Source organism: Burkholderia pseudomultivorans (assembly GCF_902499075.1).
Classification (GTDB): Bacteria; Pseudomonadota; Gammaproteobacteria; order Burkholderiales; family Burkholderiaceae; genus Burkholderia; species Burkholderia pseudomultivorans.
Map to the genome: position 1 here is coordinate 55,122 of NZ_CABVPP010000016.1, position 55,449 is coordinate 110,570.

60 protein-coding genes (2 of these 60 running past the window's edge) are annotated in these 55,449 nt (G+C 66.2%); 30 read left to right on the forward strand and 30 right to left on the reverse strand.

Annotated features, from left to right (window positions below):
• The 3 genes in view from BST28156_RS13585 to BST28156_RS13595 are tightly spaced (at most 37 nt apart) and all read right to left on the reverse strand, a layout consistent with a single transcriptional unit that may run on beyond the window.
• Positions 1-55, reverse strand: partial view of an SDR family oxidoreductase gene (locus BST28156_RS13585; protein WP_040130663.1) — the 5' end (the start) only. 710 nt of this gene lie to the left of the window's left edge; 55 of the gene's 765 nt are visible here — the first part of the coding sequence; the start codon lies at positions 53-55; its stop codon lies off the left edge, out of view.
• Positions 56-92: 37 nt separating this feature from the next.
• Entirely contained in the window at positions 93-1,124 is a 1,032-nt protein-coding gene (locus BST28156_RS13590) for a phosphotransferase (protein ID WP_174902437.1), read from the reverse strand.
• Between the two features lie 18 nt (positions 1,125-1,142).
• A complete protein-coding gene (locus BST28156_RS13595; RefSeq protein WP_174902438.1) occupies positions 1,143-1,817 on the reverse strand; it encodes a histidine phosphatase family protein in 675 nt (224 codons plus the stop codon).
• A 196-nt stretch (positions 1,818-2,013) separates the two neighbouring features.
• Here BST28156_RS13595 and BST28156_RS13600 point away from each other — a divergent pair, with 196 nt between their 5' ends.
• A complete protein-coding gene (locus BST28156_RS13600) occupies positions 2,014-2,169 on the forward strand; it encodes a DUF3309 family protein (protein ID WP_081077341.1) in 156 nt (51 codons plus the stop codon).
• Between the two features lie 53 nt (positions 2,170-2,222).
• Here the strand turns inward: BST28156_RS13600 and BST28156_RS13605 are convergent, their stop codons facing one another.
• Positions 2,223-3,260, reverse strand: coding sequence for an NAD(P)H-quinone oxidoreductase (locus BST28156_RS13605; RefSeq protein ID WP_174902479.1), 1,038 nt, complete (start codon positions 3,258-3,260; stop codon positions 2,223-2,225).
• Positions 3,261-3,453: 193 nt separating this feature from the next.
• Between BST28156_RS13605 and BST28156_RS13610 the strand changes: the two genes are divergently transcribed.
• The 5 genes from BST28156_RS13610 (at position 3,454) to BST28156_RS13630 (ending at position 7,438) form a co-directional block, all read left to right on the forward strand.
• Positions 3,454-4,326 carry a LysR family transcriptional regulator gene (locus tag BST28156_RS13610; RefSeq protein WP_060246432.1) on the forward strand — a complete coding sequence of 291 codons (873 nt, stop codon included), beginning with the start codon at positions 3,454-3,456 and terminating at the stop codon, positions 4,324-4,326.
• Between the two features lie 277 nt (positions 4,327-4,603).
• The gene (locus tag BST28156_RS13615) at positions 4,604-4,855 is read left to right on the forward strand and encodes a FeoA family protein (RefSeq protein WP_174902440.1); all 252 of its coding nucleotides are present in this window, start codon (positions 4,604-4,606) and stop codon (positions 4,853-4,855) included.
• Positions 4,852-6,702, forward strand: a complete 1,851-nt coding sequence (feoB, locus tag BST28156_RS13620) for a ferrous iron transporter B (RefSeq protein ID WP_174902441.1) — start codon at positions 4,852-4,854, stop codon at positions 6,700-6,702. The genes BST28156_RS13615 and feoB overlap by 4 nt, the downstream gene beginning before the upstream one ends.
• Positions 6,699-7,004 carry a DUF6587 family protein gene (locus BST28156_RS13625; protein ID WP_060246429.1) on the forward strand — a complete coding sequence of 102 codons (306 nt, stop codon included), beginning with the start codon at positions 6,699-6,701 and terminating at the stop codon, positions 7,002-7,004. Before feoB ends, BST28156_RS13625 begins: the two co-directional genes overlap by 4 nt.
• Positions 7,001-7,438 carry a GNAT family N-acetyltransferase gene (locus BST28156_RS13630; RefSeq protein WP_174902442.1) on the forward strand — a complete coding sequence of 146 codons (438 nt, stop codon included), beginning with the start codon at positions 7,001-7,003 and terminating at the stop codon, positions 7,436-7,438. Before BST28156_RS13625 ends, BST28156_RS13630 begins: the two co-directional genes overlap by 4 nt.
• Before the next feature lie 52 nt (positions 7,439-7,490).
• Here BST28156_RS13630 and BST28156_RS13635 read toward each other — a convergent pair whose 3' ends face one another.
• Positions 7,491-9,425, reverse strand: coding sequence for an SMP-30/gluconolactonase/LRE family protein (locus tag BST28156_RS13635; RefSeq protein ID WP_174902480.1), 1,935 nt, complete (start codon positions 9,423-9,425; stop codon positions 7,491-7,493).
• 344 nt (positions 9,426-9,769) lie between these two features.
• Positions 9,770-10,993, reverse strand: a complete 1,224-nt coding sequence (locus tag BST28156_RS13640) for a Zn-dependent hydrolase (RefSeq protein WP_174902443.1) — start codon at positions 10,991-10,993, stop codon at positions 9,770-9,772.
• Positions 10,994-11,128: 135 nt separating this feature from the next.
• On the opposite strand from BST28156_RS13640, the gene BST28156_RS13645 reads away from it, so the two are divergent.
• Positions 11,129-12,049, forward strand: a complete 921-nt coding sequence (locus tag BST28156_RS13645; protein WP_174902444.1) for a LysR family transcriptional regulator — start codon at positions 11,129-11,131, stop codon at positions 12,047-12,049.
• 3 nt (positions 12,050-12,052) lie between these two features.
• Here the strand turns inward: BST28156_RS13645 and thrS are convergent, their stop codons facing one another.
• Positions 12,053-13,273 (reverse strand): threonine--tRNA ligase, encoded by a 1,221-nt coding sequence (thrS, locus tag BST28156_RS13650; protein WP_060246424.1) that lies wholly within the window; start codon positions 13,271-13,273, stop codon positions 12,053-12,055.
• Between the two features lie 216 nt (positions 13,274-13,489).
• Positions 13,490-13,741 (reverse strand): hypothetical protein, encoded by a 252-nt coding sequence (locus BST28156_RS13655; protein WP_174902445.1) that lies wholly within the window; start codon positions 13,739-13,741, stop codon positions 13,490-13,492.
• Positions 13,742-13,777: 36 nt separating this feature from the next.
• On the opposite strand from BST28156_RS13655, the gene BST28156_RS13660 reads away from it, so the two are divergent.
• Complete coding sequence (locus tag BST28156_RS13660) at positions 13,778-14,512, forward strand: PA3715 family protein (RefSeq protein ID WP_174902446.1); 735 nt, start codon at positions 13,778-13,780, stop codon at positions 14,510-14,512.
• 17 nt (positions 14,513-14,529) lie between these two features.
• Here BST28156_RS13660 and BST28156_RS13665 read toward each other — a convergent pair whose 3' ends face one another.
• From BST28156_RS13665 to BST28156_RS13680, 4 genes are all read right to left on the reverse strand, one after another.
• Positions 14,530-15,894 carry an MFS transporter gene (locus tag BST28156_RS13665; protein ID WP_174902447.1) on the reverse strand — a complete coding sequence of 455 codons (1,365 nt, stop codon included), beginning with the start codon at positions 15,892-15,894 and terminating at the stop codon, positions 14,530-14,532.
• Between the two features lie 297 nt (positions 15,895-16,191).
• Entirely contained in the window at positions 16,192-16,509 is a 318-nt protein-coding gene (locus BST28156_RS34750; RefSeq protein WP_244131407.1) for a hypothetical protein, read from the reverse strand.
• Between the two features lie 267 nt (positions 16,510-16,776).
• Positions 16,777-17,202, reverse strand: a complete 426-nt coding sequence (locus tag BST28156_RS13675) for an Hsp20/alpha crystallin family protein (RefSeq protein ID WP_174902448.1) — start codon at positions 17,200-17,202, stop codon at positions 16,777-16,779.
• Positions 17,203-17,237: 35 nt separating this feature from the next.
• Positions 17,238-17,678 (reverse strand): Hsp20/alpha crystallin family protein, encoded by a 441-nt coding sequence (locus tag BST28156_RS13680; protein WP_174902449.1) that lies wholly within the window; start codon positions 17,676-17,678, stop codon positions 17,238-17,240.
• A gap of 195 nt (positions 17,679-17,873) precedes the next feature.
• On the opposite strand from BST28156_RS13680, the gene BST28156_RS13685 reads away from it, so the two are divergent.
• The 4 genes from BST28156_RS13685 (at position 17,874) to BST28156_RS13700 (ending at position 21,062) form a co-directional block, all read left to right on the forward strand.
• Complete coding sequence (locus tag BST28156_RS13685) at positions 17,874-18,512, forward strand: diguanylate cyclase (protein ID WP_174902450.1); 639 nt, start codon at positions 17,874-17,876, stop codon at positions 18,510-18,512.
• A 169-nt stretch (positions 18,513-18,681) separates the two neighbouring features.
• Complete coding sequence (locus tag BST28156_RS13690) at positions 18,682-18,999, forward strand: co-chaperone GroES (protein ID WP_009688709.1); 318 nt, start codon at positions 18,682-18,684, stop codon at positions 18,997-18,999.
• A 76-nt stretch (positions 19,000-19,075) separates the two neighbouring features.
• Positions 19,076-20,698: a chaperonin GroEL gene (gene groL / locus BST28156_RS13695; protein ID WP_174902451.1), complete on the forward strand. Its 1,623-nt coding sequence runs from the start codon at positions 19,076-19,078 to the stop codon at positions 20,696-20,698.
• A 109-nt stretch (positions 20,699-20,807) separates the two neighbouring features.
• Complete coding sequence (locus tag BST28156_RS13700) at positions 20,808-21,062, forward strand: hypothetical protein (protein WP_174902452.1); 255 nt, start codon at positions 20,808-20,810, stop codon at positions 21,060-21,062.
• 58 nt (positions 21,063-21,120) lie between these two features.
• On the opposite strand, the gene BST28156_RS13705 is transcribed toward BST28156_RS13700, so the two are convergent.
• From BST28156_RS13705 to BST28156_RS13735, 7 genes are all read right to left on the reverse strand, one after another.
• Positions 21,121-21,345, reverse strand: a complete 225-nt coding sequence (locus BST28156_RS13705; protein ID WP_174902453.1) for a hypothetical protein — start codon at positions 21,343-21,345, stop codon at positions 21,121-21,123.
• Between the two features lie 621 nt (positions 21,346-21,966).
• Positions 21,967-22,443, reverse strand: a complete 477-nt coding sequence (locus tag BST28156_RS13710) for a hypothetical protein (protein WP_174902454.1) — start codon at positions 22,441-22,443, stop codon at positions 21,967-21,969.
• 351 nt (positions 22,444-22,794) lie between these two features.
• Positions 22,795-22,980, reverse strand: a complete 186-nt coding sequence (locus BST28156_RS13715; RefSeq protein ID WP_060246412.1) for a DUF1289 domain-containing protein — start codon at positions 22,978-22,980, stop codon at positions 22,795-22,797.
• A gap of 2 nt (positions 22,981-22,982) precedes the next feature.
• Complete coding sequence (gene dmeF, locus BST28156_RS13720) at positions 22,983-24,272, reverse strand: CDF family Co(II)/Ni(II) efflux transporter DmeF (protein WP_174902455.1); 1,290 nt, start codon at positions 24,270-24,272, stop codon at positions 22,983-22,985.
• Between the two features lie 12 nt (positions 24,273-24,284).
• Positions 24,285-24,557 (reverse strand): metal/formaldehyde-sensitive transcriptional repressor, encoded by a 273-nt coding sequence (locus tag BST28156_RS13725; protein ID WP_174902456.1) that lies wholly within the window; start codon positions 24,555-24,557, stop codon positions 24,285-24,287.
• Positions 24,558-24,938: 381 nt separating this feature from the next.
• Complete coding sequence (locus BST28156_RS13730) at positions 24,939-26,381, reverse strand: hypothetical protein (RefSeq protein ID WP_174902457.1); 1,443 nt, start codon at positions 26,379-26,381, stop codon at positions 24,939-24,941.
• Positions 26,378-26,803: a hypothetical protein gene (locus BST28156_RS13735; protein ID WP_174902458.1), complete on the reverse strand. Its 426-nt coding sequence runs from the start codon at positions 26,801-26,803 to the stop codon at positions 26,378-26,380. Before BST28156_RS13735 ends, BST28156_RS13730 begins: the two co-directional genes overlap by 4 nt.
• A 1,325-nt stretch (positions 26,804-28,128) precedes the next feature.
• On the opposite strand from BST28156_RS13735, the gene BST28156_RS13740 reads away from it, so the two are divergent.
• Both BST28156_RS13740 and BST28156_RS13745 read left to right on the forward strand, forming a co-directional pair.
• Positions 28,129-28,746 (forward strand): LysE family translocator, encoded by a 618-nt coding sequence (locus BST28156_RS13740; RefSeq protein WP_174902459.1) that lies wholly within the window; start codon positions 28,129-28,131, stop codon positions 28,744-28,746.
• Positions 28,747-28,854: 108 nt separating this feature from the next.
• Positions 28,855-29,103 (forward strand): hypothetical protein, encoded by a 249-nt coding sequence (locus BST28156_RS13745; protein ID WP_060244761.1) that lies wholly within the window; start codon positions 28,855-28,857, stop codon positions 29,101-29,103.
• Between the two features lie 39 nt (positions 29,104-29,142).
• On the opposite strand, the gene BST28156_RS13750 is transcribed toward BST28156_RS13745, so the two are convergent.
• The 7 genes from BST28156_RS13750 to BST28156_RS13780 form a co-directional block, all read right to left on the reverse strand.
• On the reverse strand, positions 29,143-30,501 hold the full coding sequence (locus BST28156_RS13750; RefSeq protein ID WP_174902460.1) for an MFS transporter: 1,359 nt from the start codon (positions 30,499-30,501) through the stop codon (positions 29,143-29,145).
• A 225-nt stretch (positions 30,502-30,726) separates the two neighbouring features.
• A complete protein-coding gene (gene pcaC, locus BST28156_RS13755) occupies positions 30,727-31,113 on the reverse strand; it encodes a 4-carboxymuconolactone decarboxylase (RefSeq protein ID WP_009688282.1) in 387 nt (128 codons plus the stop codon).
• 10 nt (positions 31,114-31,123) lie between these two features.
• Positions 31,124-31,909: a 3-oxoadipate enol-lactonase gene (gene pcaD, locus BST28156_RS13760; protein WP_174902461.1), complete on the reverse strand. Its 786-nt coding sequence runs from the start codon at positions 31,907-31,909 to the stop codon at positions 31,124-31,126.
• Entirely contained in the window at positions 31,909-33,282 is a 1,374-nt protein-coding gene (locus BST28156_RS13765) for a 3-carboxy-cis,cis-muconate cycloisomerase (protein WP_174902462.1), read from the reverse strand. The genes pcaD and BST28156_RS13765 overlap by 1 nt, the downstream gene beginning before the upstream one ends.
• An 87-nt stretch (positions 33,283-33,369) precedes the next feature.
• Positions 33,370-34,023, reverse strand: coding sequence for a CoA transferase subunit B (locus BST28156_RS13770; protein ID WP_009690668.1), 654 nt, complete (start codon positions 34,021-34,023; stop codon positions 33,370-33,372).
• A gap of 23 nt (positions 34,024-34,046) precedes the next feature.
• On the reverse strand, positions 34,047-34,763 hold the full coding sequence (locus BST28156_RS13775) for a 3-oxoacid CoA-transferase subunit A (protein WP_060244716.1): 717 nt from the start codon (positions 34,761-34,763) through the stop codon (positions 34,047-34,049).
• 142 nt (positions 34,764-34,905) lie between these two features.
• Positions 34,906-36,138: a 4-hydroxybenzoate 3-monooxygenase gene (locus BST28156_RS13780; protein WP_174902463.1), complete on the reverse strand. Its 1,233-nt coding sequence runs from the start codon at positions 36,136-36,138 to the stop codon at positions 34,906-34,908.
• A 116-nt stretch (positions 36,139-36,254) separates the two neighbouring features.
• Between BST28156_RS13780 and BST28156_RS13785 the strand changes: the two genes are divergently transcribed.
• The 3 genes from BST28156_RS13785 (at position 36,255) to BST28156_RS13795 (ending at position 38,706) form a co-directional block, all read left to right on the forward strand.
• Complete coding sequence (locus BST28156_RS13785; protein WP_060244720.1) at positions 36,255-37,181, forward strand: LysR family transcriptional regulator; 927 nt, start codon at positions 36,255-36,257, stop codon at positions 37,179-37,181.
• 91 nt (positions 37,182-37,272) lie between these two features.
• Positions 37,273-37,902 (forward strand): GTP cyclohydrolase I FolE, encoded by a 630-nt coding sequence (gene folE / locus BST28156_RS13790; protein ID WP_174902464.1) that lies wholly within the window; start codon positions 37,273-37,275, stop codon positions 37,900-37,902.
• Positions 37,903-38,706, forward strand: coding sequence for an SDR family oxidoreductase (locus tag BST28156_RS13795; protein WP_174902465.1), 804 nt, complete (start codon positions 37,903-37,905; stop codon positions 38,704-38,706).
• Positions 38,707-38,731: 25 nt separating this feature from the next.
• Here BST28156_RS13795 and epsC read toward each other — a convergent pair whose 3' ends face one another.
• Complete coding sequence (gene epsC, locus BST28156_RS13800) at positions 38,732-39,652, reverse strand: serine O-acetyltransferase EpsC (protein ID WP_009690662.1); 921 nt, start codon at positions 39,650-39,652, stop codon at positions 38,732-38,734.
• A gap of 137 nt (positions 39,653-39,789) precedes the next feature.
• The gene (locus tag BST28156_RS13805; protein WP_060244724.1) at positions 39,790-40,023 is read right to left on the reverse strand and encodes a hypothetical protein; all 234 of its coding nucleotides are present in this window, start codon (positions 40,021-40,023) and stop codon (positions 39,790-39,792) included.
• A 276-nt stretch (positions 40,024-40,299) separates the two neighbouring features.
• On the opposite strand from BST28156_RS13805, the gene BST28156_RS13810 reads away from it, so the two are divergent.
• The 3 genes from BST28156_RS13810 (at position 40,300) to fnr (ending at position 42,694) form a co-directional block, all read left to right on the forward strand.
• Entirely contained in the window at positions 40,300-40,710 is a 411-nt protein-coding gene (locus BST28156_RS13810) for a DUF3005 domain-containing protein (protein WP_060244726.1), read from the forward strand.
• Positions 40,711-41,288: 578 nt separating this feature from the next.
• Positions 41,289-41,756 (forward strand): universal stress protein, encoded by a 468-nt coding sequence (locus BST28156_RS13815; protein ID WP_009690658.1) that lies wholly within the window; start codon positions 41,289-41,291, stop codon positions 41,754-41,756.
• Between the two features lie 191 nt (positions 41,757-41,947).
• The gene (fnr, locus tag BST28156_RS13820) at positions 41,948-42,694 is read left to right on the forward strand and encodes a fumarate/nitrate reduction transcriptional regulator Fnr (protein WP_009690657.1); all 747 of its coding nucleotides are present in this window, start codon (positions 41,948-41,950) and stop codon (positions 42,692-42,694) included.
• Between the two features lie 60 nt (positions 42,695-42,754).
• Here the strand turns inward: fnr and BST28156_RS13825 are convergent, their stop codons facing one another.
• Positions 42,755-43,648, reverse strand: a complete 894-nt coding sequence (locus BST28156_RS13825; RefSeq protein WP_009690656.1) for a LysR family transcriptional regulator ArgP — start codon at positions 43,646-43,648, stop codon at positions 42,755-42,757.
• 101 nt (positions 43,649-43,749) lie between these two features.
• On the opposite strand from BST28156_RS13825, the gene BST28156_RS13830 reads away from it, so the two are divergent.
• From BST28156_RS13830 to BST28156_RS13845, 4 genes are all read left to right on the forward strand, one after another.
• A complete protein-coding gene (locus BST28156_RS13830) occupies positions 43,750-44,370 on the forward strand; it encodes a LysE/ArgO family amino acid transporter (RefSeq protein ID WP_009690655.1) in 621 nt (206 codons plus the stop codon).
• Positions 44,371-44,733: 363 nt separating this feature from the next.
• On the forward strand, positions 44,734-45,678 hold the full coding sequence (locus tag BST28156_RS13835; protein WP_009690654.1) for an aldo/keto reductase: 945 nt from the start codon (positions 44,734-44,736) through the stop codon (positions 45,676-45,678).
• 419 nt (positions 45,679-46,097) lie between these two features.
• Entirely contained in the window at positions 46,098-47,075 is a 978-nt protein-coding gene (locus BST28156_RS13840) for a helix-turn-helix domain-containing protein (RefSeq protein WP_174902466.1), read from the forward strand.
• A gap of 186 nt (positions 47,076-47,261) precedes the next feature.
• A complete protein-coding gene (locus BST28156_RS13845; RefSeq protein WP_174902467.1) occupies positions 47,262-48,827 on the forward strand; it encodes a GMC family oxidoreductase in 1,566 nt (521 codons plus the stop codon).
• 30 nt (positions 48,828-48,857) lie between these two features.
• On the opposite strand, the gene BST28156_RS13850 is transcribed toward BST28156_RS13845, so the two are convergent.
• Positions 48,858-49,838 (reverse strand): helix-turn-helix domain-containing protein, encoded by a 981-nt coding sequence (locus tag BST28156_RS13850; protein ID WP_174902468.1) that lies wholly within the window; start codon positions 49,836-49,838, stop codon positions 48,858-48,860.
• Positions 49,839-50,015: 177 nt separating this feature from the next.
• On the opposite strand from BST28156_RS13850, the gene BST28156_RS13855 reads away from it, so the two are divergent.
• The 6 genes from BST28156_RS13855 to BST28156_RS13880 all read left to right on the forward strand — a co-directional run.
• The gene (locus tag BST28156_RS13855) at positions 50,016-50,549 is read left to right on the forward strand and encodes a 2,4'-dihydroxyacetophenone dioxygenase family protein (protein ID WP_174902469.1); all 534 of its coding nucleotides are present in this window, start codon (positions 50,016-50,018) and stop codon (positions 50,547-50,549) included.
• A gap of 18 nt (positions 50,550-50,567) precedes the next feature.
• Positions 50,568-51,872, forward strand: coding sequence for an MFS transporter (locus BST28156_RS13860; RefSeq protein ID WP_174902470.1), 1,305 nt, complete (start codon positions 50,568-50,570; stop codon positions 51,870-51,872).
• Position 51,873: 1 nt separating this feature from the next.
• Entirely contained in the window at positions 51,874-52,995 is a 1,122-nt protein-coding gene (locus BST28156_RS13865) for a 2,3-butanediol dehydrogenase (protein ID WP_174902471.1), read from the forward strand.
• A complete protein-coding gene (locus BST28156_RS13870) occupies positions 52,973-53,695 on the forward strand; it encodes an SDR family NAD(P)-dependent oxidoreductase (protein WP_174902472.1) in 723 nt (240 codons plus the stop codon). Before BST28156_RS13865 ends, BST28156_RS13870 begins: the two co-directional genes overlap by 23 nt.
• Before the next feature lie 159 nt (positions 53,696-53,854).
• Positions 53,855-54,952 (forward strand): porin, encoded by a 1,098-nt coding sequence (locus tag BST28156_RS13875; RefSeq protein WP_060244743.1) that lies wholly within the window; start codon positions 53,855-53,857, stop codon positions 54,950-54,952.
• 411 nt (positions 54,953-55,363) lie between these two features.
• Positions 55,364-55,449, forward strand: the beginning of a protein-coding gene (locus BST28156_RS13880; protein WP_174902473.1) for a DUF1329 domain-containing protein. Its footprint extends 1,294 nt past the window's final position; only the first 86 of its 1,380 coding nucleotides appear in the window; it begins with the start codon at positions 55,364-55,366; its stop codon lies beyond the right edge, outside the window.

The window sequence follows — 55,449 nt, forward strand, 5'->3', positions numbered from 1 at the left end:
TTGCCCCCGTCACCAGCGCGATCTTGCCGGTCAGGTCGAACAGATTGCTTGCCATGCTTCGCTCCTCCATGAATGTTTTTTTCTGCCGGCGCTCAGCGATGCGCGTCGATCACGCGCACGGCCTCGTCGGCGAGCCGCCCGGCCATCGCGCCGACCCGCAGCGCCTGCGCGCTCGACGCATTGCCCTGCAGCGCGCGCGCCTTCACGCCCTGCACGATCGCCGCGAGCCGGAAGAAACTGAATGCGAGATAGAAGTGCCAGTCGCAGATCGGCGCGATGCCGCGCAGCGCGCAATAACGCTCGACGATCTGTGCCTCGTCCGGCACGCCGAGCGCGGCGCGGTCCTGGCCCGCGATTCCGCGCACCTGGCCGTCGGCCGGCAGGCGCAGGCACATGCAGAAATACGCGAGATCGGCGAGCGGATTGCCGAGCGTCGACAGTTCCCAGTCGAGCACGGCCTGCACGCGGTAGCGGTCGCGCTCGAACATCAGGTTGTCGATCCGGTAGTCGCCATGCACCAGCGACGGCCGGCCCGCGTCGTCCGGACAGGCCTTCGGCAGCCAGTCGATCAGCGTTTCCATCGCGTCGATCCGTTCCGTCTCGGCCGCGCGATACTGCTTGGTCCACACGCCGATCTGCCGCTCGAAGTAGTTGCCGGGCCGGCCGTAGTCGGCGAGGCCGACCGCGTCGACATCGACGTCGTGCAGCGCGGCCATCGTCTGCAGCACCGCGTCGTAGCAGGCCGCGCGATCGGCCTTCGGCAGTTCCGGCAGCGCGGGATCCCAGAAGATCCGCCCGTCTTCGTAGCTCATCACGTAGAACAGGCTGCCGATCACGTCGCGGTCCTCGCACAGGTGATACGGCTGCGCGACCGGCACCGCAGTGCCCGACAGCGCGGTCAGCACGCGGAACTCGCGATCGACCGCGTGCGCGGACTTCAGCAGTTCGCCCGGCGGTTGCCGGCGCAGCACATAGCGGCCGCTGCGGGCGTGCAGCAGAAAGGTCGGGTTCGACTGGCCGCCGGCAAACTTCTCCGCGTCGAGCGGCCCTTCGAATCCCGGCACATGGTCTTCCAGATAGCGCGCAAGGCGGGCAACGTCGAGTTGCTGGGTGGTGTTCGTCATCGTCGCGATCGTTCGTGGTCAGCCGTAGGTTCGAAACGCGTGTCGCTCCGGATCCTCCAGATGCGGGATGCCGTTGAACGACGCGACGTGGAACGCTTCGGCGTTGAAGAAATACTGCGAAATGCTGCTGTTGCGAATCTGCAGGTTCAGCGCGATCGCACTCGACGGCGGCGCGGCCAGCACCTGCTGCAAGGTGACGGCGATCGGGCCGCCCGAACTCACCGCGAGCACGCGCTGGCCGCCGCCGTCGCGAATCGCGGCGCGCGCGTCGGCGACGCGCTGCTGGAACTGTGCCCAGGTCTCGGGCGCGGCAGGCCCGAGCTTGTCCTCCGACCACAGCTGCAGCAGTTGCCTGAGCGCGCGGAAATAGTCCTTCATCGAGCCGGCCGCGAGCTGCGCGAGCGCCGGGTAGTCGCTGGCCGCCGCCGCAAACAGTCCGTGGAAATCGTATTCGTTCAGGCCCGGATGGCGGTCGCAGGCAATGTCTTTACGCCCCATCCCGCGCAGGATCGCCGCGAGCGTCTGCGTGTGCCGATTCAGCGTGCCGCAGATCACACGGTCGAACGCGAGGCCCTGCCGCGCGAAATACTCGCCGAGCCACACGGCCTGCTGCTCGCCGACGGCGGACAGCCGGTCGTAGTCGTCGGTGCCGAACGACGCCTGCCCGTGCCTTACCAGATAGAGTTCTGCCATCGCATGCCAGCCAGATCGGAACAGAAGGCCCAGCATAGCGACCAGGATTGCATTTTTGAAATTTATTTTCTGAATCTATCGATATTCAACACGTGAATTCCCCCGATTGGGCGGCCGATTCGCCGGCCGCCGGGCGTCGCGGCACAGGGATTGCGGTACCCGCATCGCATGTCGACTTTATTCAAGGAGGAGTGCGATGCTCGGAACAATACTTATCGTCATACTGATCCTGGTCCTCATCGGTGCCTTTCCTGCGTGGCCGCACAGTCGCAGCTGGGGCTACTGGCCGTCGGGGACCGTCGGGCTGATCGTCGTCATCGTCGTGATCCTGGTGCTGATGGGCCAGATCTGACGTCCTCCGCCGCCGGCGGGCGGCGAGGACGTCGCAGGCAAGGTGCCGACCGGTCAGGCGGCACGCGCGGCATGTCCGTCGACCGCGGCCTGCAGCGACCGATCCGCCGCCGGCGTCACCAGCACGATCTTGCCGATGTGACGCCCGGAATCCATCAGCTCGTGCGCGGCGCGCGCATCGCGAAGCTCGAACAGCCGGTAGATCTGCGGCTTCACGCTGCCCTGCCGGATCAGCGGCCACACGGCCGCTTCCAGTTCACCGATGATCTGCGCCTTTTCTGCGTGCGTGCGCGAACGCAGCGTCGAGCCGATATGCGTGAGCCGCTTGGTCAGCATCGGGAACAGGTCCAGCTCCTTCGCCGGCCCGTTGATCACGCCGATCTGCACGATGCGGCCGTTGATCGCCGCCGCCGCGAAATTGCGCGCGACGTAGTCGCCGGCGATGATGTCGACGATCACGTCGACGCCCTTGCCGTCCGTGTGGCGCGCGACCGCTTCGACGAAATCCTCGCGGTGGTAGTCGATCGCGTGATCGGCGCCGAGGCGCAGGCTCGCGTCGCGCTGCGCGTCCGAGCCGACGGTCGTGATGATCTTCGACGCGCCGAACGCCCTGGCGAGCATCGTCGCCGTGGTGCCGATGCCGGACGCGCCGCCGTGGATCAGCACGCTTTCGCCGGCCGTGAACCGGCCGCGCTGGAACAGGTTCAGCCAGACCGTCATGAAGGTTTCCGGCATCGCCGCCGCTTCGGCCATGCCGAGCCCTTCCGGAATCGCGAGCGTGTTGTGCTCGTCGGCCACCGCGTATTGCGCATAGCCGCCGCCGGGAATCAGCGCACACACGCGATCGCCGATCGCGAAGCGCGTGACGTCGCGCCCGACCGCGACGACCTCGCCCGCAATCTCCAGGCCCGGGATGTCGGACGCGCCCGGCGGCGGATCGTACAGCCCCTTGCGCTGGAACACGTCGGGGCCGTTCACGCCGGCCGCATGAATGCGGATCAGCACTTCGCCGGGGCCCGGCGACGGCACCGTTCGCGTGGTCGGCACCAGCACTTCGGGGCCGCCGGGACGCACGATCTCGATCGCGGTCATGTCGGCGGGCAGGGTTTGCATGTCATCAATCACGATATGATCCTCAACGTCGTCGATGCGCGGCCGATTCGCGGACCCTCCCCGAATCGCGGCATCGCCATGGGTGTGAAGGCAGTCTAGGGGCGATGCTGCGCGCCGGCACGCAGCGAATTGCCGGTCGGGGAATGCAAAAATGCATCAGTCTGGACCAACGATGAACTGGGACGACGCGCGCGTCTTTCTCGCGATCCATCGTGAGCGCACGCTGCGCCGCGCGGCGCAGACGCTCGGCGTCGACCAGGCGACGGTCGGCCGGCGGCTCGCGACGCTCGAACACCAGCTCGGCGCGACGCTGTTCCTGCGTTCGTCGAAAGGCTATCTGCCGACGCCGGTCGGCGAACTGGCGCTGCGCGCCGCCGAGGCGATGGAGCAGCACGCGCACGAACTGGTCCGGCTGACGCAGGGGGTCGACCGGCGGCTCGCCGGCGACGTGAAGGTCACGACGACCGATGCGCTCGCAATCGAGTTCGTGATGCCGTCGATCGCGCGGCTGCATGCGAAGCATCCGGACGTGTGCGTTTCGCTGAATACGTCGACGCAGGTCCTGAACCTCGCGAAGCGCGAGGCCGACATCGCGGTGCGCACCGTGCGGCCCGCCAATCCCGATCTCGTCGCACGCCGCCTCGCCTGCTGGGACATGGGGCTGTTCGCGTCGCCCGACTATCTGCTGCGGCACGGCGAGCCGACCCGCGGCACTGCCTTTGCGGGGCACGACCTGGTCGTCTACCAGCCGTATATCGACGCGAGCCGCCAGCCGGCCATCGCCGGCGAGCCGATCGGCAACGCGCGCATCGCCGCGCGCATCAATTCGAGCCTGATGATGCGCGCCGCGCTGCGCGCGGGCCTCGGCATCGGCGAGATTCCCGTGTACATGGGCGAGCGCGACGGCCTCGCGCGCGTTTGGCCCGGGCAACTGCGCGAGACGCCGTACGAAGTCTGGCTCGTCACGCATCGCGACCTGCGCCACACCGCACGCATTCGCGCGACCATCGACGAGATCGTGTTCGCGTTCGACGCGGCTCGATAAGCGGCTTTCGCCGCATCGACGTCGAGCGTACCGTCGGGGTCCGGACACCCGCAGCGACCAGGGCGGCCGGCAGCGTGCCCGGCACGCCCGTTCTAAAGATCGAGTGGCGATTCCCCCCTTTGCGCAAGCTTTGAAAGAAAGACGTGCCGGACGCCGCGGTGCCGTTCATGTTTCGCGATGTCGAGCGACGCGCAACGCGTGCCCCGCCGCCGCCATCCGGGCCGCTCTTTTATAATGCGAACGATATTCATTTTTCTTTCGCAGCCGTCATTCCATCATGCGTCTCTCGAATCTGACCAAACACACGCCGGCCCTGGTCGAACGTGTCGACGATGCCCGGCCCGACGACCCGATAGCGCAACGGCTGCGCGATCTCGGCTTCGTGCGCGGCGAACCGGTGCGCGTCGTCGCGTGCGGGCCGTGGGGCGCCGATCCGCTGCTGATCCAGGTCGGCTCGACGCGCTTCGCGCTGCGTCGCGCCGAAGCCGAACGCGTGAGCGTCAACGTGCAGGAGGACACCCGGTCATGAGCGCCGCTGCATTGCGTGTCGCGCTGGTCGGCAACCCCAACTGCGGCAAGACCGCGCTGTTCAACCAGTTGACCGGCGGCCGGCAGAAGGTCGCCAACTACGCGGGCGTCACCGTCGAGCGCAAGGTGGGACGTTTTGTCGCGCCGTCGGGCCGGCAGATCCAGGTGCTCGACCTGCCCGGCGCGTACAGCTTCGATTCGACGAGCCCCGACGAACGCATCACGCGCGACGTGCTGCTCGGCCGCCATCCGGGCGAGGCGCCGCCCGACCTCGTGGTGTGCGTCGCCGATGCGACCAACCTGCGCCTGCATCTGCGTTTCGTGCTCGAAGTGCAGCGGCTCGGCCGGCCGGTCGTGCTCGCGCTGAACATGATGGATGCGGCCGAACGCCGCGGCATCCGGATCGACATCGACGTGCTGGCGCGCGAACTCGGCGTGCAGATCGTGCAGACCGTGGCGGTGCGGCGCGGCGGCGCCAGCCGGCTCGTCGACGTGCTCGACCGCGCCGTCGCGAACGCGCCGGCGGCCGCGCCGCCCGCTGCTGACGACACCGACGACGACGCGATCCACGCGCGCGTGCGGGCGCTGCTCGCGGCGGCCGTCGTGATGCCGCGCGCGACCGACGTGCGCGACGACCGGCTCGACCACTGGGCGCTGCACCCCGTGTTCGGGCTCGTGATCCTCGCCGCCGTGATGTTCCTGGTGTTCCAGGCGGTCTATTCGATCGGCAAGCCGATCACCGACGCGATCGGCGACGGCTTCACGTGGCTCGGCGCGCTGGCCGGCGCCCATCTCCCCGACGGCCCGCTGCGCGGTCTCGTCACCGACGGCCTGATCGGCGGCCTCGGCACCGTGCTCGGCTTCCTGCCGGAGATCCTGGTGCTGTTCCTGTTCATCCTGGTCCTGGAGGAATCGGGCTATCTGCCGCGCGCCGCATTCCTGCTCGACCGGATGATGGTGTCGGTCGGGCTTACCGGCCGCTCGTTCATTCCGCTGCTGTCGAGTTTCGCGTGCGCGATTCCCGGCGTGCTCGGCACGCGCAGCATCACCGACCCGCGCGACCGGCTCGCGACGATCCTCGTCGCGCCACTGATGACGTGTTCCGCGCGCCTGCCCGTCTATGCGCTGCTGATCGGCGCGTTCATCCCGTCGCAGCGCGTGCTCGGCATCTTCAACCTGCAGGGCGTCGTGCTGTTCGCGCTGTATGCGGCGGGGATCGGCGGCGCGATGCTCGTCGGCTGGATCATGAAGAAGCTGCGCGGCCCGCAGGGCGAACACGCGCTGCTGATGGAACTGCCGTCGTATCGCCTGCCGCGCGTGCGCGACGTCGCGATCGGCCTGTGGGAGCGCGGTTCGATCTTCATGAAACGGCTGACCGGCGTGATTCTCGCGCTCACCGTGCTGATGTGGTTCATCTCGACGTTCCCGTCGCCGCCGGCCGGCGCGGTCGGCCCCGCGATCGACTACACGTTCGCCGGCTACCTCGGCCGCGCGCTGCAGTACGTGTTCGCGCCGCTCGGCTTCAACTGGCAGATCAGCCTGTCGCTGATCCCCGCGTTCGCCGCACGCGAAACCGCGGTCGCGGCGCTCGCGACGGTCTATGCGGTGAGCGGTGGCGACGCCGATATCGCGAGCGTCGGCCACGCGCTCGCCGCCAACTTCTCGCTCGCGAGCGCGCTGTCGCTGCTGGTCTGGTTCGCGTTCGCGCCGCAATGCATGTCGACGCTCGCGGTGATTCGCCGCGAGACGGGTTCGTGGCGCAACGTCGCGATCTCGTTCGGCTACATGTTCGTGATGGCGTACGCGGCGTCGTTCGTCACCTATCAGGTCGCGAGGGCGCTGACATGAGCGCCGGCCTCGTCGCGCAATACGCGGTGATCGCCGTGCTGGTCGCGGCCAGCGCACTGTTCATGTTCCGCAAGCTCGCGCCGAAGCCGGCGGCGCGCTGCCAGCGCGCCGTCGCGCTCGCGCTGGTCCGCACGCGCGCGCTGCGCTGGCTCGGGCATCGGCTGATGCCGGGCGCGGCGGCCGCGGCCGGTTGCGGCGACGGCTGCAGCACCTGCGGCGCATGCGGCACCGACGGCAACGCGACGCCGTCGTCGAGCGGCGAACAGCCGCTTACGTTTCATTCGCCCGCACGGCGGCGATGAAACCCGCGATCGGTCTGCGTCCGGCCTGCGCGGCCGACCTGCCGTTTCTGCTGACGCTGCGCCGGCTCACGATGACCGCGCATCTGCAACGCGTCGGCGCCCCCACCGACGACGACACACACCGGCGCCGCATCTCGGCGCACTTCGACGACGCCGCCATCATCTGCGAAGGCGAGCAGGCAATCGGATTGCTGAAGGTCTCGCGGTCCGCCGACGAATGGCACATCCATCAGCTCCAGTTGATGCCTGCGCATCAGGGCCGCGGCATCGGCCGCGCCGTGCTCGGCAGCGTGCTCGCCGACGCGACGCGCGCGAACGTGCGCGTGTCGCTCAGCGTGCTGCACGGCAATCCCGCGCGACGGCTGTACGAGCGGCTCGGTTTCCGGCTCGTGTCGGAAACGGCCACCAGCGCCAATCTGATCCGGCACGCGTGACGGCTCGCGCGCGGCCGACAATCGCCGCGCGCCGGCGCGCCTGCACCGGCAGTCAAGGCGTCCAGCGATAAACGGTGATGCTGCTGCCCTTCACGTTGTTCTTCGTGACCACATACTCGCCGGTCGATCGGCGATAGGCGCGCACGCCGTACATCGAATCGAGTGCGCTGCTCGCATCGACGGCGCTGCTGCTGGTGTTGACCAGCGTGGTGTCGAGCTTGCCGGTGGACAGGTTGAACGCGTCGATGTTCGGCAACGCCGCGCCGCTGCCGCCGAACCAGTAGCCGACGAACAGATGGTTGCCGGCCGCGTCGAGCGACTTCGCGCCGCTGTGCGGCAGCGTGATCACCGGGTTCGGGCGCGTGGTGTTGCCCGCGCGCCAGCCGTGATACACCTCGATGCGCGTACCGATCGCCGTCCAGTCCGTGCTGCCGGCGACGCCCTGCGCGAGGATCATCGTGTCGCTGTCGGCGAGATAGACGATGCGCGTCAGCGGCTGCACGCTCGCGGGAACCGGAATCGCGACGGCCGGCCCCCAAGCCGGCTTGCCGTCCGCGTCGAAGCCGGTCAGCGGGTAATGGTAGATCGCCCCGGTCTTGTCCAGGCCCGCCCACACGTCGCCCTTGCCGTCGATGCTGAAGCCGCTCGTGACACGCCGCGTCGTATTGAACGCGGGCCCCGGAATCGATGCGTCCGGAATGGCGATGTAGCCGTTCGCCTTGTTGAAATGGAAGAAGTAGAAGATCGGCGGATTCTGGCCGGCCGCGACCAGAATCCGGTTCGCGCCGACCGAAACGACTTGCCCGAAATGCTCGTCGCGCTGCACGTCGTTGACGTTGATGCGCGGATCCGACGGATACGTGAACGGGTCGACCGTATTCGCGACGAACACGCCGCCCGCGCCGCCCGAGTAAATGTGCGTGCCGCCGTAGAACAGCGTGCCGTCGGTGGCCGGATCGGGCGCGGCGATGCCTTCGAAGTTGAGCGCCTGGAGCGTCCAGCGCAGGTTGCCGTTGTGGTCGTAGGCGTGGATGTCGGTCGCGCCGTCGCGGCCGAGGTCCCAGCTGCCGCCCCACGGGTTGTTCAGCACGTACAGGTTGCCGGCGGCGTCCTTGCCGATCCCGACGACGCGCGTGAAACGCTTCGCACCGACCTGCCCCTTGATGCCCGTCGTGGTGTCGAGATAGCCGCCCTGCACGCCGAAGGTACCCGCCAGTGTCGGCCTCGACGACACGTCGTAGCGCTTGATGTTCATGTCGGGGCCTGCGTCGCCGACCATCAGCTGCTGCGACGACGCATCGAAAAACAGCGACGACGGCCGCGATTCGCCGGCCATCCGGATCGTGTTCAGCAGCGCACCGTTCGGCGCGAACTCGACGATCGTGCCCGCGCTCTTTTGCGCGACCCAGACGTTGCCTGTGCCGTCGACCGCGAGCGCGCCCGGGCTAGACACGCCGATGTCGCGCTGCCACACGCCGTCGGTCGTGAAGACGCGGACGCGATTGCCGTAGAAGTCGCTCGCATACAGCAGCGAACCTGCCGTCGCGAGCCCGGTGACGACGTCGACGCGCGGCTGGTTGGTCGCCGCGCTGACCTGGATCAACCGGTCGCGCACCTTGGTCGCGCGGTTGTAGCGCCCGACCGCGCCGCTTCCATACGTCTTGCCCGGCTGCAGCGCCGCGAAGATCGACGTCGCGTTGCCGGTGATCGCGCTGCCCTGGAACTCGCCGTGCGCGCCGATCGAGCCGAGGCTCCGGTGGTTCTGGTAGATCGCGACGCCGCCTTCGTCCTCGTCCCACATCGACGCCGTATAGATCACGCCTTCCGGCGACACCCACATCGACCGCGCGGTGTTGCCGACGTGGGCGGCAAGCGTGCCGTAGGTGTTCGCCAGCCAGTCGGTGGTGTTCTGCGCGACACCGGCCGGCGCGAGCGCGGCGAGCGCCGCAGCGAAGAGGATGACGCGGATGCGTTTTTTATCGACCATCACGGATGCGCTCCTGAATGTAGCGGTCAATCGTGCGAATGACCGGTCAAGCGGATTTTTCAAATCGGTGATGCGTAAAACCTTCCTCGCGACCTTTATCTCCGGTCTTTATTACAGGCAGCGTAACGGAGGCAAGTGACAGGACGATAACGAATTATTTAAACGGATGCGAATGATGAATAATCGCCGCTTCGCGGATTTTCAGCGGGATTTGCGATTTTCGGTAAATCCGGGAATATCGAATGCCGATGTGCGAGAGGCGGGTATATTTTTCTTGTCGATTCGATGTGCCGGACGGCGCGCGTTGCCGACGTCGCGCCGTCCGGCTCACGCAACCCGAACCGTTACCGCGCGCAATCCACCAGCAGGTTCGCCAGTACCGACGCCCCTTGCGCGAGGTGCACCGGATCGGCGTCTTCCGCCTCGTTGTGGCTCAGTCCGGCCTTGCACGGGACGAACACCATCGCAGTCGGCGCGACGTAGGACAGATTCACCGCGTCGTGCCCCGCGCCGCTGCACATCTCCAGATACGGATAGCCGGCAGCGGCCGTCGCGCGCCGGACCTGCTCGACGCACTGCGCGTCGAACACCACCGGCGCATATTCGGCGATGGTCTGCACGTCGACGCGCGTGCCGCGCAGCGCGGTACGCTGCACGCAGATCGCCTCGATGTCGGCGACGAGCCGTTGCAGCGCCGGCTGCGAAGGATGGCGCACGTCGATGCTGAAGCGGACCATGCCCGGGATCGTGCTCGGCGAATTCGGCTGGCACGTCAAATGGCCGACGGTCACGCGCGCATCGGCATCGAAGCCGTGGCCATGCTCGACGATCGCGGCGATCATCGCGGCGGCCACGCCCATCGCATCCTTGCGCACGCTCATCGGCGTCGTGCCGGCATGCGACTCGAAGCCGGTCACCGTGACGTCGAGTTCGTAGATGCCCTGCACGCCGGTCACGACGCCGATCGGCTTGCCGGCGTTCTCGAGCACCGGGCCCTGCTCGATATGCGCCTCGAAGTACGCCTTCGGCATCTGCCGCTCGCGCTCGCGGCCAGCGAAGCCGGTGCGCTCGAGTTCGTCGCCGAGCAGCACGCCCGTCTGCATGCACGGCCGCGCGCGCGCATAGTCCAGATCGAGCGCGCCGGCATAGACGGCCGAGCCCATCATGCCGGGCGTGAAACGCGAGCCCTCTTCGTTGGTCCATGCGACGACGTCGATCGGATGCCGCGTCGCGATGCCGTGCTCGTTCAGCGTGCGAATCACCTCGAGGCCGGCCAGCACGCCGTAGACACCGTCGAAGCGGCCGCCGAGCGGCTGCGTGTCGAGATGGCTGCCGCACATCACCGCCGGCGCGTCGTGCTGCGTGCCCGGCCGGCGCGCGAACACGTTGCCGATCGGGTCGATGCGGATGTCGCAACCGGCCTGCTCGCACCAGTCGATGAAGCGGCGGCGGCCCAGCACCTCGTCGTCGCTGAGCGCGAGCCGGCAGCTGCCGCCATGCGCGGTCGCACCGATTTTCGCCATCTCCATCAGCGAATCCCACAGCCTTTGCTGGTTAACGAGGATCATCGCGGTCGCTCCTGAAAAGTACCGAGCATATACACTTGGATCGATCAGAAAAATCCAAGATTTCGTTGCGCCCGATAACCTTTTCTTTTCACCCCGGCCGCGCCCGGCTTCCGGGCAGCGTTCGCGACAGCGCCCATGAAACTGAAGCAGCTCCACGCCTTTCTCGCGGTTGCCGAGCACCGTACCATTCGCGGCGCCGCCCGCGCGCTCGGCGTCACGCAGCCGGCAATCAGCGGCACCGTGCGCGAGCTCGAACTCGATCTCGGCGTGCCGCTCGTCACGCGCAGCGTCAAGGGGATTGCGCTGACCGGCTACGGCAGCGCGTTCGCGGTTCGTGCGCGGCTGATCGTCGAGGAGATCCAGCGCACGCGCGACGAGATCGAACAGCTGCGGCTCGGCACGACCGGCTCCGTGTCGATCGCGGTCAGCCCGACCGTCGCGCTGACCATCCTGCCGCGTGCGTTCGACGCATTCACGCGCGCGCTGCCCGGCGCGACCGTCAACATCGACGACGCGCTGACATCGACCGATCTCGCGCGGCTGCGCGACGGCACGCTCGATTTCATCGTCACGCATCAGCTGTCGGCGCCGCTGCCGGACGCAGACGAATTCGCGAGCATTGCGCTGTTCCGCACCGCGTTCGCGGTCGTGGCCCGACGCCGGCATCGGCTGGCCCGTGCGCGATCGCTGCACGAGCTTGTCGACGCGCAGTGGTGCACGCCGCGCTACGGGGAAGGCGGCGACGACCTGGTGCGCTCGATTTTCGCGCCGTTCGGCATCGACATGCCGAAGCGCGTGATGCATTGCCCGTCGTTTGCCGCGACGCTCGCACTCGTATCGCAGACGGATGCGCTCGGCATCTTCGCGCGGCCGCTCGCCGATGTCGAGAAACGCACGCGCGGGATCGCGGTGCTGGATCTCGTCGAGCCGATGCCGCAGTTGACGGTCGCGATCGTGATGCGCCGGCACGCGTTGCTGACGCCGGCCGCGCTGCATTTCATCGAATGCCTGAAGGCGGCGTCCGCCGAGGTGGCGGACCAGGACGACGGCGCGTGAGGGTCAGGCCGGCGGCCGGAACGCACGCGTCGCGGACGGTGCATGCGCATGCTGCTTCAGGTAAGCCAGCGCGTCGCCGAGCGCCAGTACATGCTGCTCGCCGTTCCTCATGCGCAGCGACACCGCACCGGCCAGCGCCTCCTTGCGCCCGGTCACCGCGACGATCGGCGCGGCCAGCGCGCGTGCGTCGAAGATCTTGCGCGGCAGGCGTTCGGCACGGAAGTCGCGCAGCACGCGGCAGCCGATCGCTTCGAATGCGAACGCCGCATCGTCGGCAAACGCGCGGTCGTCGTGCCCGATGTTCGCGACGACGATCTGGTCGGGCGCGAGCCACGTCGGCAGCCAGCCTTCGTAGTGTTCGAGCAGGACGCCGATGAACCGTTCGAGGCTGCCGAGCACCGCGTGATGCAGCATCACGGGCACGGCGCGCGCTCCGTCCTCCGCGACGTACGCCGCGCCGAGTCGCTCCGGCAACACGAAGTCGAGCTGAATGGTCCCGCACTGCCATTGCCGTCCCTGACGGTCGAGCAGATGAAACTCGAGCTTCGGGCCGTAAAACGCGCCCTCGCCCGCCTGCACGGCGAAGTTCAGGCCCGCCGCCCGCGCGGCGGACGCCAGCATCGCTTCCGAGCGGTCCCAGACCGCCTCGTCGCCCGCGCGCACGGCCGGCCTCGTCGACAACGCGACGTCGAACCCGTCGAATCCGAAATCCGCATAAATCGACTTCAGCAACATGCAGAAGCGCGCGACTTCGGCCTCGACCTGATCGGGCATGCACAGCACGTGCGCATCGTCCTGCGTGAATGCACGTGCGCGCATCAGGCCATGCAGCGCGCCCGACGGCTCGGCCCGGTGCACCGCGCCGAACTCCGAATATCGAACCGGGAGATCGCGATACGAGCGGACGCCTTTCCTGAAGATCTGCACATGACACGGGCAACTCATCGGCTTGAGGCAGTACGGACGGTCGTCACTCTCCAGCGCGAACATGCCGCGTCCGAACTTCTCCCAATGGCCGCTCTGCTCCCACAGGCTGCGGGCGACGATCTGCGGGGTTCGCACTTCGGAAAATCCGGCCTGCCGCATCCGGACACGGATATAGTCCTCGACGACGCGCAGCAGGACCATGCCGCGCGGATGCCAGAAAATGGCACCCGGACTTTCGTCCTGCTGGTGAAACAGATCGAGCTTGTTGCCGAGCACTCGGTGATCGCAGTCATCCATCATGTTCTCCGCTGACATTCGGTGCCGAATACGGCGGAGCATGAAAAAAGCCCCGTCGCATTCGGCGGGGCCTGGGATGGTTCGAAGCACTGATCTACGACGCGCACCATCCTCCCGACCCGCCATGAGCGGTCGTGGTGGTGGTCGTGGTCGTGACGAAACGTGCGTTCATGCGGTGAATCTAGTCGACTCGTTAGCGGCTGTCAACAACGCGTGTCACGCCGAACGCCGCGCACGCGTGCGTCGACGGCCGGCCCGATGCGCATCGAAGCCAATGACCTTTCGCGTACCTTGTGCAACGATACCGACCAACGCCGATGGCGGCTCGAGCCGATGCGCATGCCGACGTGGTTCGTCGAAGCTGCCGGGGAACGATTGACGACGATCTACGCGCGCATCGATATCGACGATCCGGAAGGCGCCGCCGCACAATCCCGAATCGATGCGTGTATCGTCCGACTTCGTCACGCCCGCCACTTCGCCATTTCATCTCGCGCCACTCACATGAAACGCCTCGCCTGTTTCGCTCTCACGCTGGGCCTCGCGATGTCTTCGCCTGCTCACGCGGACTGCAAGCGCTTCATCCGTTCGTGGGCCGGGCTCTATCCCGGTCACACGGTCGACGCCGCGCATGTCGCCTGCGTCGCATGGCCGTCCAATCCGAAACTGACCATCGCCGCGCTGCCGTTCGACAAGCAGTCTGCTGATCTCGGCGTCGTGGTCGCCGACAGCGCGACCGGCAAGGTCGTCGCGCACGGCCTGCAGGAAGACGTGATCGACCGCAGCAGCTGGCGCAATCTCGAACGGCTCGCGATCGACGTGGCGCCCTATCCGCTCGACAAAAACCGGACCGCTTTCGGCGTGGTCGTGGTGAATCGCGACGCCGACAGCGCGTCGCGCACCGTCGAGGCCGTGATGTCGATGTACGTGATGGACGGACCGCGCGTGCAGCAGATCCTCGACCGGCTGCTGGTCTACTGGCGCACCGGCGGCATTTTCTACGACTGCGCCGGCGAAGTTTCCGAGGTGAAAAGGAAACTCGCCGTCGGTGCGAGCGGCAGCGCCGGCTACCCGACGTTGAATGCGTCGGAGACGTCGTCGACGTATGCGAGTCCGCACAACGGACAGTCGGCGGATGACTGCAACGTGCGCGCGGTCGACGTGAAGCATGGCGACTATTCGATCCGCTACCGCAACGGCAGGTACGAAGTGCCGAAGGCGCTTCAGCCGTTCGCGTGAGCGTTGAGCCGGATGAACTAGCGCGCCGCTCCGTCGACCCGAGCGCGCGGCAACGCCAGCATATGGCACGATACGCCGACGATCATGACGATCGCCGCCAGCGCCAGCATCAGCGTCCGATAGCCGCTGCGGAAGTCGTCGAAATGCCGCGTCAGGAAGATGGCGAATGCGATGCCGCTTGCGCCGCCGATGTTGTGCACGGTCCATGAGGTGCCCATCGCGACGGCCGCCTTCTCGCGAGGCAGCGCGCCGAGCGCGACCAGCGTCGACGGACCGAGAATCGCACCCCAGCCGATGCCGAACAGAACCAGCGGCGGCAAGAACCAGCGCGCATCCAGTTTCGTCGCAGCGACGGCCAGCAGCACCGCCGCAACGACGAACAGAAACAGGCCGGTCACGATGATCCGCGACGGCCCGATGCGCTCGCTTCGGCTGCCGATCCACGACGACGCGGCCGAGAACGTCACGGTCGCGGGCAGCAGGAACAGGCCGATTGCGATGTCGCCCATCCCGAGCTGGCTCGAAAGGAAAATCGGGAAGGTCAGCAGCACGATGCAGTAGAAGAACGCGAGGAAGAACGTGGCCAGCAGGGCGGACAGGAACCTCGCTTCCCGGAAGAAATGAAACTCGACGATCGGATCGCGCGTGTTCAGCTCATGCCGCACGAACAGCGCCAGCGAACCGATCGACACCGGCAGCAGCCACAGACGAAACGACGTCCCGTCGATCGACAGATAGCTGACGAGCGCGGTCAGGCCGACGACGAGCAGCAGGCAGCCGGCGACGTCCAGGCGCTTCGCGGTGGCTTCCCTGAATTCCGGTATCGCCCAGGCGCACAGAACCAGGCTGATCGCGATGAACGGAATATTGATCAGGAATGCGACGTGCCAGTCGAGCGCGCCCGCGAATACGCCGCCGACGATCGGGCCGAGCGCGAGGCCGATGCCGTTCGCGCCGAACAGTATCCCCAGCGCCTTGCCTTGCTCGCTTTCGTCGAAGGTATAGCTGACGATCGCGCCCGACACCGTATACAGGATCGCGCAACCGATGCCCTGTACGAAGCGGAACAGAACCAGCAGCCAGAACTGATGCGCGATACCGGCGAACAGCGACGCGACGCCGAATATCGCCAGGCCGATCGTCAGCAGCTTCTTGCGCCCGAGATTGTCGGCGAGCGTGCCGACCGGCACCATGAACGCGGACAGCGCGACCATGAATATCGACGTGACCCATTGCGTCGCCTGGATCGGAATCGAGAAATCGCGGCCGATCGCAGGAAGAATCGTGTTGACGACCGTGAGATCGATGCAGCCCAGGAAGCTGGCGATGCAAATGCCGGTCAGCCCGACGTATTTTCGAACCTTGCCCGATGTATCAGTCATGCGCCATTGCCTCGGTTTCCTCGTGCTCGTGGCCGTACGTGTGTGTGCGCACACGTATTCACTCCTCGGAAATTTCGATTGAATGCCTTCCGCCCAGCGAGCCGCGAGTGCGTTTCTCGCGTTCCGCTTTTGTGCTTGTATTGATACGAGTTTGATACGGGCGTCCGCAGCAAATCATCGCTCGGTGGCGACAGGTTGTTAAATAACTAATCAGAATTTGGATTTATCGAAGGCGGGCATTCTTATTTCACGCAGTTCGCGATCTTGTCGGAAAGCATGTTTCACCTTGCGGATGACTCACCCGCCTTCATCAACCGGCTCACGGGCTGGATGCGCTCCTACATGCCGCATCGGCAAAGCCCCTCGCTCGATGCGATGTACTTCGTACTGTTCTCCGACGTCCTCCGGTTCAAGCAGCGCGCCACCCCGATGGAGCGCATCGAGAAAGATACGTCCCTTGTCCGTCAAACGTGCACGGCACTCGCCTGCGGCGCAATGCTCGAGCATGACGAGTTGGCGTTCGAGCAGCGCATCGAGTTCGGCGCGATTCATGTCGAGCTGATCCGGCGCCTGACGGACCAGCATCAGCGTCGCAAATTCGTGCGGGCTGAGCATTTTCCTCTCCTGTCAGCAATGGAACCGTGATCCGGCGCGCGCTGCGAAAGAGCGCAACGTGATGCAGGCGCGAACCGGGCTGCGGCCTCCCACGGCGAGCACCCTCACGCGCCCGCGCCGCCCGACGATTCCAACAATGTGTGTCAACGGTAACGGGACGCACGGCGCCCGCATCCGTCGCCCGATGCAACACTCGCGCGCCACGCGGAAAGCGGCACGCAAAGCGACGCGGCCCGCGCATGCTTCGCCGTGCGTCCCGACCTGCTCCTATCCATCCACCTTTTCGACGCTTACTTCGATGCGTCGCGGCTTCGCCTCTTCGCGGCGCGGTATGGTCAGCTTCAGTACCCCGTCGCGCAGCTGCGCATCGATACGCGAGACGTCGAAATCCGGACTGAGCGTAAACGCGCGCCAGAAGTGCGGATGGCGCACTTCGCCGTGTTGCAGCCGCAGTCCGGCAGGCGTCGGAATCACCGCTTCGGCCTCGACGGTCAGGCTGCTGTCCTGCACGCGCACGTCGAGCTTTTCACGCGGAACGCCGGGCAGGTCCGCATACAGCGTAATGCCGCGACTGTCCTCGAACACATCGACGGCGGGCGCGATACGGGTGAACTGCTTTGCAGGCGCCGCCTGCTCGGCGTGGGCGACCTCGGTGCCGGAACGGCGAGTCGCCAGTTCGGTACTGTCGTTCATGATGTCCTCCGTGCCTTTGACATTTCATCCCGGAATCACTGGACCGTAATCGCGCGCGGCTTCGATGCCTCGGACCGCCCGACACTGACGATCAGGCAACCGTTCACGTACCGCGCACCGACCTTGTCCGGATCGGCGTGCTGCGGCAACTCGATCACGCGCCGGAACGCACCCATGAAACGCTCCCTCGCATACACGCGCGTCTCGGCGTCCGCGTTCGATTCGGGCAGCCGGCGCTCGCCGCTGATCGTCAGCAGTCCCTTGTCGATCGTGACGTCGATCGCGGCAGGATCGAGTCCTGGCGCAAACGCGACGATCTCGACGCTGTCGTCGGTGCTGCCGATATTCACCGGAGGAAAGGTTTCGCTGCGCGTGGCGCGCAGGCTCGCGGGGTAACCCGCAAAGAGGCTGGCCATCTGCCGTTGCAGGCGCTCGAGTTCGCCCAGCAGATCGGTGCCGAAGAAAAGATCGCTCATGGCTGGCTCCTTGAAACCGGGGCCCCTCACGAAAGACGAACGGAACCACGCGCTCCAGTCCGCCTGTCCGTGGGAAACCCGCCGACAAACAAATCGAAACACGCAGCGCTTATCGCAACTGCCTGAGCGATGCATAAAATAGTGCAAGCAACGGAAATTTCAAGAGGCCTCGCGACATGTCGTACAGGAGGGTTCATGGATCTTTTCGATAGGCTTCAGGAACAGGTCGAGAGCGTGCGCCTGCCGCTCTTTGCCGTCACGGTCACGGCGGCGGCCCGCGTGAACACGCCGCTGTTTGCGATGTTCCACTGGCACGGATTCCGTCGCGCGACACCGCTCGTGCTGCCCGGCGTCGAGATCCCGCCCCGACCGGTTCCCGGATCGCTCGTCCAGCTCGATACGCCGTGGCACAGCTTCGAAGCGGTGGACGCGATGCTGCTCGACGCGGCGTGGCAATCGGGCGCATGGGATGTCGAGCGCGTCGAGCGGCGCGGATGCAACGCGATCGGCGCGAGCGCGGCCGAAGCACTCGCGTGCCGCCAGGCGTTCGGCCATTACGACGACGCCATCGCACGCGATCCGCTGCTTCCCGACGATCGGACCGACCGCGACGCGCTGATGCAGCTTGCCGCGCGCCGCGGCTACGTGCGCTGGCTGTTCCGGCCCGTCAAGGGCGGCCTGTGGCGCACGCTCGACGAACCCGACGACACCCTCGACGCGGACGGCGGACGCCGGCCCCCGTGTCCCGTGCTGCCGCAGCCGCGCCGCCCGAACGGACGCGGCCGCACGATTTATCGTCTCGGCGCAGTCCATCGAATCCTGTCGCCACGCTGAAACAATTTGTTACACATAGCCGCATTCGCGCCTCTTGAAGGGCGCGACGTGCACCTCTATTTCGCTTTCCGCCAAACATTGGCGCGGCTGCACCGCGGCGCTCCACGCGCTCCGGTATCCGCAGCCGGATTCCCTTATTGGTGATCCTTTAATCGCTCAGGAGATGGAAATGCAGATTCGTCCCCTCTACGACCGGGTTATCGTCAAGCGAATCGAAACGCAGCGGACGACAGCTTCGGGCATCGTGATTCCCGACTCGGCTGCCGAGAAACCCGAACAAGGCGAAGTCCTCGCAGTCGGCAACGGCCGGCTGCTGCAGGATGGCACGCTGCGCGCGCTCCAGTTGAAAGTCGGCGACCACGTTCTCTTCGGCAAATACGCAGGCCAGACCGTCAAGGTCGACGGCGAGGAACTGCTCGTCATGCGCGAGGAAGACGTGATGGGCGTCCTCGACGCCGACGCAGACGCCTCCCGCAAGGCGGCCTGACATCCCAGGCCGGTCGCGAAGCGCCGAACCGGCGTTCGCGACGCGTTGAGTCAACGACTTTATCCGGAGCAACACCATGAGTGCAAAAGACGTCCAATTCCATGGCAGCGCACGCGCCCGTATCGTCAAGGGCGTGAACGTCCTCGCCGATGCCGTGAAGGTGACCCTCGGGCCGAAAGGCCGCAACGTACTGATCGAGCGCAGCTTCGGCGCGCCGACCATCACGAAGGATGGCGTGTCGGTCGCGAAGGAAATCGAGCTGAAGGACCGCTTCGAAAACATGGGCGCGCAGATCGTCAAGCAGGTCGCGTCGAAGACCGCCGATGTCGCCGGCGACGGCACCACCACGGCGACCGTGCTGGCCCAGGCCGTCGTGCAGGAAGGCATGAAGCACGTCGCGGCCGGCATGAACCCGATGGACCTCAAGCGCGGCATCGACAAGGCGGTCGCTGCCGTGCTCGACGAACTGCGCAAGCTTTCGAAGCCGATTTCCACGAACCGCGAGATCGCGCAGGTCGGTTCGATCTCGGCGAACTCGGATGAGGCGATCGGCAAAATCATCGCCGACGCGATGGAGAAGGTCGGCAAGGAAGGCGTGATCACCGTCGAAGACGGCAAGTCGCTCGACAACGAACTGGATGTGGTCGAAGGCATGCAGTTCGACCGCGGCTACGTCAGCCCCTATTTCATCAACGATCCGGAAAAGCAGGCTGCGTATCTCGACGACGCGCTGATCCTGCTGCACGACAAGAAGATCTCGAACATCCGCGATCTGCTGCCCGTGCTCGAAGCAGCCTCGAAGGCCGGCAAGCCGCTGCTGATCGTCGCCGAAGATGTCGACGGCGAGGCATTGGCGACCCTCGTCGTGAACGCGATGCGCGGCATCCTGAAGGTCGCAGCGGTCAAGGCGCCCGGCTTCGGCGACCGGCGCAAGGCGATGCTCGAGGACATCGCCATTCTCACCGGTGCGACCGTCATCTCGGAGGAAACCGGCAAGCAGCTGCAGAAGGCCACGCTCGAGGAGCTTGGCCGCGCGAAGCGCGTCGAAGTGCGCAAGGACGATACGATCATCATCGACGGCGCCGGTGACGAGCAGCGCATCGAAGCGCGCGTGAAGGCGATCCGCACGCAGATCGACGAAGCGACGAGCGACTACGATCGCGAGAAGCTGCAGGAACGCGTGGCGAAGCTCGCGGGCGGCGTCGCCGTCATCAAGGTCGGTGCGGCGACCGAAGTCGAGATGAAGGAAAAGAAGGACCGCGTGGACGATGCGCTGCACGCGACCCGTGCGGCGGTCGAGGAAGGCATCGTGCCGGGAGGCGGCGTCGCGCTGCTGCGTGCGCGTTCGATGGTGAAGGACTTGAAGGGCGCCAACAGCGATCAGGACGCCGGTATCCAGATCGTGCTGCGCGCGCTCGAAGCGCCGCTGCGCGTCATCGCCTCGAACGCGGGGGATGAGCCTTCGGTCGTCGTCGCCAAGGTGCTCGAAGGCACGGGCAACTTCGGCTACAACGCGGCGACCGGCGAATTCGGCGATCTGGTCGAGGCAGGCGTGGTCGATCCGACCAAGGTCACGCGCACGGCATTGCAGAATGCCGCGTCGATCGCCGGCCTGATCCTGACGACGGACGCATCGGTCGCCGAAGCGCCGAAGGACGCCGACCCGGTGCCGTCCGCCACGCCGGAACTCGAGTACTGACCTGACAGCGGCTCGTGCAAGCGCCGGCTAAACAGTCGCGGCCGGCGCAACACGTTCGGCGCCGCACGCTGCACTCGGCACGCGGCGCCGCTTTTTGCCCAGGACCGCCATGAAACTCTCGCTTCTGATCGACTCGAAACCGCTCGACATCGACATCGACGATGTCGTGGCAGGGCTGTTGTCCGCGAGGCTCGACCTGCCCGCGGGCCATGACAATGCGGACGCCCTCGCGCGCTATCTCAGCGACAAGGGCCAACCGTGGATTCTCGACGAAGAACATATGCGCAAGCGTATATTTCGCCGGCTGATTCTCGACATCGCCGATCCGGCGCTGATCATCCGCCATCTGATGGCAGACGAATGAAGGCGTTCGACCGGCGAGGTCGAGCATGCGTTGGCGGTTTGGAACCGGTGCATCGTTCTTAGCCGCGCGTGTCGACCCAGTGGCGCGCCCAGCGGGTCGAGTACTGCAATGCCTGCTCCTCGCTCGCGAAGTAATCGAGCGAATAGAACTGGTAGCGGCCTTCGGCGCGTGCTCTGCCGTTACGTTCGAGCACCAGGTTCGATGAAAAGCTGCCGTCGGGCAAACGATGTGCCGACGGTCGGACGGCATAGCCGTTGTATTGCTGAGTTGTTTCGTTATGCATTTTAATTTTAATGATGTCCGAGTACGTACGTACCGTGCGCATTACGCGCGGATACGCTGATTCAGAGCCGTCGCGGCCGAATCGGGAGTAGGCGGCAAACGCAAAAGACGTTGCCGTCAAAGGGAAGAATGAAGCGCGACGAGACGCGTGGCGTGATCGAGCCGACTGATGCTCGGCCGGCGTCCTGGGGCCGTCACTTGGCGATACCGGTATCCATGAAGAATCCTTGATGAAAAATGGAAAAATTTGCTCCGCTAACGAGCAGGTGAAGCATCAAGGAGGGAGAGGACAACGAATACCGCTGAGGGGGCGAGCAATGGATGAACAACTATCGAACTTCTTGAACTTCGGCCGACACGGTACCTGCTGGGCGCCACCGGCGTCAACACTTATCTTGTAACTGTTTCGTCAGGCGGCCTGCGATGCCTGGCTGCGCACCGCCGTCCCCGACGCGCCGGGCAAGCCATCCATCGGTGCAGGCCATTGTTCAGACGTTTATCTCCAGGCCACGGATTATCCGCTGCCGACCGGCTTTGGCCGATCGTTCATGCCGAAGGGTTATAAGCAATCCCCCGCTTGCCCGGAGAGGCCGTCTTATACTGGTGAAGACGTCGGGCAGGTTCAGGTCTTTTTTGCTTGACCAGACGAACAAAGGAGGTACGTATGAGCACCTGCAATGAGCGTCATCACGCCCAGCATGAACATCAACATGGTCCGGCTTGTGGCCATACGGCGATCAAGCATAGCGACCACGTCGACTATCTCCACGACGGCCACCTGCACCATCCGCACGGCGATCACGTAGACGAACACAAGATCGAAGTCAGCGCGAAAAATCCGGACCGGTGTACGCCGGACTGCGGCGATCATGAGCCGGGCCATGTGCACGGTCCGGGCTGCGGGCATGAAGCCGTTCCGCATGGCGATCACGTCGATTATCTGGTCAACGGCCGCCTTCATCACCCGCATGGCGACCACTGCGACGATCATGGCACGGTGGAGCTCGCCTGAGCACGGTTGCAGGCGGTGGTAGCGCGGACGAACGCCGAGGCTGCCGCAGCCGCGTTGAGCGCCAGGCGACGGCTCGAAAATCTTCAAGATCGCTCTCAGGTTTTCCGACGGTGGGCCGATAACTTATCGGGACCCACCTCGTGCCAGAGATGTCCTTTTTCCCTCGCTGCTTGCGCGTCGCGCAAGCAGCTTTTTTCATTCCGGTTCGTCGTGACGGCAGCGCCGGTATCGGTGCTGATCGACGCGGCTTACTCCGCGTTGAAATGCGCGCGGACATCCTGACCGGCAGGCCGTTCTTGGCCGTTCTGCGCGGCAACACCGGCGTGACAAGTCGGATCGCCGCTACTGCCTGCCGCGCCGCTCCACGCAGCCACGCCCCTCTTCGCGAAACCAGGAACGCCAGCGCTCACCAAACGCCCCAGCCACACGCGCCTTCGATCAGTCAGTGGTTGTCGGCGGCAATTTCGCCTGTCTCCGCGCCCGATCATTCACGATCTGATGGCGGCGATGGTCCGTCATCTTCTTCCACGCGCGCGCTTCCTCCCGTGTCCGCAGACAGGCGACGCAGTAGCCGGTCTTGCCGTCGAACGAGCACACGTCGACGCACGGCGATTTGACCGCCATCCTCAGTGCCCCCTTGCGGCCGGAACCACTTCGACGGTCACGTGCGACAGATCCTTGAAGCGTTGCAGCAGGCCATGATAGAAGCGCGAATCGCGTGCAGCATCGTCGGTCGAGACGGAGATGACCGCGCTCATGTGCCCCGGTCCGACGCGCCAGACATGCAGATCGTTGATCCGGTCGCCGCTTCCTTCGATGGCGGTGCGCACACTGTCCGCCAGCCGGCGATCCGGATTCATGTCGAGCAGAATGCCGCCGGTATCGCGCATCAAGCCATACGACCAGTTCGCGATCACCAGCGCGCCGATAATCCCCGCCACGGGATCCATCCAGATCCAGCCGAACGCACGCGCGAGCAGCAGGCCGACGATCGTCAGGACCGATACTGCCGCATCGGCGATCACGTGAATATAGGCGGAGCGGATATTGTGATCCCGCACCGCCGCAGCGGACGCGCCGTGGTCATGTTCGTCGAACGCGAGTTCGTGCTCGTTGCCATTCAACCGGACGATGGCCTTGAACTGGTGGGGTTCAGGAATATCCTCGATCGACTCCAGATAGCCGCCGCGACTTTCCATCGCAAACGCTTGCCGCGTACCGTCCGGACGGATCGTCGTCACCGACACGGCATTTGCATCGACGAGCTTGGTATCGGTCGTCGCAGGCGCTACACGGAAAACGGGCGGCACACTATCTTCGAATATCGACACGACGAATACGCCGTGCCGATCGATGATCGTGTGCACTTCGTCTTCGTGCTCGTGACCGCCGTGACTGCCATGCGCATGCCCGTGATGATGACCGTGGCCGTGAGCATGGCTATGGCCGTGATGATCGCCGCTTAGCAGCCAGACGCTCGCGATGTTGACGAGCAATCCGGCGACCGCGATGGGGATCGCTTCACCGAAACGGATCGGAACGGGCGCGAGCAGGCGCGCGATCGCTTCATACCCGATCAGCAGCGCGATCATCGCAAGCACGATGGCGCTGGTGAAGCCCGCCAGGTCGCCGAGCTTCCCCGTGCCGAACACGAATCGCGGGTCGCTCGCGTGTTTGCGCGCATAGGAATAGGCGAGCGCGGCGATCAGCATCGCGCCGGCGTGGGTCGACATGTGCAGCCCGTCTGCGACGAGCGCCAGCGAACCGAAGATCGAGCCGCCGACGATCTCGGCGACCATCATGGCCGCGCACAGCGCGATGACCATCCAGGTCCTGCGCTCGTTCTCCTCGTGCGCGGCGCCCAGAAAAATGTGGTCGTGGCCCGCACCGAATGCGGCGTCCTTGAATTCGCTCATCTCGGCACTCGATTACTTGAAATAGCTGTGGACGACTTCGATCAGCTGCTCGGTCGCGCTGCCCTCGTCTTCGTGCCCGTCGGCGTCGACGAGATGGCTGCGAATGTGATCTTCGAGCACGACCGCGAGCAGGCCGTTCATTGCGCCGCGGCTGCTGGTGATGAGCTGCAGGATTTCGTTGCAGCCGCGCTCTTCTTCGAGCGCACGCTCGATCGCTTCGACCTGTCCCTTGATGCGGCGAACGCGGTTCAGCAGCTTTTGTTTTTCCTTGATGGTGTGGCTCATGGTGGCTCCCTTCCTATAGCGGGGGGGAGTATATGCCAGTTCGCGAATCCATATAGGGAGGAGGGGTATGCAAGGTGCAGTGGGAAGACCGCGAGGATGCCTCTTTTTCGGAGAGACGATAGATAGTTGCGGGCTCTCGGGAAAAGATGTTCTTGGATACGGAAATTCGAAGAAAAATCGTCCTCGGGAAGGTCACCGCCCCCCTGCCTTGGTGTTTCGATGGAATTTGGCGACAACCATCGCCGTAGAAGTGCGCGTCAGGACCCGGCAATACCTGTTGGAGTAACCAAAGTGCTGGACACAGTCATCTACTTGCAACAACGGGTGGGGACGCGATAAATCGAGAAGCGGCCCGATGTTCTCAAGCCGCGCTAGTCATCGTTATTTCGGTACCACCAGTGGAAGCGGAATGGCGGCCATGCTTGTCCGATCGGCTTGGGTGGTCTCGTTCAATTTGACCATCTTTGATTGGGGGAGCTCGTCTGGGTCGGCGCCGTACCGAACCGCAACCCACTGGAAGAAATATGCATTCGGGCTGGTATCAAGCGAGATCGAATATCCCCGCTTGCCGGCACTGAACGCCGGCTTCGCGTCTGCGACGTTCGTTTTCCTATGTGGATGATATGTAAGGGTACCCGTGCGCTCCTCGGCAACCTGACATTGTTCGATGAGATGCACCGAGAAGCGGTTTAACAAGTATGCCTTGCCAAAATATTGCTCGCGCATCACATGATGGACCTCCCCGGACCCTTTGCGCAATTGTCGCCATACAGCGTCGCGCACGCCCTTGACGCGCGCGAGCTCCATCGCAACGGTCTGGCATTGCCTGTCGATGGGGTCGAAGCTACTCGCCCCAGACCAAGTGGTGACGAGGCGACTTTGTCGCTCAAGTGATTCGAGGCGCGGCGTCACTTTCTCGATCGCATTTGCAACCAATACATCGCTTTTCAATTCTTCAATCATCTGGAGAGGATGATTGTGGATTGTTAGAAGTCTCAGGACGTCCTGTAGCGCCCCATCACCTCCCCCGAATACACAGGAGTTGCCGAAACAGGTTTGGGGGAGCTTCAGATCATCGTTGTCCCAGAATCGCTTTCCTTCTACAAACTCAAAGTCAGGAAGGGCGACACGCTCTTCCCCCATTCCTGCCGCGAGAACGACGTAGTCGGGGACGAATGGCGCACCGGTAGGCGCCGGTCTCCTTTTGTGGTCGAGACAGCCCTCGGGAAGCACGTATTCCGGGCTTTTCGATGTGGTCGCACCGGAGGCGCTGCCATGGTGGGCAACAAAGTCACGCACAAAGGTCGCGACATCGGTAGGTACCGCGCCAAAAAAGAACCGCGCTTTTCCTGGTGAAAACGTATGCGCGGCGAGCCAAGTCTTTAACCTATTCGCAAAGTCGGCAGCAGAAATCGGTTGATTCGCCGTCCATGTTGGCGTGGCACTGTGCGGTGGATCTAGCGGGTGCACTGGTGGATAGGTTTGGCAATCGTATCCGAGTTCGGGCCATTCGTACATGAAAGGCCCGACGTAGCGACTCGTCACGCCGGCCTGAAGGCTGAACGGCTCCCGCTTGCTGTCGACGAGTAAGACCTCCATGTCAAGCTCACTCGCCATCGCTGCTGCGGAAATTCCACCCACTCCGCCGCCGACGATCAAGACTCGCCGGCAGCCCGGCTCATTCTCCTTCAAGTCGCGCATCAGCAGCTGCGCACGCACGATCTGATCACGCATGCTGGCGTGAAGGACCCCAGTCGAGAGGTCAAACGTCCTGGCAGCGCACTTGTGCGCCAGCAGTGCAAGTCCATTTGCTTTTTTCGTCACGAGCGGTCTCCGATACGAGCGAGCAAGCGGCCGAAATCGTCATTCGTTAACGCAAACAGAGTCGCATGAGAAAGCACTTCACGATACCCGGCTCCGCGTCCGTTTTCACCATCGCCATTGTCATTTCCAGGAGGGGCATCGGGTGGTCGATTGCCGGGAGGACGTTGCGAAGGCGTCACATCGAAGATCGGCCCGGGCTGATGCGTCAACTGGTAGCTCCCCCTACCGTCCGATCTCACGAGCCCCAACGACATAAGCGTTCGCAGCACTCCGTGAACGAGCGGCGCCCAACTGTGCGGTAGTGAAGGCCAACGCTCGGGGTAACGCTCATGGGTTTCCTGGATGTTTTCTGGCGTAAACGCGCTTCTCCCTTCAGCATGTAGTTGCCGGATGGATTCAATGATCTGCTGCTCTCTGGTCATCGTTGGTCTCGGTGGATATTCGCTTTTCTCGTCGGGAAGTCGTCGTCCAATGACAAACCCACACCACAGCACGATGTCACGCGTCGATGTGGCAGAAACGCCGGATCTCCCGTAGACCCGAGAGTATCATCACGCATTGCCCGATAGGCTGCGTCACTAGGAGAGAGAGCAAACCCATATGGAATTGGGTTGTCGAGAAAAATTTCAAAGGGCGTGGTGATTGTGCTTCCCTGTTGGTGTGGGTCTTGCGGGTCGCATGACTTTTGACGAGGTTTGCCATAGAGGCTTTTAACGCATCGACTAGTCGTGGAGGCAAATTCTATAAAGCGTCAGTGATCGTCTAGCGAAGGTCCAGCAATCTCCCGGAACCAATCAAAAGCGATGCATCTTAATACTCGGTATTCAGATCGTGAAATCAATCAGGAGTGTGATTGAATTTGGCGAGCGGTAAAGCTGGGTGAATCGAGAGATGGGCATCACCTCGGTAGTATTCCCTCGCTGTCGCAATTTGTGCACCGAGTAGGTCGGTCCAGTCGTGTGGGCTCTCAGAAAAGATGTCCTCGGCACCGTATACAAATCAACGACTTGGATATCTTTTTTGGGACGATCGCATGCCACCCGTCTCAGAAAAGATGTCCTTGGGCACGGAAATTCTCAGAAAAGTTGTCCTTGGAAGCATCGCTTGCCTGCGTTCGCGTACCCATGGAGCGGGAGAACGTCGCGCGACGCTTGGGCGACCTCAAGGGCAATGCCCGTATCGGAGACGATTTTGATGCGGCGCTTCCCGCTTCCCGAAGAAGTGCGCGCCGTATTTGAGGGTCGTTAGGCCTGCACGTCGGCGACGACTGGAATTCACCGATTGTTCGGCCATCCCATTAGCTCAAGCAACTTCCGACTGTTCTCCGTTAGAGTCGCCAGCGTTTCCGATTCTGAGCAGCCCCAACTCGACCCGAGCAATTGCGCAGTTCGGGCCATACTCCACGGCTGACCGGATTCGTCCTCAATCGTGATGAATAGCACGCCCCTTCGCAGTCCGTGGTCGCTGCCTGACTATCACGATGCCGCACGAGATGCTCCTCGAACCGCACTGGCACGCTAAGCAAGATTTCCAGCTCAGTTGCCCCCTCGATATGTCGCCTTTTATTTAAAGACAACATATTGAGACTGCGGACATCTTTTCCAAGAGTCAACACATCCGGCCGGAAGTGGAAATTTCCGGCTCACACCCCGTACCGGCACCCACCCGCCAAACTGTACCGGTACTGTACCGCCAACCGTCGCTAAACTGACCTCCATCACCCGCCCTTCCCGATGGAGACCCCGCGATGGAATTCCTCACCCTGAGTGCGCTGCCCGCCGGCATGCTGTTCGCGCTCGTCACGACGATCACGCCCGGCCCGAACAACACGATGCTGCTCGCGTCCGGCGTCAACTTCGGTTTCCGCCGCACGATGCCGCACCTGTTCGGCATCAGCATCGGCGTCGCGATCCTGATGCTCTGCGTCGGCTTCGGGCTCGGCGAAGTATTCAAGCGCGTGCCGCTGCTCTACACGATCCTCGAAGTCGCCAGCGTCGCGTACCTGCTGTACCTCGCGTGGCGTATCGGCACATCCGGCGAAGTGAAGGCTCACGGCGCGAAGCCGCGACCGATGACGTTCATCGAAGCCGCCGCGTTCCAGTGGGTCAACCCGAAGGCATGGATGATGGTGCTGACCGCCGCGACGACGATCCGCCTGTCCGCCGACTACGGGATGAACGCCGCGTGGATGGCCGTCCTGTTCATCCTGATCGGCTTCCCGTGCATCAGCCTGTGGGCCGCGTTCGGCCTCGGCCTGCGGCGCTTCCTGTCGAACCCGCGCGCGCTGCGCATCTTCAACATGACGATGGCCGTGCTGCTGATCCTGTCCCTGTATCCGCTCGTCGCGCACCTGCTGCAGCAGTGAGCGCTCACCGCGCGCCCGTTGAGCTTCGCGTGAGGCAGGCGTACCCTTTTGGTACGGGTGCGCGCAGTCGTTTCGCCGGTTGCGCCGCCGATGCCGGGAGAAATGCCGATGAAGTCACTGCTGAAGGCCGGCGAGCACATCGAGGGCATGCACTGGGTGGCCGAGTATCACCCGGACACGCACGACATCCGTGTGCTGCGCGAAGACATCGAGGTCGGCACGTACTGCGCGCCGCCGACGCTGTTCGGCGAAGAGGAAGACATGGGCGCCGCGAACCTTGCCGATCATCGCAGCCGGGAGGCCGCGCTGCGCGCGTATCTGCGCAACTTCGTCAAGGAACACGACGCCGAGGAATAGCGCCGCGAAGGCCGGCGCATCGCACCGGCCCGCGCGCGCTCAATGTCCGAGCGATTCGATCTTGCCCGCGGGCTGCGCCGCACCGTGCGGCCGCGCCATCTGCTTGATCAGCAGCGCGACGCACGCGAGCACGCCCGCCACGGCCACCGTCGCGAACACGCCCGCGAACGAAAAGTGCCGGCGCGTCAGTTCCGCGACGAGGAACGAGCCGGCAATCCCGCCGAAACGCCCGACGCCGAGCATCCACGCAACGCCCGTGCCGCGCCCCTCAGTCGGATAGAACGCGGCCGCGAGCGCCGGCATCGACGATTGCGCGGTATTCATCAGCACGCCGGCGATGAACACGACCAGCACCAGCAGCCCGACGTTGCCGGCCGCCTGCCCGATCGCATAGACGCTGATCGCCGTCAGCGCATAACACACGGCGATCACGCGGTTCGCGTTGAAGCGGTCCATCAGCACGCCGCACAGCACGGCGCCGACGCCGCCGAGCGGGAACAGCGCGGAAATCAGCGTCGCGCTCTTCGGCGTGAGGCCCGCATCCTTCAGCAGGATCGGCATCCAGTTGATCGACGCGTAGAAAATCACGAGCCCCATGAAATACGCGACCCACAGCATCACCGAGCCGACCACGTACGAGCGCGACAGCACGACGCCGAGGCCCTTGCTGCCGGTCTGCGGCGCAGCTTCCGTCATCGCGAACGAACCGGCGTTCAACGCATCGCGCGAGATGCGTGCCAGCGTCGCGCGGATCCGGTCGACCGTCTGGCCGTTCGCGACCATGAAGCGCACCGATTCTGGCATCTTCAGCAACAGCAGCACGCCGAGCAGCAGCGGCGTCACGCCGCCGAGCATCAGCACGCTGCGCCAGCCGAAATGCGGAATCATCCACGCGGCGAGAAAACCGCCGAACGCGGCGCCGAGCGGAAAGCCGCAGAACATCAGGTTGATCACCGTCGCACGACGTTTGTCCGGGCAGAACTCGCCCATCATCGTGACAGCGTTCGGCATCGCCGCGCCGAGCCCGACGCCGGTCACGAAGCGCAGCACGGTCAGGTGCCCGATCGTCGTCGAGAACGCGGACAGCAGGCACGCGACCCCGAACAGGAACACCGAGCCGAGCAGCAGCGAGCGGCGGCCGAGCCGGTCGGACAACGGGCCCGACACGAGCGCGCCGCACGCGAGGCCGAACAGCGCGGCACTCAGCACCGGCGCGAGATCGGGCTTGGTCAGGTTCCATTCGCCGAGCAGCGACGGCGCGATAAAGCCGATCGCGGCCGTATCGAAGCCGTCGAGCAGCACGATCACGAAACACATGAGGAAGACGAGCCACTGAAACCCGCCGAACGGCTGCTCGTTGATGAAGGTCTGTACGTCGACGACCGGTGTGCGATTCACGTCTGTCTCCTTGTCGGCCGGATGTCGACCGTGTGCCGCGCTTCAGCGCGTGCTGCGGTCGCATTCCGTGCCGTCATATCGGCAACCCGGCATGCGGGTCGCGCCTTTCCCTGGTTCACGCACCGGCCATCCGGTACGCGTCGCGCCGATACACTGCCGGCACGTTCTTTCATCGTCGACGGCCCGCCTGAGCGGCCCCGCCTGGGCAGCCCACCTAGGCGGCCCCTAAGCGGCCCCGTCCTGTTCCTTGAAGATCTTGTCCGCGAGGTGGAACGCGGAATTCGCCGCCGGCACGCCGCAATAGATCGCGGTCTGCAGCAGCACTTCCTTGATCTCGTCGCGCGTCACGCCGTTGTTGCGCGCGGCGCGCAGGTGCAGCGCCAGTTCCTCGCCGCGATTGAGCGCAACCATCATCGCGATGGTCAGCAGGCTGCGCGTGTGGCGCGGCAAGCCTTCCCGCGTCCAGATCTCGCCCCACGCATAGCGCGTGATCAGGTTCTGGAATTCCTCGGTGACCTCGGTGCGGTTCTCGATCGAGCGGTCGACGTGCGCATCGCCGAGCACTGCGCGGCGCACCTTCATCCCTGCTTCGTAACGTTGCTGGTCGTCCATCGTCGGGGCCTCACGCGGTCAGGAATTCGAGCAGCGCACGATTGAAATCGTCGGTGCGCTCGATATTCGAAATATGCGCAGCGTCGAATTCGACGTGGCGCGCGCCGGGAATCGCGGCGGCCAGTGCGCGGCCCTGGTCGGGCGGCGTCGACATGTCATGCGCGCCCGTCACGACCAGCACCGGCAGCGCGATGTCCTTCACTTCCTCGCGCAGGTCGGCCGCGTTCAGCGCGTCGCAGTTCGCCGCGTAGCCGTCCTTGTCGGTATGCACGAAGGTGTCGCGGATCGCGTCGAACAGGCGCGGCTCGCGGGAGACGAACGCATCCGTGAACCAGCGCGGCAGCACCGCGTCGGCCAGCGCGGCCATCCCTTCGGCGCGCGCCTTCTGCGCACGCGGCGCCCACACTTCCGGCGAACCGATCTTCGCGGCGGTGTTCGCGAGCACCGCGCGCTCGATGCGCGACGGGAAGCGCGCAGCCAGTGCCGCACCCGTCAGCCCGCCCATCGAGATCCCGCAGAAATACGCGCGCGCGATGCCGACGTGATCGAGCAGGCCGATCACGTCGCCCGCGAGCTGGTCGATCGTGTACGAGCCGGCCGGCGCGTCCGAGTGGCCGTGGCCGCGCGTGTCGTAGCGCAGCACGTTGAAGTGCTGCGTGAACGGGCGGATCTGCGGCGCCCACATCTGCAGGTCCGCGCCGAGCGAGTTCGAGAAGACGAGCCACGGCGCGTCGGCGCGCGCGGCACGGTCGATCCGGTAATGCAGTTTCACGCCGTTGACAGTGGCGAAGGGCATCAGTGTTCTCCTGGGGTCTGGGTGCCCGCATGCAGCGCGAGCACGGCATCGACGTAGGCCTGCGCCTCGCCGACGTAATGTGCGGGATCGAGCAGACGCGCGAGCGCGTCGCGCGACAGGTGGGCGGAAACAGTCGAATCGGCCGCGAGCACGTCGAACAGCGTCGCGCCGGTACGCACCGCTTCCTTCGATGCATGCTCGACGACGTGATGCGCATCGAGCCGGCCGATCCGGTCGCCGAGCGCGAGCATCACGGCTTCGCCGAGGATCAGCCCGTGCGTCAGGTCGAGGTTCGCGGCGAGCCGCGCGGTATTCACGTCGAGGCCCGCGACGATCTGCGCGATCTGCGCGAGCGCGCCGCCGGTCAGCCGCGCGAGGTCGGGCAGCGCGTCCCATTCGGCCTGCCAGCCGCCGAGCGCGCGCTCGTGCTCCTGAACCATCCCCGCGAACACGGTCGCGACGAGGCCCGGCGCGCGCACTGCGGCGGTCAGCACGGCCGCGCAGCCGACCGGGTTGCGCTTGTGCGGCATCGTCGACGAGCCGCCCTTGCCGGCGGCGGCCGGTTCGCCGAGCTCGCCGACTTCGGTCTGCATCTGCAGCGACACGTCGCGCGCAATCTTGCCGAGCGTGCCCGTCAGCATCCCGAAGCACGACGCGGCTTCCGCGATGCGGTCGCGCTGCGTGTGCCACGGTACGGCCGGCGCGGCGAGCTTCAGGTCGGCGGCCAATGCGTCCGTCACGCCGCGCGCGTGCTCGCGCAGGCTCGCGAGCGTGCCGGCCGCGCCGCCGAACTGCAGCACCAGCGCACGCGCGCGCAATTCGGCGAAGCGCGCGCGATGACGCAGCAGCGCGTCGAGCCACTGCGCGAATTTCAGGCCGAGCGTGATCGGCAGCGCCTGCTGCAGCCACGTGCGGCCGATCATCGGCGTTGCGCGATGCGTGCGCGCAAGCGCCGCGAGCGATGCGCAGGCGGCGTCGAGCATCGGCTCGAGCACGTCGAGCGTATCGCGCAGCTGGAGGACGGTCGCGGTATCGATGATGTCCTGGCTCGTCGCGCCCCAATGGACGAACTTCGCGGCCTCGGGATCGTCGGCCTTCACCTGCGCGGTGAGCTGCTTGACGAGCGGAATCGCGAGATTGCCGCCGAGCGCCGCGTCGCGCGCGAGCGCGTCGGCGTCGAGCCGAGCGGCGTCGCACGCGCGTTCGATCGGCGCGACGGCGGCGGCGGGAATCACCTGTTGCACGGCGAGCGCACGCGCCAGCGCAGCCTCGACGTCGAGCATGCGCTGGACGGTGGCGCGGGGCGACCAGATCCGGTTGAGCGGCTCGGTGCCGCAGATGAGGGAGGTCAGGCGGGCGCTGTCTTCGAGCATGGCATCAGGTTGGGAAACGGGTGCGCCTATTGTCCACCGAAGCGCGCCGGCGTGCGCCCGAACGCGCGCCGCCGGCGGCTTGCGGGTTCAGGCGGCCTTGCGCGTCGCGTCGATCAGCGGCACGCCGGTCAGCTTCTGCAGTTCGTCGAACGACAGGTCGGTGAAGATCTCGACCACCGCGAGGCCGTCGCGCGTCACGTCGAGCACGGCGAGATCCGTATAGATGCGGCTCACGCACTGCACGCCCGTCACCGGATACGAGCACTGCGCGACGATCTTGCTTTCGCCCTGCTTGGTCAAGTGCTCCATCATCACGAACACCTGCTTCGCGCCGATCGCGAGATCCATCGCGCCGCCGACCGCCGGAATCGCGTCGGGCGCGCCGGTGTGCCAGTTCGCGAGGTCGCCGTTGGCCGACACCTGGAATGCGCCGAGCACGCAGTAGTCGAGGTGGCCGCCGCGCATCATCGCGAACGAATCGGCGTGGTGGAAATACGCGCCGCCCGTCAGCAGCGTCACGTGCTGCTTGCCGGCGTTGATCAGTTCGTCGTCTTCCTCGCCGGGCGCGGGCGCCGGGCCCATGCCGAGCAAGCCGTTCTCGCTGTGCAGGAAGATTTCCTTGCTCGGGTCGAGGTGGTTCGCCACCAGCGTCGGCACGCCGATGCCGAGGTTCACGTACGCGCCTTCGGGGATGTCCTGGGCGACGCGCTTGGCCATTTCATCGCGGGTCAGTCGTTTCATTTGAATGCTCCTCAGGCAGGCGGTCAGGCGGCGCGGGCCGCGGCACGTTCGGCGGCCAGCTCGGCCGCATGCGCGGCCTGCGGCACTTCGACGATGCGCTGCACGAAGATGCCCGGCGTCACGATGTGTTCCGGATTCAGCTCGCCGAGCGGCACGACTTCCGACACCTGGACGATCGCGACCTTCGCGGCGCTGGCCATGATCGGCCCGAAGTTGCGCGCGGTCTTGCGATACACGAGATTGCCCCAGCGGTCGCCCTTGTAGGCCTTCACGAGCGCGAAATCGGCATGGATCGGCGTCTCGAACACGTACGGCTTGCCGTCGATCACGCGGGTTTCCTTGCCTTCCGCGAGCTTCGTGCCGTAGCCGGTCGGCGTGAAGAAGCCGCCGATGCCGGCGCCCGCCGCGCGGATGCGCTCCGCGAGGTTGCCCTGCGGCACCAGTTCCAGCTCGATCTCGCCCGCGCGGTACAGCGCGTCGAACACCTGCGAGTCGCTCTGGCGCGGGAACGAGCAGATGATCTTGCGCACCCGCTTCGCCTTGAGCAGCGCGGCGAGGCCGATTTCGCCGTTGCCCGCGTTGTTGTTGACGATCGTCAGGTCGCGCGCGCCCTGTTCGATCAGCGCGTCGATCAGCTCGGACGGCATGCCGGCCGTGCCGAAGCCGCCGATCATGATCGTCGCGCCGTCGTGAACGTCGGCGACCGCCGACTGAAGCGATTCGAAAATCTTGTTGACCATGTCTCTTCCTGATACGTACCCGCGGCACGATGCGCGGCTGTCGAGGGGACACGCGCGTGCCGCGTGCCGCGCCGGGACCGTATCCGGACCCGGCATTTGTTCGCTACACGAACTCGGATTCGATTAGCGAACGATGGGCCGATCATAGAGTCGCGCTCAGGGCGTTGTCAAGGCGGGATGCCTCGGAGGACGCGTCGTCGTCGAACGGCAGCCCGACGTAGTTCTCGGCGAGCGATTGCGCGGCGGCCCGCGAGCGCGACACGTATTTCAGTTCGGCAAGCTTCAGGCGGTTCACGAACGGCGTGTCGTCCGCGGACGGGTGCAGCATGTTGGTCATGAAGTACGAGAAATGCTCGGCGCGCCACACGCGTTCGAGGCAGGTCGCCGAATACGCGTCGAGGCGCGTCGCGTCGCCGGTCCGGTAGCGTGCGCCGAGCGCGCGCGACAGCGCGCGGACGTCGGCGACCGCGAGGTTCATGCCCTTCGCGCCGGTCGGCGGCACGATGTGCGCGGCGTCGCCGGCGAGAAACAGGCGGCCATGCTGCATCGTCTCCGACACGAAGCTGCGCATCGGCGTCACGCTCTTCTGCGTGATCCGGCCCTCGGTCGGCGTCCAGCCGGTGTCGTTCGAGAAACGCGTATGCAGTTCGTCCCAGACCCGCGCGTCCGACCATTCGTCGAGGTTTTCGTCGGGCCTGCACTGCAGGTAGAGGCGCGTAACCGTCGGCGAGCGCATCGAGAACAGCGCGAAGCCGCGTTCGTGGTGCGCGTAGACGAGCTCGTCGAGCGACGGCGCCGCGTCGGCCAGGATACCGAGCCACGCGAACGGGTACACGCGTTCGAACGTGCGCAGCCGCTCGGCCGGAATCGTCTGCCGCGCGATCCCGTGAAAACCGTCGCAGCCGGCGATGTAGTCGCAGTCGATGCGGTCCTCGCGGCCGTCCGCATGCGTGAACGTGACGAACGGATGCGCGCTTTCGACATCGTGCAGCGCGACGCCGCCGACTTCGAAGTGCATCGGATGGCCATGCTCGACGCCGGCCGCGATCAGGTCGCGCACCACTTCGTGCTGGCTGTAGACGGTAATTGCGCGGCCGCCGGTCAGGCCGCTCAGGTCGATGCGGTGGCGCTGCCCCGAGAACAGCAGCTCGATGCCGTGATGTTCGAGCCCTTCGCGGCGCATCCGCTCGCCGAGGCCGGCTTCGTTCAGCGTGTCGACGGTGCCCTGCTCCAGCACGCCGGCGCGAATGCGGTTCTCGCAGTATTCGCGCGATCGCGCTTCGACGAGGATGGAATCGACGCCCTGCAGGCGCAGCAGATGGGAAAGCAGCAGGCCGGACGGCCCGGCGCCGATGATGGCGACCTGAGTACGCATTGTTCGTCTCCAGAACATTAATTCGAATCGTGGAACACATTTGAGCGCTTTCCCGACTATGCGGCAACGCGATTCCGGAGATATGTTCTATACGTTTTCAAGATACCGGCCCGGCGATGGACGCCCTCGATCTGAACCTCATTCCCTATCTCGTCGCGCTCGACGACACGCGCAACGTCAGCCGCGCCGGCGACCTGCTCGGCGTCAGCCAGCCGCGCGTCAGCACGGCGCTCGGCCGGCTGCGCGAATATTTCGGCGATCCGTTGTTCGTGCGCACGTCGCGCGGCATGGAGCCGACGCCGCGCGCGCTGGCGCTGCTGCCGGCCGCGCGCGACGCGCTCGCGCAGATCGAGCGCGGCCTCGTCGCGCCGCACGACTTCGATCCAGCCGCGAGCACGCATACGTTCTCGATCGCGCTGTCGGACGTCGGCGAGATCGTGTTCCTGCCGAAGCTGCTGCAGGCGTTCGCGACGCACGCGCCGCATGCGAACCTGCGCTCGGTATCGCTCGCGCACGACGAAGTCGGCCGCGGGCTCGAAGCGGGCACGATCGATCTCGCGGTCGGCTACTTCCCCGATCTCGACGGCAACAACTTCTTCCAGCAGCGTCTGTTTACGCACCGGTTCGTCTGCCTGATGCGGCGCGGCCATCCGTTCGAGCAGGCGCCGCCGTTTACGGTCGAGCAGTTTCTCGGCTGCGGGCACGCAGTCGTGCGCGCCGAAGGACGCAGCCAGGAAGTGCTCGAGAAATATCTCGCGAAACAGCGGATGCAGCGCCGCGCGGTGCTCGAGACGCCGCACTTCATGAGCCTGCCGTTCATCCTGAGCCGCACCGACCTGATCGCGACGGTGCCGCACGCGATCGGCTATGCGTATGCGGCCGAGCACGCGTTCATCGTGCCGGTCGAGCCGCCGCTGCCGCTGCCGCGCTTCGACCTGAAGCAGCACTGGCATCGCAAGTTCCACAACGATCCGCGCACCGCGTGGCTGCGCGGCGTGGTCGCGTCGCTGTTCAACGACGAACAGGACGAATGGCCGAAGTGAGCGCGCGGCCGCACGCACGAGCCGCGAAAGCATGAAACAATGCGCGGATTCCGCGCCGCCGCCGGGCGGCCGCATTCGATGGAGCAGATACATGGCTAAAAAGACCAAGCGGCCCGAACCGGCCGCATCCCGGCCGAGCCGCGACGAAGCCGAGGAAGCCGTCCGCGTGCTGCTGCGCTGGGCGGGCGACGATCCCGCGCGCGAAGGCCTGATCGATACGCCGGCGCGCGTCGTGCGCGCGTACGAGGAGTTCTTCTCGGGCTATACGCTGGAGCCGCGCGACATCCTCGCGCGCACCTTCAGCGAGGTCGACGGCTACGACGAGATGATCGTGCTGAAGGACATTCGCTTCGAGAGCTACTGCGAACACCACATGGTGCCGATCATCGGCCGCGCGCACGTCGCGTATCTGCCGAATCATCGCGTCGTCGGCATCTCGAAGCTCGCACGCCTCGTCGATGCGTTCGCGAAGCGTCTGCAGATCCAGGAAAAGATGACGGTGCAGATCGCCGACACGCTGTTCGACGTGCTGCAGCCGAAGGGCGTCGGCGTGATCCTCGAAGCCGCGCACCAGTGCATCTCGACGCGCGGCGTGCACAAGCCGGGCGTCGAGATGGTCACGTCGCGGATGCTCGGCACGTTCCGCACCGATCCGTCGACGCGGCGCGAATTCCTGTCGATCGTCGCGAACCCTTCTTCAGTCAACCTGACGAATACGTAAATGGAGTCGACGAAGCAAGCGGCGCACGCGCCCGTCGTGCTGGTGACCGGCGCCGCGCGCCGGGCCGGGCGCGCGTTCGCCGAGTATTTCGCCGCGCACGGCTATCGCACCGCGGTGCACTACGATCGCTCGGCCGACGCCGCGCAGGCCGCAGCCCGCGCGATCGCCGAACGCGGAACGGATTCTGTCGCGCTGCAGGCCGACCTGTCCGACGCCGCGCAGGTCGCCGCGCTGGTCGACCAGGTCTACGCGCGCTTCGGCCGCCTCGACGTGCTGGTCAACAATGCATCGGTGTTCTGGCAGGACCACTTCCCGAGCTTCGACCTCGCGGCGTTCGACCAGGCCTGGGCCGTCAATTGCCGCGCGCCGATCCTGCTCACGCGCGCGTTCTACGAGCGGGCCCGCGCGGCCGGCACGCAGGGCGTCGTCGTGAACGTGGTCGACCAGAAGATCAAGGAAAACTTTCACCGCGACCATTTCAGCTACACGGTCGCAAAAGCGGCGCTCGGCAATCTCACGCAGATGCTCGCGCTGTCGGCGTCGCCGGTGCTGCGCGTGAATGCGGTGTTCCCCGGGCTGATGCTGCCGAGCGACGACCAGACGCAGGCCGACTTCGAACACGCGAGCCGCGCGTCGACGCCGCTCGCGCGCATCGCCGGGCCGGAAGACGTCGCGAGCGCGATCCTGCTGCTGACGGGCAGCGCCTACAACGGCGTGGATTTCGTCGTCGATGCGGGACAGAACCTGATCCGCGTCGACCAGGACGTGCTGTACAAGCACCGCTCGCCGGCCGGCAAGCACTGACGCCGGCGCGCGCGCCCGCTGCGCGTTACGGCTTCTCGGCGCGCTCGCCTTCGCGCACCTTGCCCTGCGCGACGCTGGTGCCGGGCGGCACGCTGTGGGTGAGCCACACGTTGCCGCCGATCACCGAGCCGCGGCCGATCGTCACGCGGCCGAGAATCGTCGCGCCCGCGTAGATCACGACGTCGTCCTCGACGATCGGGTGGCGTGCATTGCCCTTCACCAGCGCGCCGTCGCCGTCGGCCGGGAAGCTCTTCGCGCCGAGCGTGACGGCCTGGTACACGCGCACGCGCTCGCCGATGATCGCGGTTTCGCCGATCACGACACCGGTGCCGTGGTCGATGAAGAAGCTCGGGCCGATCTGCGCGCCCGGGTGGATGTCGATGCCGGTGGCCGAATGTGCGATTTCATTGATGAAGCGCGCGAGCAGCGGCACGCCGAGCCGGTGCAACGCATGCGCGAGGCGATGGTGCATCATCGCGAGCACGCCGGGATAGCACAGCAGGATTTCGGTGATGTGCTGCGCGGCCGGATCGCCCGCGTAGGCGGCCTGGATATCGCTGACGAGCAGGGCACGAATCTCCGGCAGCTGCCGGCCGAACTCGCGCGCGATCTCGAACGCGCGCTCGTCGAGCGCGGCGAGCGGCGTATCCGCATGCTCGGGCAGGAACGGCAGCGCGCGGCGAATCTGCTCGGACAGAATCCGCAGCGTGCTTTCGAGCGTATGGCCGACGTAGTAGTCGACGCTTTCGTCGGTCAGGTCCGGCGCGCCGTAATGCGTCGGAAACATCGACGCGCGCAGGCCGGTCACGATCTTGCAGATCGCGTCGCGGGACGGCAGTTCACGGATGCCGCGCGGATGGCGCGTGCGATGGCGCTCCTCGCGCGACTCGCGCAAGCCGGCGACGATTTCTTCGAGGCCCCACTGACGGGCGGGTGATGTCGACATAGGTCCATGCAGGCGGCCGCGCTGCATCGCTCGGCCGCAAATAAAGTGACGGGTTCGACAAGATTACCGCGTTTTTCGTCCGGCAGCGGCGCGCGGGCCATCGGCCGGACGGCCGACGCGACGGGCGCGCGGCAGCGTCAGATCGCGATGCTGCTGGCGTCGATCCAGCGCACGGCCCAGTCGCGCGCGTGCGCGATCGCGGCGCCTTCGTCGTTGAACTGGAGCTCGGACGGGAAAAACCGGTTCGCCACCAGTTCCCCGTCGCTCGAACGGGAAATCACGACATAGGGTTTGAACGAACCGTCGCCGGCGCGCGCGGGCGCGCAGTTCAACAGATAACCGCGATGCGTGAAGGCAGTAGTCGTTTGCATGAATACGCCACCTCTAGTCCCTTGCTTTGTTGTTCACTACCCGTCTTTGAGGGTGCTGGCGCCCCGATGCGGGCAGAGACGGCGAGATCGCATCCCCTGTCGCCGCTTCGCAAGAAACGAATCATACTCTGTAGAAAACGCGTGTTCTAGCTGAAATAAATCATGACAAATCAGTGCGCGCCGCGCGACCGCGGCGATCGCCCGCGCGCCTTTTTCCCGTCGTGCCCGGAACGGGATTTGCTTGATCCGGAGCGCTTCGCCGCCAGGAGAGTCGCGATGGAACCGTCTGCCCCGAAGCAGCCCGCCCGTCCGCGCAGCATCGAGCTCGACAACGACGACACGCACGACAGCACGGTCGACACCGACGGCAAGAACCGCGAGGCGGCGCGCCTCGCCGGCGGCGGGCCGATCTCGCCCGACGAGATCACGCGCAGCAACGCGTCGCTCGTCAACGCGATGCCGGAGGCCGGCGACGGCTTCGCCGGCTTCGACAGCCGCCCCGGCGGCAATCATCCGGCGTTCGCGCTGCGCGCGGGCTACATGCTGGTCGAGAAGGGCTTCGACGCGCCGCTGCCGATCGGCGACGAACTGTCCGGCGCCGTGCACCGGATGTACGGCAGCGCGTACTGGCCCGGCCACAGCCGGCGGCCCGAGCGCGTGATCGAGCTGACGCCGGTGCCGCGGTAGCGCACGCGGCGACAGACGCCGTGCGTGCGCGGGCGACGACTCGCGCACGCACGGCCGGTCGGCAGAGTCCCCGCGGCGTTTGAATCGGTCGTTTGCATCGGCTTGCGGGCAGTGCCGGCGTCCGGACGTTGATCGAGATCAGGTCGCGGCGACGCGGTTGCGATTCAATGGCGGTATGGCCGGGTCGTTGCGATGGGCGCTGCGGTGCGTGCATGCCGTGCATGCGCCGCGCCATGAAGTCCGCCTGTTCGTTCGTACGCCGGTCGGCTCCGCCTCACCGGCTCGACGATCCGCCTCGTTGCGGCGATGCACGTTGTCGCGCATCGCGTACGACCATACGGCACACGACGGCCACGTCTCGACCGTCGGCCTGACCGTCGCGCATCGCGCATTGCAATAGCCGACGCCATTGTGTCGCGCGCCGACATGCCCGTGCAGCGCCGATGCCGCTCGCGGCCCGCGACGCGGCGGGCGCCGCACTGCAAATTCCCGGGCATTGGTTTACTCTGCGTCGCAGCAACGCGCAGCTCGATCGGCCATCCGGCCGACTTCCGTTCAATCCGCCTCTCGGAGACACTATGTACAAGCGTATTCTGGTTGCCGTCGACGGCAGCGACACGTCCCGCCATGCATTCGATGCCGCGCTCGCGCTCGCGAAGTCGCACGGCGCTGAGCTGCAGGCGCTCTACGTCGTCGAGAACGCCGCGATCTACTACAACGTGCCGGGCTACGATCCGTCCGTACTGCGCGATCAGCTGCTCGCGCAGGGCAACGATCTCGCGAAGGACTTCGCGGCGCAGATGCAGGCGGCGGGCGTGAAGGGCCAGACGCTGACGAGCGAGGCGTCGTCGCTCAACGACGTGTCGTCGCTGATCCTCGAAGGCGCGAAGGCATTCGGCGCCGATCTGCTCGTGCTCGGCACGCATGGCCGTCGCGGGTTCCGTCGCCTCGTGCTGGGCAGCATCGCCGAGCAGTGCGTGCGCCACGCATCGCTGCCGGTGCTGTTGATTCCCTCGGCCGCGCACACGGACGAACAGGGGAGCTGAACGAGTGGGCACTGCCGCCGCGTCGCCCGGTCATCGGCGTGCGCATGCCGCGCGCGGATCGGTGCGCCCGCATGCGCGGGCTTCGCAAGCGTGCGCGCGGCAGTGCAACCGGTCGCGACGTTTTGTCACCCGACAGTCGCAACTTGCGGTGGGACAATGATTCCGTCGATTCAACGCCGGAGTAAACGATCATGCTGACGCCCGTCGCCACACGCCCCGCCGCCACGTCTCACGCCGCGAGCTGGGCACCTCGTCAGGCCGCGCACTGCTCGACGTGCGCAATGCGGCACCTGTGCATGCCCCAGGGTCTCGCGCCCGAAGCGCTCAGCCGCCTCGAATCCGTCATCTGCGCGGCGCGGCCGGTGAAGCGCGGCGAAGCGCTGTTCCGCGAAGGCGACGCGTTCGACAACCTGTACGCGGTGCGCTCCGGTTCGCTGAAGACGGTCGCGACGCGCCACGATGGCCGCGAACAGGTCACGGGCCTGCACCTCGCGGGCGAAGCGCTCGGCCTCGACGGCATCTGCGACGATACCCATCCGCGCACCGCGATCGCGCTCGAAGACAGCTCCGTATGCGTGATTCCGTACAGCGCGCTGAAGGCGCTGTGCTCGGAGGCGGGTTCGATGCAGCTGCGCATGCACAAGCTGATGAGCGAGCAGATCGTGCGCGAAACGTCGCAGACGATGCTGCTCGGTTCGCTGAACGCCGAGGAGCGCGTCGCCGCCTTCCTGCTCGACGTGTCGTCGCGCTACCTGAAGCGTGGCTACTCGCCGTCCGAATTCAACCTGCGCATGACGCGCGAAGACATCGGCAGCTACCTCGGCATGACGCTCGAAACGGTCAGCCGCACGCTGTCGAAATTCCAGAAGCGCGGCCTGATCGAAATGCAGGGCCGTCACGTGCAGATCGTCGACTTCGACGGCCTTCACCACGTCTGATCCCGCATGCGGCGCGCGCACCATGCGCGACCGCCGCCCGGCCCGTGTCCGTCGGGCCCGTCAATCCAGAAACAGTGCGGCGCGCGCCTTGAGCGCCGCGCTGAAATCGTCGAGCCAGCCGATCGACAGGCGCCAGCTCTGCCAGTAGAGCTCGATGTCGACGGTCCGCCCGGCCGACATGTCGACCAGTTCGCCCGCCGCCACCTGGCGATCGACCATCCGGTCCGGGCACATTCCCCATCCGAGCCCCGTTTCGCACGCACGCAGATAACCGGCGACATGCGGTATCCAGTGCTGCGGCGGATCGAGATCCGCGCGCGTCACACGCCGGATGAAGCGCGCCTGCAACCCGTCCTTCGGATTGAACATCACGCACGGTGCGCGGCGCAGCGCATCGCGCGTGATGCCCGCCGCGAAATAGCGCTCGTGAAACGCGGGCGAGCACACCGCGCAATAACGGATGCGCCCGAGCCGCGTCGACCGGCAGCCCTGGATCGGCTCGGCCTGCGCGGTCACCGCGCCCTGCACGCTGCCGTCGCGGATGCGCGCCGCCGTGTAGTCCTGGTCGTCGATCACGAGGTCGAGCAGCGTCTCGCGCTCCGCGCAGAACGGCGCCACCGCGTCGATGAACCACGTCGCGACGCTATCGTCGTTGACGGCCACACGCAAGGTCGGCCAGCCGGACGCGAGCGGCCCGTGCAACGCCGGCATCCGGCCGGACAGCTCGGCTTCGAGCAGTTGCACGCGTTCGGTGTGTCGGCACAGCAGCGCACCCGACGGCGTCGCGACACATGGCTGGCCGCGCTTGACGAGCACGCTGCCGACCCGTTCCTCGAGCAGTTTCACGCGCTGCGACACGGCCGACGGCGTGACGTTCAGCTCCTTGGCGGCCCGTTCGAACGACCCGTGCCGGATCACCGCCGCGAGCGCATCGAGCAATGCATAGTCGAGCATTAGATTTCCTTAATCGACATTAGGCGATTTAGCTTCTCTTATTCGAGCGATGCCCGCAGACTAGCGCTACCCGATCCATCCGTCCACTGCTGTCATCCATCATGAACTGGCTCGCTTTTTCCCACGGCGTCGCGCTGTGCGCTTCGCTCATCGTCACCATCGGCGCGCAGAACGCGTTCGTGCTCCGGCAGGGCATCATGCGCTCGCACGTCGGCAAGATCGTGCTGCTGTGCGCGCTGTCCGACATGATCCTGATCGGCGCCGGCGTCGGCGGCGCATCGGTGCTCGTCGAACGCTATCCGACCTTCGTCCACGCGGTGCTGTATGTCGGTCTCGCGTATCTCGCGTGGTTCGGCATCAACGCGCTGCGCCGCGCGCTCAAGCCGGGCCACGAAACGCTCGACGTGCGCGGCGATGCGGTCGCGCCGCCGCCGCAGAGCGGGCTCGCGATCGTGCTGATGACGCTCGCGTTCACGTGGCTCAACCCGCACGTGTATCTCGATACGTTCCTGCTGATCGGCACGGCCGGCGCGCGCGAGCCGGAAGGATCGCGCGCCGCGTTCGCGATCGGCGCGATGACGGTCAGCGTCGTCTGGTTCGTCGGGCTCGGCTACGGCGCGCGACTGCTCGCGCCGTGGTTCCGCAAGGCCGTCGCATGGCGCGTGCTCGACGGCGCGATCGGCAGCATGGTGCTGTTTCTCGCGGCAGTGCAGCTGCGATAACGCACGGGCCGCATCCGCCGGCCGTCATCCGATTCGGCCCCGCTCGTCGCGCGGGGCTTTCCCGTCTTTTCCCGGCTTTTCCGACCCCGCTGCGCATTACCGCAGCAGCACGCATCCGTCGCGAAATCCGCTCCCGATCGAATCCGGCCGCACCGGATGACGGATAGCGGACGACTCGTCTGCCGTGCGATCCAATCCCTCCGTTATCGCGGCATTTCACGGCCTGCACGAATCGCACCGATCAGGGACAATGTTCGGGTTCCCGCGACGCCGGCGAACCTGCTCTGCACGCACTGCCGCGTCGTCGCGATCGACACCGTCAATTCCGCAGTTCAATCCGTGACACCCACATCGGAGAGAAAGATGGCATTACGCACACTCGGTACGTCGGACATCCAGGTATCGCCGCTCGCATTCGGCGGCAACGTGTTCGGCTGGACCGCCGACGAGAACACCTCGTTCTCGCTGCTCGACGCGCTCGCCGACACCGGCATCAACTTCATCGACACGGCCGACGTCTATTCGGCGTGGGTGCCCGGCAACAGCGGCGGCGAATCGGAAACGATCATCGGCAAGTGGCTCAAGCGCTCCGGCAAGCGCGATCAGGTCGTGATCGCGACCAAGGTCGGGATGCTCGGCGCGCGCGCCGGCCTGTCGAAGGACAACATCCTGAACGCGGTCGACGATTCGCTGCGCCGCCTGCAGACCGACCATATCGACCTGTACTTCTCGCACCGCGACCTCGCCGACACGCCGCTCGAGGAAACGCTCGGCGCGTATCGGACGCTGATCGACGCGGGCAAGGTGCGCATCATCGGCGCGTCGAACTACAGCGGCGCGCGCCTGCGCGAAGCCGCCGAGATCAGCCGGCGCGACGGCCTGCCCGCGTACCAGGTCATCCAGCCCGAATACAACCTGATCAACCGCGCGGAATACGAACGCGATCTCGAACCGGTCGTGCGCGACCTGAAGCTCGGCGTCGTCAACTACTACGCGCTCGCGAGCGGCTTCCTGTCCGGCAAGTACCGCAGCGAAGCCGACCTGAAGAAGAGCGTGCGCGGCGATCGCGTCGCCGGCTATCTGAACGATCGCGGCCTGCGCATACTCGCGGCGCTCGACGCCGTCGCCGACAAGCACGGCACGCAGCCGGCCGCGATCGCGCTCGCATGGCAGATCGCGCGGCCGACGATCACCGCACCGATCGCCAGCGCGACGTCGCTTGCGCAACTCGCGCTGCTCGGCGACGCGATTCGCGTACAGCTCGATCAGGACGACATCCGGAAAATCGACGAAGCCAGCGCCGCTTGAGCTGCGTGCATGCGGGCGGGTCGTAGGAATATCGCGCCGTCGCGCGGTTCCGCCGCCCGGCCCGCGTGACGCGGTGTACCAGCGATGCGATGGCGGCGAAGGCGCGCGCATCGCAACGCGCACGCCGAATCGAGCATTCGGGATCTTCACGTCAGTCACGCGCGTTCTCCCGACTTGAACGTCACTTGCAGCACGAGCCGCCGCAAGCGCGCGATCGGCGAACACGGCCCTTAACCCGAAATCGCATTCGCGATTTGACCGGCACGGCCGCTTCTTTTGCCCGACACGGACATCGCCCCGGTCGCCGGCCGCAACGCCCCGCCCGGCAAGGCTTTCGCCGCGCCCCGGTGTTTCACGGATTGACCGCGGCCTTCGACGTCGCCGAGACTGCGCCGCTCGGGCGTCATTGGGAGAACGTCATGCCGGACACCAGCACCGGGATCGTCACGATCTCGACGCGCGCCGTGCGCGGCCACGAGCGCGTCGACTTCTGGGTCGACCACGTCGCACGCTCGCTCGTGCGCATCGAGTGCAGCGGCAAATCGTCGGACGGCATCGACGCGACCCTGCGCAAGCGCGACCTCGCGCTGTTCAGCGCATGCGACATCGTCGCGAACCGGCACGCGGTCGTGCGCACGCCGCACAACATCCATGCGGACCAGCGCGACGCGGTGTTCGTCTGCCTGATGCACGCGGGACAAGGCTATACATTCCAGGACGTCGAGTGCATGCAGCACGCGCCCGGCGACATCGTGCTCTACGACACGTCGATGCCGTACGGCCACGGCTTTCCCGCCGACATGGCGATGACCGTGCTCGACGTGCCGCGCGACGTGTTCGAGGCGCGCGTCGGCCCGTGGCGCTATCGCGGCGCGGTCAAGATCGATCGCGACGACGGCGTCACGTCGTGGGCCGCGCGCCAGGTCTATGCATTGCTCGCCGAGCCGCATTCGCCGGCGCACGAGGCGCACGATGGGCGCGAACGGCGCGCCGCAGCCGTGCTCGATCTCCTGCGGTCGATGCTGCGCCTGCGCGACGGCGATGTATCGCCGACGAAGTCGACCGTCCATACGCTGTCGCGGGCCAAGGCGTTCATCGAGAGCCGTCTCGACGACGATGCGCTCGACTGCCACGCGGTGAGCCGCGCGATCCACCTGTCGCCGCGCCAGCTCGCGCGCATCTTCGAGATCGAGGGAATGCCGCTCACGCGCTACATCCTCGCGCGGCGTCTCGAGCGCTGTCGCGCGGACCTGCGCGACCGGTCGCTGAAACACCTGACGGTCAGCGAAATCGCGTTCCGCTGGGGCTTCAACAACAGCGCGCACTTCAGCCGCAGCTATCGCGCCCGCTTCGGCGAAACGCCGAGCGAGACGCGCGCACCGGGCATGACGCGATAACGTCGGTTCGCCTGCGCCATTAACAGAACACGACGCGCACCACTCGCCGCCGCAGCCCGCCGCCGTGTCCGCGCGAGGCAAGCACGACGGCCGTGCCGGTCAAATCGGGCCGCAGGCCGGTCGCTAATCTGGCGCCTTGCGCGGCGGCACTCGTTCCGCCGCCCGACAGCAAGGAGAAAAAGCGGGATGGAGACGTACGACCATATCGTCGTGGGCGGCGGTTCGGCCGGTTGCACGATCGCGCATCGACTGGTGAAGGCCGGCAGGCGCGTGCTGCTGCTCGAGGACGGGCCGAAAGACGACAGCCTGTTCATCAGGATTCCGGCGACGTTCATCCGCGTGCTCGGCACCGCGCGCACGGTCACCTTCGAAAGCGAGCCGCAGGCCGGCGCCGCCGGACGCCGGACCTATGTGCCGCAGGGCCGCACGCTCGGCGGCGGCAGCTCGGTCAACGCGATGCTGTACGTGCGCGGCACGCGCGACGACTACGACGAATGGGCCGCACTCGGCTGTGCGGGCTGGGGATGGAACGACGTGCTGCCGGTCTTCAAGCGCGCCGAATCGCACTTGCGGCTGTCCGAGCCGTTCCACGGCACCGACGGGCCGCTGAAGGTCGGCGACACGCGCTTCCGGCATCCGCTGAGCCTCGCGTTCGTGAAGGCCGCGCAGGAAACCGGCATCGCGTACAACGACGACTTCAACGGTGCCGCGCAGCATGGCGTCGGCTTCTACCATACGACGATCTTCGACGGACGGCGCGGCAGCACCGCGGCCACCTATCTCGCCGACGTGATCGGCCAGCCGAACCTGCGCGTGCTGACCGGCTGCCGCGTCACGCGCGTGCGCTTCGACGGACGGCGCGCGTGCGGCGTCGAATGGCGCAGCGGCAGCGGCGCGACGGGCGCAGCAGCCGCGCGCTCGGACGTCGTGCTCGCAGCCGGTGCGTTGAGCACGCCGAAGCTGCTGATGCTGTCGGGGATCGGCCCCGGCGCGCACCTGAACGCGCTCGGCCTCGACGTGCTGCACGACAGCCCGGAAGTGGGCGCGAACTACCAGGACCACCTCGAAGTGTCGATCTACGGCTACAGCCATGCGCCGATCAGCCTGCTCGGCCAGGATCGCGGGCTGGCGGCGCTGCGGCACGGCCTGCAATGGATGCTGTGCCGCACCGGCCTGCTGACGTCGAACGTCGTCGAGTCGGGCGCGTTCGTCGACACGACGGGCGACGGCCGGCCCGACATCCAGTTCCACGTGCTGCCGACGCTGGTCGGCGACGTCGACCGCGCGCCGCTGCCGGGCCACGGGCTGTCGATCAATCCGTGCCTGCTGCGGCCGCGCTCGCGCGGCTCGATGCAGTTGCGCAGCCGCGATCCCGCCGCGCCGATCCGGTTCGATAGCGGCGCGCTGTCGGATCCGGCCGATGTCGACGGGCTCGTGCGCGGCGTCGCGCTCGCGCGGCGGATCATCCGCGCGCCGTCGCTCGCCCGCCTCGTGCGCGAAGCGGAAACGCTTTCGGACGCGGCGCTGGCCGACTACGTGCGGCAGCGCGCAAAGACCGTGTACCACCCGGCCGGCACCTGCCGGATGGGCAGCGACGCACAGGCGGTCGCGACGCCGCATCTCGCGGTGCGCGGCGTCGACGGCCTGCGGATCTGCGATGCATCGGTGATGCCGCGCATCGTGTCGGGCAACACGAACGCGCCGACGATCATGATCGCGGAGCGCTGCGCGGATTTCATACTGTCGGATTGATGTAAAAAACGCACGCGCCGCCGCGCGCCCTCAACGGTCGGCCGTACGCGCCGCGTCGCGCAGCGCCATCGGCGACGCGCCGTACCGGTCGCGAATCGCGCGGCTGAAATGCGCCTGGCTCGAAAATCCCCAGCGGAACGCGATCTCGCCGACACTGGTCTTGCGCAGGCGCGCATCCGTCAGCTCGCGGTAAGCATGCAGCAGCCGTTCCGACCAGATGTGCTGCGTGACCGACTCGCCTTCGGCGGCAAACAGCCGGCTCAGGTGGCGCAACGACAGCCCGACCGCATCGGCGACGGCCTGCGGCCCGAGTTCCGGCTCGCCGAGATGCGTCGCGATGTACTGCTTCGCGGTCAGCAGATACGACAGCGACGTGCGCGATGCGCGCACGCCGTTCACTTCCGCGTCGATCAGTTCCGCGACCAGCGTGCGCGTGCACTCGGAGAAACGCGCGGCATCGTCCTCGACAGGCGTCTTCATGAAGCGCTCGACACTCGCACGCAGCGTGGTGCCGAGCATCTCGCCCGCGCCGGGTCGCGGCGAGATCTTCAGCGGCAGCATCGCCAGCTCCGCTTCGAGCCGGCGGTCGACCATCGCGATCGGGATGTCGATCAGCAACTGCCGCATCGGTGTCAGGAATCCGAACAGATAGGGCACGCGCGTGTCGTAGACGACGATGTCGCCGGCTTCCGCCAGCAGGCAGCGGTCGTGCTGGATGAAATACGCGCGTCCGCTGACGATCTGGCACGCGAACAGCGCTTCCTTCGGCAACTGGCGCACCAGCGCCGGGCTGCGCTCGATCACGTGATCCTGCCCGCGAATGTCGGCGATCCCGAGGCCCGGCAGCGCCCAGTCGGTCTTCGTGACGTCAAGCCCCGCCGGCGACAGCGACGAGCAGCGCAGCCCGACCAGCGTCGCCGCGTTGAATGCATCCCAGTACGCCATCCGGTCGCGCGCCGGCACGTCGGCGGTCGAGCCGCGCGTGCATGAAAGAACGGTCGAATTCGTCACGTCGCCTCCTGCGGGCGCCTGTCGTGCAGAGCGGCACGGTTGGGGAATGGTTCGTCTTGAAAATGGTGCGGAGCAATGTCCGAACCGATCAAGCAATTCGTCCCGCCCAGTCAAGAGCGGTGAGTACCGGCTGGCTAAAGTCGAGCCCACGACACCTGTACACAAAGGAGACAAACCGTGGTCGACCAAGCCGTAACCGAATTCTGGCAAAACATCGCGCCGATTGCCAATCCGTTCAAGCCCGATGCGCTGCCGGAAGTCTACATCGCGAATGCGGTCACCGAGGACGAGCGGCATTACGTTCCGTTCACCGAAACGGTTTCGTCGCGGCCGCTGTGGATCTCGCCGACGCAGAACAAATGGTGCGACATCCTGATGGCAAAGGAAGCGGGGCTCGTGAACCGTCACTACCACCCGCACGAAGTATTCGCATACACGATCTCCGGGAAATGGGGCTACCTCGAGCACGAGTGGACCGCGACGCGCGGCGACTTCGTCTACGAGACGCCGGGCGAAGGCCATACGCTCGTCGCGTTCGATCATCCGGAACCGATGCGCGCGTTCTTCATCGTGAAGGGGCCGCTGATCTGGCTCGACGAGGCCGGCAATCCCGACGGCTACTTCGACGTGCATTCGTACATCGCGATGTGCAAGGCGCACTACGAGAAAGTGGGCCTCGGTGCACAGGCGGTCGAGAAACTGTTCCGCTGACGCGCGACGAGGCCATCCATGACATCCTCTCCTGCCCCGAAGTCAGCGTGGACGTACGAGAACAGGCTGCTGCTGATCCTGTTCATGACGTTCGGCTTCGTGTTCTTCGACCGCCTCGCGCTGTCGTTCCTGTTCCCGTTCATGTCGGCCGAGCTGCACCTGACCAATGCGCAGCTCGGCATGGTGTCGTCCGCGCTCGCGCTGACCTGGGCGCTGTCGGGCGCCGCGACCGGCGCGTGGTCCGATGCGCGCGGCACGCGCAAGCCGCTGCTGATCGCCGCGGTGCTCGGCTTCTCCGTCTGCTCGGCGCTGTCGGGGCTCGTCGGCGGCTTCGCGAGCCTGATCGCGTTCCGCGCGCTGATGGGCATCGCCGAAGGCCCGGTGCTGCCGCTGTCGCAGTCGCTGATGGTCGAGAGTTCGACGCCGAGCCGCCGCGGGCTGAACATGGGCCTGCTGCAAGGCTCGGCCGCCGGCCTGCTGGGCGCGATGATCGGCCCGCCGGTCGTGATCGGCATCGCGACCGCATACGGCTGGCGCGAGGCGTTCTACGTGTCGTGCCTTCCCGGCTTTCTGATCGCGTTCTGCATCTGGCGCTGGGTGCGCGAAGTGCCGCCCGGCGGCGCACGGCACGCGCAGGTCGACGGCGCCGGCACGCCGGCGGCGGGCGGCGCGACCGTCAGCCGCTGGGCGCTGCTGAAGGAGCGCAACATCCTGCTGTGCGTGCTGATCAGCTGCTTCTTCCTGACGTGGTTCGTCGTGATCATCTCGTTCGCACCGACGTTCCTGGTCAGCAGCCGCCACCTGTCCGCGTCGGACATGAGCGTCGTGATGACCTGCTTGGGCGCCGCGTGGGTGTTCTGGGGCTTCGCGGTGCCCGCCATCTCCGACCGCATCGGCCGCAAGCCGACGATGATCGTGTTCGCGCTCGTCGCGGCCGCGTGCCCGGTCGTGATGATCCACGCGAGTTCGCTGTGGGCGCTCGGCGCGTTCGTGTTCGCGACCTACACCGGCCTCGGCTGCTTCACGCTGTTCATGGCGACGATTCCGGCGGAAACGGTGCCGCCGCGCTCGATCGCGAGCGCGCTCGGCCTGATCATGGGCGCCGGCGAGCTGATCGGCGGCTTCGTCGCACCGACCGTCGCCGGCGTCGCGGCCGATCGCTACGGGCTGTCGTTCGCGATGTGGATGTCGGCGGCCGGCGCGGTGCTCGCATGCGCGCTGTCGTTCGGCCTCGTCGAAACCGCGCCCGCCGTGCTGCGCAAGCGCGCGCTCGCCGGCGCCGCCGCGAACCGCCTCGACACGCCCAACCTCGGAGGACGCTGAGATGCGCGCACTTCAATGGCATGGCCCGCGCGACGTGCGCCTCGTCGAGATCGACACGCCGCGCGTCGGGCCCGACGAGGTCCGCATCGCGGTTGCCTATTGCGGGATCTGCGGCAGCGATCTGCACGAATACGCGGACGGCCCGCATGCGATTCCGGTCGACGCGCCGCACCCGCTGTCGGGCCGCACCGCGCCGCTGACGCTCGGCCACGAATTCTGCGGCACCGTGGTCGAAACCGGCGCGAACGTCACCGCGCTGCGCGCCGGCGACCGCGTCGCGATCGAACCCGAGTATCGCTGCCGTCAATGCGCGTACTGCCGCGCGGGGTCGTACAACCTGTGCGTGTCGATGGGCTTCGCCGGGTTGATGGGCGACGGCGGGATGGCCGATTTCGCGGTCGTGCCCGCCTACATGCTGCATCGGCTGCCCGACGGCGTCAGCCTCGAACAGGCCGCGGTGATGGAACCGGCCGCCGTCGCGCTGCACGCGCTGCGGCGCGGCGAACTCCGGCTCGGCGAAACCTGCGCGGTGTTCGGGCTCGGGCCGATCGGCCTGCTGCTGATCATGCTCGCGAAGCTGCAGGGCGCGACGACGATCGTCGCGGTCGACGTGTCGCCCGAACGTCTTGCAGCAGCCACGCGCTTCGGCGCGACGCACGTATTCGACGCCCGTGCGTTCGACGCGCCCGCACTGCGCGATGCGATCCACGCGGCCACCGGCGGGCTCGGCGTCGACGCCAGTTTCGAGGCAGCCGGACTGCCGTCCACGTTCGAAGCGGCGATGCACGCGCTGCGCAAGGGCGGCCGCGTCGTGATGGTCGGGTTGATGCCGCATGCCGGCTTCGATGCATTCCGCGCGGTCAACGACGAACTGACGTTCACGGCAAGCGTCGGCTATCGGCATGCGTACGAGGACCTGCTGCGCATCGTCGCGTCGGGCGCGCTCGATCTCACGTCGATCGTCACGCGCACCGTGTCGCTCGAAGACGCGGTCGCCGACGGTTTCGACGCGCTGCTCGCGGACCGCGCGCAGATCAAGATCCTGGTTTCCCCCGCGCTCGGGCCGGCCCGGCGCACACACGTCACAGGGAGCATCGAGCATGAGCCAGCCGTCGGTGTTTGAAGGCAAGAGCGTCGTCGTGACGGGCGGCACGTCGGGCATCGGCGCACGCACGGCGCTGCGTTTCGCGCAGGCGGGCGCATCGGTCGTCACGCTCGGGCTCGACGCCGCCGGCTCGCATGCGCCCGTGCACGACGCCATCCGCAACGTCGAACTGGACGTGACCGACAGCGACGCGCTGACGCGCACGATCGCCGCGCTGCCGCGTCTCGACGTGCTCGTCAACGGCGTCGGGATCAGCCGGCACGCGGACGAATACCTGATGGACCAGTTCGAACGCGTGCTGAACGTGAACCTGACATCGGTGATGCGTGCGTCCGATGCCGCGCGGCCCGCGCTGTCGGTGAACGGCGGCTCGATCGTCAACGTCGCGTCGATGTACACGTACTTCGGCAGCAAGGACCGGCCCGCGTACAGCGCCAGCAAGGGCGGCGTCGCGCAGCTCACGCGCTCGCTCGCGCAGGCGTGGGCCGATCGCGGCATCCGCGTGAACGCGGTCGCGCCCGGCTGGATCGATACGCCGCTCAGCAGCGGACTGATGGCCGACGCGCAGGCGTCACGCCGGATCCTCGATCGCACGCCGCTCGATCGCTGGGGCACGACCGACGAAGTCGCGGAAGTGATCCTGTTCCTGTGCTCGCCCGGCGCATCGTTCGTTACCGGCGCGATCGTACCGGTCGACGGTGGGTATTCGACGGTTTAGCGCGCGGCGTATCGGCGTATCGGCAGCTCGCCGATGCGCCGGCGCGTACGCGATTCCATCCGGTTTTGATCGAACCGAACGGATCGAAATGGAACGGCAGACAAAATAATTAGCAATCCAACTAAAAATCCGATTTGATCGGTATACAGGAGATGTATCTTGGAGACGACGAAAAAGACCCTTCTCGCGCTGGCGGCCTGCGCGATCCCCGCCGTGTCGTTCGCGCAGAGCAGCGTGACGATGTTCGGGCTGATGGACGCCGGCATCAGCTATGTCAGCAACGAAGGCGGTCACGGCAACGCGAAATTCGACGACAACATCTTCTTTCCGAACCTGCTCGGCTTCGAAGGCAAGGAGGATCTCGGCGCGGGCACGCGCGCGATCTTCCGGCTTGTCAACCAGTATTCGCTCGCGAACGGCTCGATCATCGGCGGCGGCCTGTTCGGGCGCACCGCGTACGTCGGCTTGCAGAACGACCGCTACGGCACGCTGACGCTCGGCAACCAGTACGAGTTCATGGTCGATGCGCTGGCCGCCGGCGGTAACGAGATCGCGCAGGATCTCGTCGGCCTGTACGGGTTCCGCAACGGACCGTTCGACAAGCTGGCGCTGCCGAACAACCCGACCGGCGCGTTCGACTGGGACCGCGTGGCCGGCAGCAACCGCGTCGCGAATTCGGTCAAGTACACGAGCCCGTCGCTGTCGGGCCTGACCGTCGGCATGCTGTACGGGTTCGGCAATGTCGCCGGGTCGATCGGCGCGGGCAATACCGTCAGCGTCGGTGCAACCTACGACAACGGCCCGTTCGGCGCGGGCGCAGCCTATACGAACCAGAAGTACGGCGCAGCGGACGGGTTGCCGGCCACCAGCGTGCGCAACTGGGGCGCGGGCGTGCACTACACGCTCGGCCAGGTCACCGCGAAAGCGCTCGTGACGACCGTGCGCAACGCCGCGAACGGCGCCGGCGTCTGGTCGGCGGAAGCCGGCGCGTCGTGGCGGCCGTCGCCCGCCTGGGTGATCGGCGCGGCCTACACGTACATGAAGGGCAACGACACGCTCGACAACGCGCACGCGCACCAGATCCTCGCCGCCGTCCAGTACTGGCTGTCGAAGCGCACGATGGTGTACGTCGCCGGCGTTCACCAGCGCGCGAACCACGGCAGCGCCGCGCAGATCAACGGCGTGATGGACCCGGACGGCGCGTCGAGCGGCACGCTGCAATCGATCGCGCGGATCGGGCTCAGCACGCGGTTCTAGCACTTGTCGCGCCGGTCGGCGGCCCGGCGACCGGGGCCGCCGACAACGGACGTGCGGCGCGTGCGTTCGTTTTCCTGCCCGCGGTTCCAGTTTCGCGCGCCGTGCGAACGACCCGCAACCTGCCGCTGAAACACCGGCGCTTTCGTGTCCGGCCTCTCCCCTAATTCATTCAGACGATTAACCGCGCGGCGCCCTTCGATAGAGTGGGTCGTCGAACGCGTTGTCCTGCCCGGCCGACGCGACGCCGAAACACGGCAGGCCGACGCCGCCTTGTCGCCGACACGCGAACCAGCCGGCCGATTTCCGGCGAGCGGCAACCGAATCCGGATATCCAGTCGATGCCGTGCCGCCGCGTGCACGCAGTCCGCCGGCGTCGTACCCAATTCACGACTATCGAGGGGGAATCACCAGATGAAACCAAGGACGGCATGTCTGATTCGAACCGGGGTAATCGCGACCGGCACGTGGCTGGCCGCGACCGCGTGGGCCGGCATCTC

Excerpts from the sequence above, each read along its gene's own strand:
- BST28156_RS13825 (WP_009690656.1), bottom strand. The coding sequence starts at position 43,648 with ATGCTCGACTATGCATTGCTCGATGCGCTCGCGGCGGTGATCCGGCAC.
- BST28156_RS13590 (WP_174902437.1), bottom strand. The coding sequence starts at position 1,124 with ATGACGAACACCACCCAGCAACTCGACGTTGCCCGCCTTGCGCGCTAT.
- BST28156_RS13680 (WP_174902449.1), bottom strand. The coding sequence starts at position 17,678 with ATGAGCGATCTTTTCTTCGGCACCGATCTGCTGGGCGAACTCGAGCGC.
- BST28156_RS13845 (WP_174902467.1), top strand. The coding sequence starts at position 47,262 with ATGGAGACGTACGACCATATCGTCGTGGGCGGCGGTTCGGCCGGTTGC.
- BST28156_RS13685 (WP_174902450.1), top strand. The coding sequence starts at position 17,874 with ATGGATCTTTTCGATAGGCTTCAGGAACAGGTCGAGAGCGTGCGCCTG.
- BST28156_RS13610 (WP_060246432.1), top strand. The coding sequence starts at position 3,454 with ATGAACTGGGACGACGCGCGCGTCTTTCTCGCGATCCATCGTGAGCGC.
- pcaD (WP_174902461.1), bottom strand. The coding sequence starts at position 31,909 with ATGCCCTTCGCCACTGTCAACGGCGTGAAACTGCATTACCGGATCGAC.
- fnr (WP_009690657.1), top strand. The coding sequence starts at position 41,948 with ATGCTGACGCCCGTCGCCACACGCCCCGCCGCCACGTCTCACGCCGCG.
- BST28156_RS13600 (WP_081077341.1), top strand. The coding sequence starts at position 2,014 with ATGCTCGGAACAATACTTATCGTCATACTGATCCTGGTCCTCATCGGT.
- BST28156_RS13630 (WP_174902442.1), top strand. The coding sequence starts at position 7,001 with ATGAAACCCGCGATCGGTCTGCGTCCGGCCTGCGCGGCCGACCTGCCG.
- BST28156_RS13840 (WP_174902466.1), top strand. The coding sequence starts at position 46,098 with ATGCCGGACACCAGCACCGGGATCGTCACGATCTCGACGCGCGCCGTG.
- BST28156_RS13700 (WP_174902452.1), top strand. The coding sequence starts at position 20,808 with ATGAAACTCTCGCTTCTGATCGACTCGAAACCGCTCGACATCGACATC.
- BST28156_RS13865 (WP_174902471.1), top strand. The coding sequence starts at position 51,874 with ATGCGCGCACTTCAATGGCATGGCCCGCGCGACGTGCGCCTCGTCGAG.
- BST28156_RS13725 (WP_174902456.1), bottom strand. The coding sequence starts at position 24,557 with ATGAGCCACACCATCAAGGAAAAACAAAAGCTGCTGAACCGCGTTCGC.
- BST28156_RS13705 (WP_174902453.1), bottom strand. The coding sequence starts at position 21,345 with ATGCATAACGAAACAACTCAGCAATACAACGGCTATGCCGTCCGACCG.
- dmeF (WP_174902455.1), bottom strand. The coding sequence starts at position 24,272 with ATGAGCGAATTCAAGGACGCCGCATTCGGTGCGGGCCACGACCACATT.
- pcaC (WP_009688282.1), bottom strand. The coding sequence starts at position 31,113 with ATGGACGACCAGCAACGTTACGAAGCAGGGATGAAGGTGCGCCGCGCA.
- epsC (WP_009690662.1), bottom strand. The coding sequence starts at position 39,652 with ATGTCGACATCACCCGCCCGTCAGTGGGGCCTCGAAGAAATCGTCGCC.
- feoB (WP_174902441.1), top strand. The coding sequence starts at position 4,852 with ATGAGCGCCGCTGCATTGCGTGTCGCGCTGGTCGGCAACCCCAACTGC.
- BST28156_RS13815 (WP_009690658.1), top strand. The coding sequence starts at position 41,289 with ATGTACAAGCGTATTCTGGTTGCCGTCGACGGCAGCGACACGTCCCGC.
- BST28156_RS13635 (WP_174902480.1), bottom strand. The coding sequence starts at position 9,425 with ATGGTCGATAAAAAACGCATCCGCGTCATCCTCTTCGCTGCGGCGCTC.
- BST28156_RS13785 (WP_060244720.1), top strand. The coding sequence starts at position 36,255 with ATGGACGCCCTCGATCTGAACCTCATTCCCTATCTCGTCGCGCTCGAC.
- BST28156_RS13625 (WP_060246429.1), top strand. The coding sequence starts at position 6,699 with ATGAGCGCCGGCCTCGTCGCGCAATACGCGGTGATCGCCGTGCTGGTC.
- BST28156_RS13765 (WP_174902462.1), bottom strand. The coding sequence starts at position 33,282 with ATGCTCGAAGACAGCGCCCGCCTGACCTCCCTCATCTGCGGCACCGAG.
- BST28156_RS13740 (WP_174902459.1), top strand. The coding sequence starts at position 28,129 with ATGGAATTCCTCACCCTGAGTGCGCTGCCCGCCGGCATGCTGTTCGCG.
- BST28156_RS13805 (WP_060244724.1), bottom strand. The coding sequence starts at position 40,023 with ATGCAAACGACTACTGCCTTCACGCATCGCGGTTATCTGTTGAACTGC.
- BST28156_RS13735 (WP_174902458.1), bottom strand. The coding sequence starts at position 26,803 with ATGACCAGAGAGCAGCAGATCATTGAATCCATCCGGCAACTACATGCT.
- BST28156_RS13665 (WP_174902447.1), bottom strand. The coding sequence starts at position 15,894 with ATGACTGATACATCGGGCAAGGTTCGAAAATACGTCGGGCTGACCGGC.
- BST28156_RS13615 (WP_174902440.1), top strand. The coding sequence starts at position 4,604 with ATGCGTCTCTCGAATCTGACCAAACACACGCCGGCCCTGGTCGAACGT.
- BST28156_RS13775 (WP_060244716.1), bottom strand. The coding sequence starts at position 34,763 with ATGGTCAACAAGATTTTCGAATCGCTTCAGTCGGCGGTCGCCGACGTT.
- BST28156_RS13745 (WP_060244761.1), top strand. The coding sequence starts at position 28,855 with ATGAAGTCACTGCTGAAGGCCGGCGAGCACATCGAGGGCATGCACTGG.
- BST28156_RS13860 (WP_174902470.1), top strand. The coding sequence starts at position 50,568 with ATGACATCCTCTCCTGCCCCGAAGTCAGCGTGGACGTACGAGAACAGG.
- BST28156_RS13715 (WP_060246412.1), bottom strand. The coding sequence starts at position 22,980 with ATGGCGGTCAAATCGCCGTGCGTCGACGTGTGCTCGTTCGACGGCAAG.
- BST28156_RS13690 (WP_009688709.1), top strand. The coding sequence starts at position 18,682 with ATGCAGATTCGTCCCCTCTACGACCGGGTTATCGTCAAGCGAATCGAA.
- thrS (WP_060246424.1), bottom strand. The coding sequence starts at position 13,273 with ATGGATGACTGCGATCACCGAGTGCTCGGCAACAAGCTCGATCTGTTT.
- groL (WP_174902451.1), top strand. The coding sequence starts at position 19,076 with ATGAGTGCAAAAGACGTCCAATTCCATGGCAGCGCACGCGCCCGTATC.
- BST28156_RS13660 (WP_174902446.1), top strand. The coding sequence starts at position 13,778 with ATGAAACGCCTCGCCTGTTTCGCTCTCACGCTGGGCCTCGCGATGTCT.
- BST28156_RS13795 (WP_174902465.1), top strand. The coding sequence starts at position 37,903 with ATGGAGTCGACGAAGCAAGCGGCGCACGCGCCCGTCGTGCTGGTGACC.
- BST28156_RS13770 (WP_009690668.1), bottom strand. The coding sequence starts at position 34,023 with ATGAAACGACTGACCCGCGATGAAATGGCCAAGCGCGTCGCCCAGGAC.
- BST28156_RS13835 (WP_009690654.1), top strand. The coding sequence starts at position 44,734 with ATGGCATTACGCACACTCGGTACGTCGGACATCCAGGTATCGCCGCTC.
- BST28156_RS13810 (WP_060244726.1), top strand. The coding sequence starts at position 40,300 with ATGGAACCGTCTGCCCCGAAGCAGCCCGCCCGTCCGCGCAGCATCGAG.
- BST28156_RS13645 (WP_174902444.1), top strand. The coding sequence starts at position 11,129 with ATGAAACTGAAGCAGCTCCACGCCTTTCTCGCGGTTGCCGAGCACCGT.
- BST28156_RS13830 (WP_009690655.1), top strand. The coding sequence starts at position 43,750 with ATGAACTGGCTCGCTTTTTCCCACGGCGTCGCGCTGTGCGCTTCGCTC.
- BST28156_RS13605 (WP_174902479.1), bottom strand. The coding sequence starts at position 3,260 with ATGACCGCGATCGAGATCGTGCGTCCCGGCGGCCCCGAAGTGCTGGTG.
- BST28156_RS34750 (WP_244131407.1), bottom strand. The coding sequence starts at position 16,509 with ATGCTCAGCCCGCACGAATTTGCGACGCTGATGCTGGTCCGTCAGGCG.
- BST28156_RS13595 (WP_174902438.1), bottom strand. The coding sequence starts at position 1,817 with ATGGCAGAACTCTATCTGGTAAGGCACGGGCAGGCGTCGTTCGGCACC.
- folE (WP_174902464.1), top strand. The coding sequence starts at position 37,273 with ATGGCTAAAAAGACCAAGCGGCCCGAACCGGCCGCATCCCGGCCGAGC.
- BST28156_RS13870 (WP_174902472.1), top strand. The coding sequence starts at position 52,973 with ATGAGCCAGCCGTCGGTGTTTGAAGGCAAGAGCGTCGTCGTGACGGGC.
- BST28156_RS13780 (WP_174902463.1), bottom strand. The coding sequence starts at position 36,138 with ATGCGTACTCAGGTCGCCATCATCGGCGCCGGGCCGTCCGGCCTGCTG.
- BST28156_RS13640 (WP_174902443.1), bottom strand. The coding sequence starts at position 10,993 with ATGATCCTCGTTAACCAGCAAAGGCTGTGGGATTCGCTGATGGAGATG.
- BST28156_RS13675 (WP_174902448.1), bottom strand. The coding sequence starts at position 17,202 with ATGAACGACAGTACCGAACTGGCGACTCGCCGTTCCGGCACCGAGGTC.